This is a genomic window from Pseudanabaena sp. Chao 1811 (genome assembly GCF_027942295.1).
Taxonomy (GTDB): Bacteria; Cyanobacteriota; Cyanobacteriia; order Pseudanabaenales; family Pseudanabaenaceae; genus Pseudanabaena.
Map to the genome: position 1 here is coordinate 4,497,195 of NZ_CP101416.1, position 57,671 is coordinate 4,554,865.

The 57,671-nt window shown below is 41.6% G+C and carries 50 protein-coding genes, 2 tRNA genes and 2 pseudogenes (2 of these 54 cut by a window edge); 37 read left to right on the plus strand and 17 right to left on the minus strand.

What is annotated here, in order from left to right; genetic code table 11:
- Positions 1-657, minus strand: the 5' end (the start) of a protein-coding gene (gene mrdA / locus NMG48_RS20525; protein WP_271253255.1) for a penicillin-binding protein 2. The gene continues 1,170 nt to the left of window position 1, outside the view; the window shows 657 of its 1,827 coding nt (coding positions 1-657); it begins with the start codon at positions 655-657; the stop codon falls past the left edge of the window.
- A 158-nt stretch (positions 658-815) separates the two neighbouring features.
- Between mrdA and NMG48_RS20530 the strand changes: the two genes are divergently transcribed.
- The 3 genes from NMG48_RS20530 to NMG48_RS20540 all read left to right on the plus strand — a co-directional run bounded on the left by NMG48_RS20530 (position 816) and on the right by NMG48_RS20540 (position 4,454).
- Positions 816-1,253 carry an ATP-binding protein gene (locus tag NMG48_RS20530; RefSeq protein WP_271253256.1) on the plus strand — a complete coding sequence of 146 codons (438 nt, stop codon included), beginning with the start codon at positions 816-818 and terminating at the stop codon, positions 1,251-1,253.
- A gap of 193 nt (positions 1,254-1,446) precedes the next feature.
- Positions 1,447-3,720, plus strand: a complete 2,274-nt coding sequence (locus NMG48_RS20535; protein WP_271253257.1) for a RelA/SpoT family protein — start codon at positions 1,447-1,449, stop codon at positions 3,718-3,720.
- 143 nt (positions 3,721-3,863) lie between these two features.
- The gene (locus NMG48_RS20540) at positions 3,864-4,454 is read left to right on the plus strand and encodes a Uma2 family endonuclease (protein WP_271253258.1); all 591 of its coding nucleotides are present in this window, start codon (positions 3,864-3,866) and stop codon (positions 4,452-4,454) included.
- Here NMG48_RS20540 and NMG48_RS20545 read toward each other — a convergent pair.
- Positions 4,447-5,154, minus strand: a complete 708-nt coding sequence (locus NMG48_RS20545; RefSeq protein WP_271255297.1) for an ROK family protein — start codon at positions 5,152-5,154, stop codon at positions 4,447-4,449. The genes NMG48_RS20540 and NMG48_RS20545 overlap by 8 nt on opposite strands.
- A 198-nt stretch (positions 5,155-5,352) precedes the next feature.
- Between NMG48_RS20545 and NMG48_RS20550 the strand changes: the two genes are divergently transcribed.
- The 3 genes from NMG48_RS20550 (at position 5,353) to NMG48_RS20560 (ending at position 9,293) form a co-directional block, all read left to right on the plus strand.
- Positions 5,353-5,568 carry a hypothetical protein gene (locus NMG48_RS20550; RefSeq protein ID WP_271253259.1) on the plus strand — a complete coding sequence of 72 codons (216 nt, stop codon included), beginning with the start codon at positions 5,353-5,355 and terminating at the stop codon, positions 5,566-5,568.
- Positions 5,569-5,746: 178 nt separating this feature from the next.
- Positions 5,747-8,236, plus strand: coding sequence for an NACHT domain-containing protein (locus tag NMG48_RS20555; protein ID WP_271253260.1), 2,490 nt, complete (start codon positions 5,747-5,749; stop codon positions 8,234-8,236).
- A gap of 163 nt (positions 8,237-8,399) precedes the next feature.
- Positions 8,400-9,293 carry an ABC transporter ATP-binding protein gene (locus NMG48_RS20560; protein ID WP_271253261.1) on the plus strand — a complete coding sequence of 298 codons (894 nt, stop codon included), beginning with the start codon at positions 8,400-8,402 and terminating at the stop codon, positions 9,291-9,293.
- A 34-nt stretch (positions 9,294-9,327) separates the two neighbouring features.
- Here NMG48_RS20560 and NMG48_RS20565 read toward each other — a convergent pair whose 3' ends face one another.
- Entirely contained in the window at positions 9,328-10,380 is a 1,053-nt protein-coding gene (locus NMG48_RS20565) for a hypothetical protein (RefSeq protein ID WP_271253262.1), read from the minus strand.
- A 1,193-nt stretch (positions 10,381-11,573) separates the two neighbouring features.
- Here NMG48_RS20565 and NMG48_RS20570 point away from each other — a divergent pair.
- Together NMG48_RS20570 and NMG48_RS20575 are read left to right on the plus strand one after the other, a co-directional pair.
- Positions 11,574-11,711 (plus strand): hypothetical protein, encoded by a 138-nt coding sequence (locus NMG48_RS20570; protein ID WP_271253263.1) that lies wholly within the window; start codon positions 11,574-11,576, stop codon positions 11,709-11,711.
- Positions 11,692-12,495 (plus strand): hypothetical protein, encoded by an 804-nt coding sequence (locus NMG48_RS20575; protein ID WP_271253264.1) that lies wholly within the window; start codon positions 11,692-11,694, stop codon positions 12,493-12,495. Before NMG48_RS20570 ends, NMG48_RS20575 begins: the two co-directional genes overlap by 20 nt.
- A gap of 42 nt (positions 12,496-12,537) precedes the next feature.
- Here NMG48_RS20575 and NMG48_RS20580 read toward each other — a convergent pair whose 3' ends face one another.
- A complete protein-coding gene (locus NMG48_RS20580) occupies positions 12,538-13,053 on the minus strand; it encodes a helix-turn-helix transcriptional regulator (protein WP_271253265.1) in 516 nt (171 codons plus the stop codon).
- 113 nt (positions 13,054-13,166) lie between these two features.
- Between NMG48_RS20580 and NMG48_RS20585 the strand changes: the two genes are divergently transcribed.
- The 3 genes from NMG48_RS20585 to NMG48_RS20595 all read left to right on the plus strand — a co-directional run bounded on the left by NMG48_RS20585 (position 13,167) and on the right by NMG48_RS20595 (position 14,332).
- The gene (locus NMG48_RS20585; RefSeq protein WP_271253266.1) at positions 13,167-13,556 is read left to right on the plus strand and encodes a hypothetical protein; all 390 of its coding nucleotides are present in this window, start codon (positions 13,167-13,169) and stop codon (positions 13,554-13,556) included.
- Between the two features lie 87 nt (positions 13,557-13,643).
- Positions 13,644-13,817 (plus strand): hypothetical protein, encoded by a 174-nt coding sequence (locus tag NMG48_RS20590; protein ID WP_271253267.1) that lies wholly within the window; start codon positions 13,644-13,646, stop codon positions 13,815-13,817.
- Positions 13,818-13,939: 122 nt separating this feature from the next.
- Positions 13,940-14,332 carry a hypothetical protein gene (locus NMG48_RS20595; RefSeq protein WP_271253268.1) on the plus strand — a complete coding sequence of 131 codons (393 nt, stop codon included), beginning with the start codon at positions 13,940-13,942 and terminating at the stop codon, positions 14,330-14,332.
- 322 nt (positions 14,333-14,654) lie between these two features.
- Here the strand turns inward: NMG48_RS20595 and NMG48_RS20600 are convergent, their stop codons facing one another.
- Both NMG48_RS20600 and NMG48_RS20605 read right to left on the minus strand, forming a co-directional pair.
- Positions 14,655-15,866, minus strand: coding sequence for an IS256 family transposase (locus NMG48_RS20600; protein ID WP_271251743.1), 1,212 nt, complete (start codon positions 15,864-15,866; stop codon positions 14,655-14,657).
- A gap of 309 nt (positions 15,867-16,175) precedes the next feature.
- Positions 16,176-17,411, minus strand: coding sequence for a VapE domain-containing protein (locus tag NMG48_RS20605; protein ID WP_271253269.1), 1,236 nt, complete (start codon positions 17,409-17,411; stop codon positions 16,176-16,178).
- A 237-nt stretch (positions 17,412-17,648) separates the two neighbouring features.
- On the opposite strand from NMG48_RS20605, the gene NMG48_RS20610 reads away from it, so the two are divergent.
- Positions 17,649-17,822 carry a hypothetical protein gene (locus tag NMG48_RS20610; RefSeq protein WP_271253270.1) on the plus strand — a complete coding sequence of 58 codons (174 nt, stop codon included), beginning with the start codon at positions 17,649-17,651 and terminating at the stop codon, positions 17,820-17,822.
- Positions 17,823-18,348: 526 nt separating this feature from the next.
- On the opposite strand, the gene NMG48_RS20615 is transcribed toward NMG48_RS20610, so the two are convergent.
- Positions 18,349-19,494 carry a site-specific integrase gene (locus NMG48_RS20615; RefSeq protein ID WP_271253271.1) on the minus strand — a complete coding sequence of 382 codons (1,146 nt, stop codon included), beginning with the start codon at positions 19,492-19,494 and terminating at the stop codon, positions 18,349-18,351.
- Positions 19,495-19,752: 258 nt separating this feature from the next.
- Here NMG48_RS20615 and NMG48_RS20620 point away from each other — a divergent pair.
- Positions 19,753-19,825 (plus strand) — tRNA-Val (locus NMG48_RS20620).
- A 59-nt stretch (positions 19,826-19,884) separates the two neighbouring features.
- Here the strand turns inward: NMG48_RS20620 and NMG48_RS20625 are convergent.
- Positions 19,885-20,844 (minus strand): asparaginase, encoded by a 960-nt coding sequence (locus NMG48_RS20625; protein ID WP_271253272.1) that lies wholly within the window; start codon positions 20,842-20,844, stop codon positions 19,885-19,887.
- Positions 20,845-20,934: 90 nt separating this feature from the next.
- Here NMG48_RS20625 and NMG48_RS20630 point away from each other — a divergent pair, with 90 nt between their 5' ends.
- The 7 genes from NMG48_RS20630 to NMG48_RS20660 all read left to right on the plus strand — a co-directional run bounded on the left by NMG48_RS20630 (position 20,935) and on the right by NMG48_RS20660 (position 27,173).
- On the plus strand, positions 20,935-21,816 hold the full coding sequence (locus NMG48_RS20630) for an alpha/beta fold hydrolase (protein WP_271253273.1): 882 nt from the start codon (positions 20,935-20,937) through the stop codon (positions 21,814-21,816).
- Positions 21,817-22,096: 280 nt separating this feature from the next.
- Positions 22,097-22,459, plus strand: coding sequence for a YkgJ family cysteine cluster protein (locus tag NMG48_RS20635; protein WP_271253274.1), 363 nt, complete (start codon positions 22,097-22,099; stop codon positions 22,457-22,459).
- A gap of 109 nt (positions 22,460-22,568) precedes the next feature.
- Positions 22,569-22,751 carry a hypothetical protein gene (locus NMG48_RS20640; RefSeq protein ID WP_271253275.1) on the plus strand — a complete coding sequence of 61 codons (183 nt, stop codon included), beginning with the start codon at positions 22,569-22,571 and terminating at the stop codon, positions 22,749-22,751.
- 316 nt (positions 22,752-23,067) lie between these two features.
- Positions 23,068-23,256, plus strand: coding sequence for a hypothetical protein (locus NMG48_RS20645; RefSeq protein ID WP_126385931.1), 189 nt, complete (start codon positions 23,068-23,070; stop codon positions 23,254-23,256).
- A gap of 181 nt (positions 23,257-23,437) precedes the next feature.
- Positions 23,438-24,925 (plus strand): phospholipase D-like domain-containing protein, encoded by a 1,488-nt coding sequence (locus NMG48_RS20650; protein WP_271253276.1) that lies wholly within the window; start codon positions 23,438-23,440, stop codon positions 24,923-24,925.
- Positions 24,926-25,080: 155 nt separating this feature from the next.
- Entirely contained in the window at positions 25,081-26,430 is a 1,350-nt protein-coding gene (rimO, locus tag NMG48_RS20655; RefSeq protein ID WP_271253277.1) for a 30S ribosomal protein S12 methylthiotransferase RimO, read from the plus strand.
- A gap of 317 nt (positions 26,431-26,747) precedes the next feature.
- Complete coding sequence (locus NMG48_RS20660) at positions 26,748-27,173, plus strand: STAS domain-containing protein (protein WP_271253278.1); 426 nt, start codon at positions 26,748-26,750, stop codon at positions 27,171-27,173.
- Between the two features lie 435 nt (positions 27,174-27,608).
- On the opposite strand, the gene rpsN is transcribed toward NMG48_RS20660, so the two are convergent.
- On the minus strand, positions 27,609-27,914 hold the full coding sequence (gene rpsN, locus NMG48_RS20665) for a 30S ribosomal protein S14 (RefSeq protein ID WP_126385927.1): 306 nt from the start codon (positions 27,912-27,914) through the stop codon (positions 27,609-27,611).
- A gap of 463 nt (positions 27,915-28,377) precedes the next feature.
- Between rpsN and recG the strand changes: the two genes are divergently transcribed.
- Both recG and NMG48_RS20675 read left to right on the plus strand, forming a co-directional pair.
- On the plus strand, positions 28,378-30,834 hold the full coding sequence (recG, locus tag NMG48_RS20670) for an ATP-dependent DNA helicase RecG (RefSeq protein WP_271253279.1): 2,457 nt from the start codon (positions 28,378-28,380) through the stop codon (positions 30,832-30,834).
- Positions 30,835-30,889: 55 nt separating this feature from the next.
- Positions 30,890-31,276, plus strand: a complete 387-nt coding sequence (locus tag NMG48_RS20675) for a ribosomal maturation YjgA family protein (RefSeq protein WP_271253280.1) — start codon at positions 30,890-30,892, stop codon at positions 31,274-31,276.
- 34 nt (positions 31,277-31,310) lie between these two features.
- Here NMG48_RS20675 and NMG48_RS20680 read toward each other — a convergent pair whose 3' ends face one another.
- Positions 31,311-31,949 (minus strand): lysozyme inhibitor LprI family protein, encoded by a 639-nt coding sequence (locus tag NMG48_RS20680; RefSeq protein WP_271253281.1) that lies wholly within the window; start codon positions 31,947-31,949, stop codon positions 31,311-31,313.
- 108 nt (positions 31,950-32,057) lie between these two features.
- Positions 32,058-32,477: a hypothetical protein gene (locus NMG48_RS20685; protein WP_271253282.1), complete on the minus strand. Its 420-nt coding sequence runs from the start codon at positions 32,475-32,477 to the stop codon at positions 32,058-32,060.
- A 95-nt stretch (positions 32,478-32,572) separates the two neighbouring features.
- On the opposite strand from NMG48_RS20685, the gene purC reads away from it, so the two are divergent.
- The 7 genes from purC (at position 32,573) to NMG48_RS20720 (ending at position 39,986) form a co-directional block, all read left to right on the plus strand.
- Entirely contained in the window at positions 32,573-33,307 is a 735-nt protein-coding gene (purC, locus tag NMG48_RS20690) for a phosphoribosylaminoimidazolesuccinocarboxamide synthase (protein ID WP_271253283.1), read from the plus strand.
- A 162-nt stretch (positions 33,308-33,469) separates the two neighbouring features.
- Positions 33,470-35,509, plus strand: a complete 2,040-nt coding sequence (locus NMG48_RS20695; protein ID WP_271253284.1) for a BamA/TamA family outer membrane protein — start codon at positions 33,470-33,472, stop codon at positions 35,507-35,509.
- A gap of 2 nt (positions 35,510-35,511) precedes the next feature.
- Complete coding sequence (gene lpxC / locus NMG48_RS20700) at positions 35,512-36,351, plus strand: UDP-3-O-acyl-N-acetylglucosamine deacetylase (protein WP_271253285.1); 840 nt, start codon at positions 35,512-35,514, stop codon at positions 36,349-36,351.
- 54 nt (positions 36,352-36,405) lie between these two features.
- Positions 36,406-36,924, plus strand: a complete 519-nt coding sequence (gene fabZ / locus NMG48_RS20705) for a 3-hydroxyacyl-ACP dehydratase FabZ (RefSeq protein WP_271253286.1) — start codon at positions 36,406-36,408, stop codon at positions 36,922-36,924.
- Positions 36,925-37,033: 109 nt separating this feature from the next.
- A complete protein-coding gene (gene lpxA / locus NMG48_RS20710; protein WP_271255298.1) occupies positions 37,034-37,852 on the plus strand; it encodes an acyl-ACP--UDP-N-acetylglucosamine O-acyltransferase in 819 nt (272 codons plus the stop codon).
- Positions 37,853-38,100: 248 nt separating this feature from the next.
- On the plus strand, positions 38,101-38,430 hold the full coding sequence (locus NMG48_RS20715) for a Mo-dependent nitrogenase C-terminal domain-containing protein (RefSeq protein WP_271253287.1): 330 nt from the start codon (positions 38,101-38,103) through the stop codon (positions 38,428-38,430).
- Between the two features lie 287 nt (positions 38,431-38,717).
- Positions 38,718-39,986, plus strand: coding sequence for a hypothetical protein (locus tag NMG48_RS20720; RefSeq protein WP_271253288.1), 1,269 nt, complete (start codon positions 38,718-38,720; stop codon positions 39,984-39,986).
- A 51-nt stretch (positions 39,987-40,037) separates the two neighbouring features.
- Here NMG48_RS20720 and NMG48_RS20725 read toward each other — a convergent pair whose 3' ends face one another.
- The 3 genes from NMG48_RS20725 to miaB form a co-directional block, all read right to left on the minus strand.
- Positions 40,038-41,207 carry a glycosyltransferase family 4 protein gene (locus NMG48_RS20725; RefSeq protein ID WP_271253289.1) on the minus strand — a complete coding sequence of 390 codons (1,170 nt, stop codon included), beginning with the start codon at positions 41,205-41,207 and terminating at the stop codon, positions 40,038-40,040.
- A 132-nt stretch (positions 41,208-41,339) separates the two neighbouring features.
- Positions 41,340-41,411 (minus strand) — tRNA-Lys (locus tag NMG48_RS20730).
- An 89-nt stretch (positions 41,412-41,500) separates the two neighbouring features.
- Complete coding sequence (gene miaB, locus NMG48_RS20735; protein ID WP_271253290.1) at positions 41,501-42,853, minus strand: tRNA (N6-isopentenyl adenosine(37)-C2)-methylthiotransferase MiaB; 1,353 nt, start codon at positions 42,851-42,853, stop codon at positions 41,501-41,503.
- A 258-nt stretch (positions 42,854-43,111) separates the two neighbouring features.
- Between miaB and NMG48_RS20740 the strand changes: the two are divergent.
- Positions 43,112-43,794, plus strand: a pseudogene (locus tag NMG48_RS20740) (helix-turn-helix domain-containing protein); the annotation flags it as partial.
- A gap of 2 nt (positions 43,795-43,796) precedes the next feature.
- Positions 43,797-44,413 (plus strand): annotated as a pseudogene (locus NMG48_RS21750) (IS256 family transposase); the annotation flags it as partial.
- 3 nt (positions 44,414-44,416) lie between these two features.
- On the opposite strand, the gene NMG48_RS20755 reads toward NMG48_RS21750, so the two are convergent.
- Positions 44,417-44,911: a transposase gene (locus tag NMG48_RS20755; protein ID WP_271253293.1), complete on the minus strand. Its 495-nt coding sequence runs from the start codon at positions 44,909-44,911 to the stop codon at positions 44,417-44,419.
- Between the two features lie 188 nt (positions 44,912-45,099).
- Between NMG48_RS20755 and NMG48_RS20760 the strand changes: the two genes are divergently transcribed.
- Together NMG48_RS20760 and NMG48_RS20765 are read left to right on the plus strand one after the other, a co-directional pair.
- Positions 45,100-47,361 carry a transglycosylase domain-containing protein gene (locus NMG48_RS20760; protein ID WP_271253294.1) on the plus strand — a complete coding sequence of 754 codons (2,262 nt, stop codon included), beginning with the start codon at positions 45,100-45,102 and terminating at the stop codon, positions 47,359-47,361.
- 304 nt (positions 47,362-47,665) lie between these two features.
- Positions 47,666-47,941, plus strand: a complete 276-nt coding sequence (locus NMG48_RS20765) for an HU family DNA-binding protein (protein ID WP_126386049.1) — start codon at positions 47,666-47,668, stop codon at positions 47,939-47,941.
- A gap of 186 nt (positions 47,942-48,127) precedes the next feature.
- Here the strand turns inward: NMG48_RS20765 and NMG48_RS20770 are convergent, their stop codons facing one another.
- Together NMG48_RS20770 and NMG48_RS20775 are read right to left on the minus strand one after the other, a co-directional pair.
- On the minus strand, positions 48,128-50,401 hold the full coding sequence (locus NMG48_RS20770) for an NACHT domain-containing protein (protein ID WP_271253295.1): 2,274 nt from the start codon (positions 50,399-50,401) through the stop codon (positions 48,128-48,130).
- A gap of 100 nt (positions 50,402-50,501) precedes the next feature.
- Positions 50,502-51,359: an alpha/beta fold hydrolase gene (locus NMG48_RS20775; protein ID WP_271253296.1), complete on the minus strand. Its 858-nt coding sequence runs from the start codon at positions 51,357-51,359 to the stop codon at positions 50,502-50,504.
- Between the two features lie 546 nt (positions 51,360-51,905).
- Between NMG48_RS20775 and NMG48_RS20780 the strand changes: the two genes are divergently transcribed.
- The 4 genes from NMG48_RS20780 to NMG48_RS20795 form a co-directional block, all read left to right on the plus strand.
- The gene (locus tag NMG48_RS20780) at positions 51,906-53,147 is read left to right on the plus strand and encodes a response regulator (protein ID WP_271253297.1); all 1,242 of its coding nucleotides are present in this window, start codon (positions 51,906-51,908) and stop codon (positions 53,145-53,147) included.
- 300 nt (positions 53,148-53,447) lie between these two features.
- Positions 53,448-53,822, plus strand: a complete 375-nt coding sequence (locus tag NMG48_RS20785; protein ID WP_271253298.1) for a response regulator — start codon at positions 53,448-53,450, stop codon at positions 53,820-53,822.
- A complete protein-coding gene (locus tag NMG48_RS20790; RefSeq protein WP_271253299.1) occupies positions 53,815-54,387 on the plus strand; it encodes a chemotaxis protein CheW in 573 nt (190 codons plus the stop codon). The genes NMG48_RS20785 and NMG48_RS20790 overlap by 8 nt, the downstream gene beginning before the upstream one ends.
- 41 nt (positions 54,388-54,428) lie before the next feature.
- On the plus strand, positions 54,429-57,671 hold the 5' portion of the coding sequence (locus NMG48_RS20795) for a PDC sensor domain-containing protein (protein WP_271253300.1). 3,024 nt of this gene lie beyond the right edge of the window; only the first 3,243 of its 6,267 coding nucleotides appear in the window; it begins with the start codon at positions 54,429-54,431; its stop codon lies beyond the right edge, outside the window.

A 57,671-nucleotide genomic window follows, 5' to 3' on the forward strand; every position in this document is an offset into this window, starting at 1 on the left:
CTTCTCAAAGGCATACTCTACACCTGCTTTACCAATCACATCCCCCGGACGATAGCCTTTTTCGCGCAATTTGGGCAACTCTTCGGCGGTTAGTTCTCCTGTATAGCCAAGCAAATGGGCAGCCATATCGCCATTGGGGTAGTAGCGTACTGCTTCTGGCTCTACCTTTACCCCTGGTAATTCGAGGCTATGCTCTGAGAGAACCGTCACAAGTTTAGCGCTAATGGCTGTGGAGACTCTGACTAAATTGGGTGAGTTATACCCCTCTTGTTCTAACTTATCGGTAATGTTTTGGGCGGGAACTCCCATCAACTCTGCTAAACGATTAATGATTGGTTCCCATTTTTCTTTGGATTGGGCAATTGGCCAAAGATAAACCACATGGGCTAACCGACTAGATGCAAGAATATTACCTTTGCGATCAAACAGACGACCACGCTCAGGTGGTTTGGCAATGAGCCGAATCCGATTATTTTCTGCAAGTTGTTGATTGAGATCGCCCTCAATTAGTTGTAAATAAAATAGTCGCCCCCCTAAAATTCCCAGCAGCATCAATACGCCCAGCAAAAATAAAATTGCGGCTCGCATCCCCTTGCCCATAGTGCGCATGTTTTCGGTGGGATTAAAGGGAGAAGTTTTGCGTTGCGTAAAGGTCATACTTCTTTGGAAAGATTTTTTCGCTAGAATAGGAAGTATTACTATTGTATGGCGATCGTGAATTTAATGAATTCCATTGTGGGCTGGTTACAGGGTAAATTCTTGCAACCGAAACCACATCAGGCTATAGCAGTTATTCTCAGAGGAGCTAAAAGGGCGTGATTGTGACACCTGTCCGTCCCGTGGGACGTAAGTGGAGTAATCTCAGTTTTACTTCAACTCTCTATCTTGCCCCAGTGCTGGACTTGTTGCTTGACGAAGTACCGTCAGAATGGCAGCCAGAACTACGGCTTGGTTTACAAGAGGCTTTGGTAAATGCAGTAAAACATGGAAATTCTCTAGATCCATGTAAACAGATCACGGTTAAATTTTCGATTGTGTCGCAAATGTACTGGTGGATCATTACTGATCAGGGACTTGAACCACAATCTTCTGAAGTTGGAAAAGATGAACCAACTCCATGTCATGACTTGGAATGTGGTAGAGGCTTTTATATACTGCGCAAGATTTTTGATCATGTGCAGTGGGATAGCGATATTCATCGTTTAACTTTATGCAAAAAGATCGATCGCTTAAGTAAGCCGATGATTGTTTAATATCTAAAAATTGGCAGTTTAGGCAAGTTTTACCCCTAATTCCTTGGGATAAATGCTATATCTTTATGATTTTTTAATATTTTTGCTGTTATTTAGTGCAAATCTAAAGACAAAGTAGCATAGTTGACATAAAGTTTAAAATAAGGTTATGGAAATCTTATATAAATATCTCTGCTAAGGGGAACTTGAACCAATGACTCCGATGACATTATTAGCTGAAGCTCCAGTAGAACGTCTAGGTCAGTCTCTAGATTATGAAAAAGCGCGAAAATGCGATGAAGTAGTGGGTGCGTGGATTCCAGAATGGTTGCGGTGTTGTTGGGAAAAGTCACAGAGGGGAGATAACTTAGAGAATGAGGATGTTGTTTGTCGCGCTTTAGACTTTGCCTATCGGCTGCATGATGGTCAATGCCGCGCTTCGGGGGAGCCATATATATTGCATCCGATCGCAGTTGCTTCGATTTTGAAGGATTTAGGTGGCAGCAATGCCATGATTGCCGCAGGCTTTTTGCATGATGTAGTTGAGGATACTGAGGTATCTTGCGAGCAAATTGAAGAAAAGTTTGGTAAAGAAGTCAGGCAGTTAGTTGAAGGGGTCACGAAGTTATCAAAGCTGAGTTTTGAGAGTAAAACTGAAAGTCAAGCCGAAAACTTTCGTCGGATGTTTCTGGCGATGGCACAGGACATCCGTGTAATCATTGTCAAGCTTGCCGATCGCCTGCACAATATGCGCACTCTGGAACATCTACGTCCTGAGAAACAAGTTTTAATTTCTAGGGAAACCAGAGAGATTTTTGCCCCTTTAGCTAATCGCCTTGGTTTAGGGCAGATTAAGTGGGAACTGGAAGATATCGCCTTTAAATATATTGAGCCAGAAAAATATCAAATGATGGAGTCTTTGGTTGCTGAGACCCATGAGAGCCGTAACGAGCAATTGGTGGAAGTAACCAAGGTATTAGGCGATCGCCTAAAAGCAATGGGACTAGAAGACTTTGAAATTAGTGGTAGACCCAAACATCTGTATGGCATTTACCGCAAAATGGAACGCCAACAGAAACAATATAACGAGATTTACGATATTCAAGCGGTGCGGGTGATCGTCAATAGTAAAGAGGAATGCTATCGCGTTCTCGCGGTTGTCCATGATCACTTTTGCCCAATCCCCGGACGTTTCAAAGATTACATTGGCTTGCCCAAGCCGAACCGCTATCAGTCTCTACATACTGCGGTAATTGGACCAAAGGGACAGCCTGTAGAAGTGCAGATTCGCACATGGGAAATGCACCATATCGCTGACTATGGGATTGCGGCTCATTGGAAATATAAAGAGAGCAACTCTACGAGCAAGCCCCTCAAGGGAGATGACCAGAAATTTACTTGGTTGCGTCAGTTGGTGGAATGGCAGCGCGAACTGAAAGATCCTCAGGAATATTTAGACAGCGTCAAGGAAGATTTATTTGATAGTGAGGTTTATGTCTTTAGTCCCAAGGGCGATGTGTACTGTTTGCCAAGGGGTGCAACTCCTGTAGATTTTGCCTATCGGGTACATACAGAAGTGGGGAATCATTGCTCAGGCGCGCTAGTCAATAGTGTGATGGTTCCTCTCCATCGTCCCCTTAAGCATGGTGATATTGTTTCGATTCTGACGCAAAATAATGCCCACCCTAGTACTGACTGGATTAATTTTGTCGCGACCAGTTCCGCAAAATCTCGAATTCGGCAATGGTTTAAGCGATCGCGTCGTGAGGAAAATCTTGCCCTCGGTCGCAGTGCATTAGAGCGAGAATTGGGCAAAAATGGCTTAGAAGCTCTGCTCAAATCCGACCAGATGCTCAAACTTGCTGAGCGATGCAACTATCACACCGTTGAAGATTTGATCGCAGGAATTGGCTATGGCGAAACGTCGGTTAATGCTGTTGTTAATAAATTGCGGGAGCATCAGCATAGCGAGCGTTATATCAATCCCCAAAAATATGAAGCTCGCCATGAGCCTAATCATAACCACAATTCTAAATCGCCAATTTTAGGACTAGAGGGAATGGTTTACTCGATCGCAGGCTGTTGTGCGCCTCTCCCTGGGGAAGCAATTACGGGAGTTGTGTCTTTAGGTAGTAATCGCGGGATTACGATCCATCGCAATGATTGTAATAATTTAGCGAGTATCCCTAGCGATCGCCTTCTGCATGTGGCATGGAATCAGCGCAAAGAGAATGATCAAGTTATCACCTATCCCATTGATATTCGCGTAGAAACCATAGATCGGGTAGGTGTACTACGAGATATTTTGACTCGCCTCTCCGATAACAAGATTAATGTCCGTAAGGCAAATGTGCAGACCAAAAAAGGTAAAGCGGCAATTATTGATTTAAGTATTGATATTAGCGATCGTCACCAATTTGATCGTGTTTGCAATCAAATCAAAAAAATGTGTGACACCCTCTCTGTCTCGCGACTTGTTACCGAATAATTCAAAAAATTTCCTGATTACTTAGTTCCAGAAAGTTTAGTTTCTCTCCCAAAGGCGAGGAGTTTAAACCGTAATTCACTAAGCTGGAAAACGCTATAAGCAGGGAATTTCTTGCCTAAGCTATTTTATGGGATTAAACAATCATGAACTTTCAAACCCTCGATCTCAGCCCAGTAATTACGCTGACTCGCGAAGAGTTTATCAAGCTTTGTGCGGCAAATCCTGAAATGAAACTAGAGCGTACAGCTAAAGGAGAATTGATCGTCATATCCCCAACAGGTGGTGAAACTGGTAGTTTTAACTCAGAACTAAATTATGAACTTGTTGCGTGGAATCGGTCTTTAACTAAAAATCAAACAATTGGTAAAACCTTTGATTCATCAACTGGGTTTAGTTTACCGAAGGGTAGCGATCGTTCACCTGATGCTGCATGGATTTCCTTGGCAAAATGGGAATCGCTTACTCCTGAGCAGCGCAAAGGATTTTTACCTATCTGTCCTGAATTCCTCATTGAGCTTTTGTCTCCTAGTGATTCATGGAAACAGGGGCAAGTAAAAATGGAAGAATATATGGACAATGGTTGTCTTTTGGCTTGGTTGATCGATCCAAAATATAGACGAGTTGCCATCTATCGCCAAGGGCAACCCGTTGAGATTTTGGATAATCCCCAAACTCTTTCTGGAGAAAGTGTCTTACCAAATTTTGTTTTAGATATTGGTACTATGTTTAGCTAAATCGCCATAAAGCTAATCCACCGATCAATCCCAAGTCGTTAGAAACGATCGCGACTTTATTTGATAAGTTTGGTGGTAGCTCAACTTTAACTAAGCGTGAATTACCACCACCTAAATATATTTTGTCGAAATTAAATAACTTATAAAGTGAGGCGATCGCTTCAGCTAATTGGATATTCCAAATCTCAACACCAATACGATCTAGTGCGGCTTGCCCCAAACAATCCTCGTAGGTATCGCGATCGCGAAAAATATGTTGACCGAGTTCTAAATTAGGAAGTAACTTCCCATCGAGAAAAAGTGATGATCCGAAGCCAGTACCCAGAGTAACTACTAGCTCCACGCCCTGCCCTGAGATCGCGCCACAACCCTGTACATCCGCATCATTGGCAATCCTAATTGGTTTACCCAACTTATTCTGTAATACTTCAGCTAAGTTAAACCCATCCCAATCAGGATGTAGGTTAATAGCACCCCTTGTGATCCCATTTTCGACAACGCTTGGAAATCCGATGGCGATCCGATCATAATCGCCCTGTATATTAATCAAATCAAGTAACTGGGAAACGATTATATCGGGAGTTGCGGGATGGGCGGTAGGAATTTGAGATCGCTCTGAGGCGGCAGTTCCATCGTCTCGCAATATGATTGATTTGATACTACTTCCACCCACATCTATCGCTAAGGTCAATAAACTCACTTCAGTCAAAGTTCTCTTAATAAGTAATATTATTGATTAAAGCAATTTGCGATCACATTACAGCACTTTATGCTGTATCTAAATCCAGATAATTTTTAGAAAATCTTGTAATACAAGCTTTTCTAAAAGCTACCTGCAAAGTCTTTTAGTTGTGAAAGACTTTGCAAAAACATGATTCAAACATGAGGAATTAGAGCTATGGTTGTAGCATTGATGCTAAGAGCGTCGTCAGAAGTCCTTGTTATTGCAAAGGATGCACTCACCCGTAGTGGCTATGATACTTTGCAGTTGGCAAATGATCTTGGCATTGCAGTGCAATTAGTTGAGAACTTTTTGAATGGAGAAATTGTTGACCGTAATACCTATAACCTAGTTTGTACAAAATTAAACTCACTTCAGTCAAAGTTCTCTTAATAAGTAATATTATTGATTAAAGCAATTTGCGATCACATTACAGCACTTTATGCTGTATCTAAATCCAGATAATTTTTAGAAAATCTTGTAATACAAGCTTTTCTAAAAGCTACCTGCAAAGTCTTTTAGTTGTGAAAGACTTTGCAAAAACATGATTCAAACATGAGGAATTAGAGCTATGGTTGTAGCATTGATGCTAAGAGCGTCGTCAGAAGTCCTTGTTATTGCAAAGGATGCACTCACCCGTAGTGGCTATGATACTTTGCAGTTGGCAAATGATCTTGGCATTGCAGTGCAATTAGTTGAGAACTTTTTGAATGGAGAAATTGTTGACCGTAATACCTATAACCTAGTTTGTACAAAATTAAATATTGCATTAGATTCTCATCTAGATAAACTTTCAGAAACTTTAGATGATAAGGTAGATGCAACTTCTACATCTACTAATATAGAGGAATCTAGTAATGGTTATAGTATTTCTCATAATGAAGTTCCATCATCTATAAACTTAAGTGATTCTAGTCTCTCCTCTGAATTGAATCAGGATTTAACTAATAATTTATCTCTACCATCCTCTAACGTGAATCAGGATATACAAGAGGATCTACTAATAACATCTAATCAATTTGTTCAAAAACTACGTCAAAAGATCTCTTTTAGTTTGATTCGTCAATGCGATCGCCTTAGAGTAATTGATATCAATAGTCCACTTTATTTACATGACCTATATACAGATATTGAGGTATTTACTAATTTACCCAGTAGTCAATATCTAGATCTTAATGAGACTTTTGCAAATATTCCTCCCGAACAATATGATCGCTTTTATTTAGCAAAACTCCATCCACCATCAATTCCTGCAAATCAGGCTGTAGAGGAATATAAGAAAATTTTGTTGGTTGGAGGAGCGGGTATAGGTAAAACCACATTAAGCAAATATTGGGCTTTAGCAAGTATTACTGACCAAGTTTTGCCTGATTATTTACCTGTGTTTTTGCCATTGCGATCGCTAGTTGATCTACATAATTTTCATAGAGCAGATTCTTTAAATAATCCATTTGCATGGCTCAAATCTCAAATTACCCACTATGGATTATCTGGAGATGTATTAGATGGATTATCAACTAACAATGTACTAGAGCAATTATTAAATGAGGGGGATTTTTTATTGCTTTGGGATGGCTTAGATGAAATACCCGAAGTTTATCGCGCTGAAGTTGCTCAAAAAATCTTAAACTTTAGCGATTGCTATCCCAAAAATCGGATGGTCTTTGCTACCCGCAATCCTATCTATGGACATATTCTCGAATCATTTCAAACCATAGAAATTGCCCCATTTAACCATACTCAAATCGCTGAATTTGTAAGTAAATGGTTTCACACAACCTCTGTTCAATCAACTAAAAAAAAGGACAAGTTTCAGCAACTACTTACTACTAATCAGCCTTTAGCAGAACTTGCGACAAATCCTCTATTACTAACCCATATTTGTACCGCCTTTAACAGTTGTGAATATCTCAAGCCCAACTTTTATCAAGAAATCTTAAATCTGTTACTCAGTAAATGGGAACAGACGAAATGTTTACCCAGTTCTCCACAGCAATCCTTATCAACTTCTCAGAAGCAGGATTTACTGTCCTATGTTGCGATCGTCTCTTTGGATCGTCATGGCTACATTTGGCAAAACAATGAGCTTGAGGATGACTTTCAAGCATGTATAAATGCCAGTCGAAGTTTATCCCATGTTGCAGTTGATCGTGATCAACTTTTCGAGATGCTTAAATGGCAACATAGCTTATTAATTGAATCTGCCAAAGGTATTTATAAACTCAGTCATACAACTTTGCATGATTATCTTGCTGCCTATCGCATCGCCAATAGTAATCCTGCGGCTGCCCAAAAATATTTACTAGATCGCATGTATCTCAATCGCTGGCATGGGGTGATTGTAATGACAATAAGTATTTCCCAGCAAGCTGATCGCACGCTAACAATGATGAAGCGAAAAATTGATGAGCTTGTGGTCAAAGATCCTCACCTCCAATCATTTTTGTCTTGGGTAAATCAGCAATCGATTCAAATGAAGACTCCCTATAAGGCGGTGACAATTCGAGCTTTATACCTAGATATTGATTTGGAACATACGCGATCGCTAGATCGTGCAAGAGCATTAGATATTGCCCATTCGCGATCGCTAGAACGAGCAAGAACTAAAGCCTTGGGATTCGACAACACCATGGAAACAGAGGTAGATATTGACTTTACGATTAATCTTGCTCTCAACCTTGACTTAGCCTTATATTTTGCCAACCATCGCATTTTGGAACTAGCCTGTATCCTTGAGCCAGATCTCCATAAGGGATTGCAATTTTTACGGCAGAAATTTCCTGATCCTTACAAAGATCGCGAGAAATTTTCTAAGTGGTGGCAGTCTAAAGGCTTAGATTGGTCAAAAAAATTACGCAGTCTCATCGTGCAACATCGCAAAGGCTCCCAAGAATGGCAGTTTAGTGAAAATCAACTCAAAGTATTGCGAACATATCACGATGCCAATAAGCTTTTAGTGGAATGTCTCAATAATGCTGAGTACGTCAGCCCATTAGTTAAAAATCAAATTGAGTCTACTTTGCTATCTCCTCAAGGAGAATATTCTATTTTGCAGTACTAAGATAAGCATGCATAATTTGCTTGCAGTAGTTAGAGGCTTTTCTAGAGCGTTGCACAACTTCAAATAGCTAGAGGTATGATTTTGTGCTGTTTCTAACTGTTTGGGTTTTGTAATGCTGATTGCTATACTTTAAGCAACACTTTAAGAGAGCTAGATATAATTCGTGCTAGAGGTTCGCAAAATCTGTAAATCTTATGGAAAGAAGCAAGTTTTGCAGGACTTGAGCTTTACTATCCAATCAGGTGAAGTTTACGGCTTACTCGGCCCAAACGGAGCTGGTAAGACCACCACAATTAGTATTCTGTGCGGTTTGATTAAAGCCGATCGCGGCAACATCATGATGAATGGTCAAACTTCTTCAGGAGTAATGCGATCGCTAATTGGAATCGCCCCACAGGAAAATATTTTTTATAAGAGCCTGACCTGTGATGAAAATCTCCAGTTTTTTGGGCGGCTCTATGGGCTAAACAACGAGCTTTGTCGGAAACAAGCTAAGTATTGTCTCGAACTGGTAGGTCTAGGCGATCGCGCTAAAAGTATTGCCGATACTCTCAGTGGGGGAATGCAACGTCGCCTGAGTATGGCGATCGCTCTGATTCATCAGCCACAGTTGGTAGTGCTAGATGAGCCAACAACTGGGCTAGATATTGAGGCGCGTTACGAAATTTGGGAAGTAATTCGTAATTTAAGTAGCCAAGATACGGCGATTTTATTGACTACCCATTTGCTCGATGAAGCAGAACGTTTGTGTCAGCGTATCGGCATCATTAAACAAGGTAGTTTATTAGCCGAAGGAAATCTGGATGAACTGCGTAAGTATATCCCTGCCCAAGAAATTGCGATCGTTTGTACGCCAACCGAAGACTTGGCAATCAAGAGAGCGATCGAGCTAGGCTTTGAGTATAGGCACTATGGTCGCGAGCTAACCTTTTGGCTACCAAAGCCAATGGAGCTAAAGGAAATTTTGGATTATTTTGATGGCATTGTGATCGACTCGATCATGCGTCAACCAGTACGCCTTGAGAATATCTATGTCGAGTTAACCCGAAACAGATAAATAAAATAGGGATTCTCCCCGTTTGGGTAATTGACTAGCTAATAGCTGTAGATATGCTTTTGGCATGGGCAAATACTGCTTTTGTAAAAGCCAGCAGATTTTTCTGCATTTGCTTACGGTCTGTCGATACAATGCGATCGAGGGAGGTGTAATAGGTGGCAGCTAGTTTAGGACGATTACCCGTTTTCATCATCCATAGACCATCTGCAAGGCTCGCTCTGATTTCGACTGTTACCTCATTGTTTTCAGGCAAGGTAAACTGCTCTGAAATTCCGTGAAAAGCCCGAATCTGTTCCATTTCATCGCCCTTAATCCAAATGGTTGCGACTAGATAAGGACTGAGCGCTTGTAAATCAATGTGCTGTATCGATCTTGCCACGTAAACGTACAGCAACTGTAACCACGGCAAAGGATAAATAATCTCCAACGCACTATAACCACTACGTTTTGATGTAATCCCCAATCCTTGCAAATATTCTATTACTGGCGACCATTGTTCGCTAAAACTGCTTGCCACATCGGGATTGATAAATAGCTGCCCCCATGCACTATGTTGCCAAGGCTGCATATCCATAAAGTGCATGTATTCGATAAATTCATGGGCAAGACGCTCGTTCTTTTGAGCCACTAGCGCATATATATCTTGCCAACAAAAATATGGCATTGAAGAATTAGTATCATCATAGGGCTGGAGATAGTAGGTCTGTGCTTCTTGCCCAGCCAAGATCTCAGGAGATATCAGACAATAGCTATTGCTAATTAATGCCACATAGTTTTTTTTCTCTTGAAACTTAGCAAGCGTAAAATACGTGTCTAGAGAATGCTTGTTTAACTCACTTTCTAATCGATGATCACAGATAATGTCAAAGTCTTGACATTCTAAAATCAGATCAGGCTGGATGTCTGACGAAATAAAGGGATAGCTAACAGCTTTAATAAAAGTTGAACTTCGTTTTCCCGATCTCTGCGTTAAGAAATCAACCAATTCCTGCCCCAAATCGGGAATATTTTCTAGTAAATACTCCCAAGAAGCGGCAAAACGCTCCTTTTTATTTAAGTTTGGCGGCAGCAAGAAAATATTACTCATAGCTGGGCGCTGTCTAGCCTCATTTCGCTATATTGTCTCTATATTGTAAAGGTTATCTGTTAACAAATATGTAGTAGAAGAGCAACAATTTTGTCTTTTTTCTACTTGTAATATTCAGTATTTTAAAAGAAACCAGAGGAATTAACCATTTCTGAAAATTTGCAAAGTTTACTTCGTCAATAATAACTTGTACTACTTAATGCCAAGAAGCCCTCTTAAACTTTAACGCAATTCCTAAAAAAAGTCTTGGTATAGACTAAAAGATTTCGTAAAAGTCTGAATCGCCATGCACCATGCCAACTATGCTAAGTAGCTAGATGCACTTAAATGTAAACCACCAAAACCTGTAGAGATCACTTAGCTTACTCTACAGGTTTTGGTTCCGTTTTTTAATTATGCCCAGCTACTTAGTCAAAACTAGCAAATTAGCCAAAGCTAGCAAATTGAGAGAGCATCCTTGCGGAACGTTCTGTCACTTAGCGATGTAAAACCTCTATCTATAAAGCTTTTGAGGCTGGATAAAAACTTGTTTTGCCAAATATGGCAAAATTTTTAAAAAAGTTTGACTAAATGCGATCGCTATCTGCTATATTAATTGAGGTCAAAAAAATGACAACAAAAAAGGGCGCTTAGCTCAGTTGGTAGAGCGTCTCGTTTACACCGAGAATGTGATTACTCTCTAGCCCTCTATTCATAAGGCTTTTACAAATTACAAATATTTTCTGTACCAATTCCGTACCAACTCCTTAATAGTAAAGCATTTCAAGTGTTAAGTAAAGAGAAATGATTGCTAGGAAGGGGTTTTTAAATGGCTATTTATATAGGTATTTCTTATATTATCTCGTAAACTTATAAGAAAATATTTATGCGAAGATTTCAAGATATTGACTATCGTGATCCTATAGTGAGAAAGATAGACTTATTGCAAGACTAAAAGGCAACCATAGAAATAAAGTGATGCTTCTAGTAATAAGTATAAATACTCATTCAAACTATATGTATCCTTGTAAAACAAGAGTAGATCATATTTATTCTATGAGTACTTATACTGAGCAAGGTTAAGATAGGTTATTAGGATGCAAATTAAGATAATAATCAGTTTAATTTTTTATTTTTCGTAACACCGTAGCGTTCTTTTAAAGTTGGTTGTATTGTTTATCTAGGTAAAGTTATACAAAAAGTTTAGGTAAATTATGGTCAACGATGATGCTGTCAGGAAGTCTAGTAAAAAAGCTACAGGTGCTGTGAGTGAATACGTTATCAAAAAGATGACAGAGGAAGATGACCAGAAAAAAGCAAAGCCCAAAGCTGATGAATCCAAATCCATCTAGAGTATTACGCTTGTTTGCTGAGACTCAAGATCGCTTATACGATGGTGACACTATCAAGAAAGCTTTAAGTCAAATTGCTAGACACACTAAAGATAAGAAGGTAATAGAAAACTGTGAGGCGATTGCAGAATTATTACAAATTGAGTTTGACCAAACTTTTGTAAGAAATGATGTCAATCAACATTTTGATGCTGTTAAAAAGCTCCAAAATCATGGTATTTGGGTTAAGGACAAGTATAAGGAAATTAAGCTATATACGGATAATTGCGATCCTAAGTGGTTTTCTGCACTGCAAGAGGTTACGGATGTGCAGTTAGATAGGCTTGGACAGTTGGTTTCTCTTCTAAGTGCTGTTCCTGATATTTGTGATCTTAACGGTAATGTAATCAGACCCAATGATCTGGTTATTTATCCATCTCAAGATGAGGAGGGTAGACCCTATGAACACTACGGAATTGTGAGGGCAACTCATCAGGGCTATAGCATCGCGCACTTCTTTACAATTGAGACTATTAGACCTCAAGGACGTGTAGCAGAAGTTGGGTTAGGTTATGTCTATTTCTCTCCTTACAAAGCTGAGTGGCTATTTAAAGAGCGTCCTGAATCTGTTTCTGACAGCCAAATAGAGTCGCGTATAGATGAGTCAAGAAAGAAGTTCATTGCAGCTAAAGATAAGCTATGGAATAAGTTGCTTTATAACTGTGAGCATTGGGCTAGAGAGATGGTTTATGGTGAGGCTAGGTCAACTCAAGTTGAAAACTTGCGAACCAAGAAAAGCACATAGAAAAAGACTGTGTAAGGACTTCAAGATTTCTACTTTATTAGTCTATTTCTCATCTAGAGACAAAGAGGGATTAGTTTCTGCAACTTCTGCTTCCTCATTATTATCTAGACTGATTTCTGATGAAGTAGGAGCGATAATTCGTAAATTGATATCAATCGCTATTTGATTTTTTCCAAGAACTACTTTAGCTTTTTTGACTAGGATTTTTACTGAGAAACAATCATCTGATGTTACATCAACTGGTATCTGTTTTTTGTAACCAGCACCTTCAAGCCATTCAGTAATACTTCTCCAATTGTCTACTTTACCGTTAGACTTCCCAACTAGGCTTTTGACATATTGATATAAGGTGCTACAAAGATCGACTTCTACACCTTTAACACTTTTACTGAGCTTTTCTGCAATTTCTGATGGACTATGACCAGCAAGTAAGCCTCTCAAATGTAGTTTTTCTACGGGTGTTAGTCTTCTACCTTTTGCTGAAGCAAGATCGGTGTATAGGGTTTCTAAGTCCCATTCAGTAAAAACCTGTGGAAACTGCTCATCAGTAAATGTCATAGAGAATACATTAAGTAAATTCCTAACCAAAATACTAACATAACTACTAACTGAAATTAGGTAAATAATAATACTGTCTCAGGCTAGGATACTGCATATTACAAGAAATACTTATGGAATTTACGTTTAAAGAATTACTCGAATTTACAGATAATGAGAAAAATGATACATTGAAAAACGGTATTCGCACAAGCAATCATTTACTCGTCTTCCAAGAGTCTGAGTTAGTTATCAATTTCTATTCCATGATTCCTTCTCAAAGCATTGTATATGAAGTGGACTTAGAAAGAATTGTGGATGTAAACTCTTTACTAAGTTGGATTTTTCATTTACATGGCAAAGCATGGGATGAAGATAAGGAAGTAATTAATGCTTTTCTAACTCTATTCATTTATGTTGTAGATGTGTATTTTGAAGATAATATATGTTTAGATGATGCTTCTGAAAGTGGCTTTAAACTAAATTGGGATGAAAAATCTATAATTTACCCAGAGAAAACTTGAGAAGATGTGTATTCATTTCCCAATATTTCAACAAAGATAAATAAGAATTTACAATGATTAATCATTTGAGGCAATTTTGAATAGATTATGTTAGAAATTATTGGGATAATACTGGGATATTTAATAAGGGTATTACCAGTATTGGGAATCTTTTTTATTGTCTTAATTGTTGCAATTTCAATTTGGACAGTAGCACCTATGGGTTTTATATTAATTTTTCTTGGTGGCGGTGCTTTTTTAGGATTCATTAATGGTGAATAAAAGCCTTTTTTATTGCTAAGAAGCAGTTAATGCTAAGCTGATAGTATTTTAAATAAAAGCTTAATGATTAGCAATTAATTACGTTCGATTAACAATATTTTTAAGTATTTAAGTAACAAACAATGCGTATTACAGCCAAACTAATCTTCTGTATTTCTATTGTCCAATTTGCAGTAGGATGTTCAGCTTCATTGCCTGAACAATGTAGACAACTTAAAACGGCAAAAGAGCTTCTTAACGACTCCTATTATAAATCCGAGAAAGAAACTGACAAAGATAAGAAAACTGCTCTTTTAACAGAATCTTTTTCTCAGAAAGCTAAAACAGTTGAAAGTATTCAGATTTCAGATAGCAACCTAAAAGCAGTTCAGACAAGGATTGTAAAATATAATAATGATTTCGCTAAATGGAGTCTTGACGGTTCCTTTAGTAAAGCTAGTGTTAAGGAATTAAAAGATCTCGTTCAAGAGTCAAAAAACATTGATAATGACTTAAAAGCTATTTGCTCAAATTGATAGATTTTCTTATGTAGACATGAAAGGAATATAGTTACAAATGACTTATCCCCTGTCTGGTCTAAAACAACTAGTCGGTTAAAACAAACATGGAAAAGAAAGGGGATGTTATCTCTCACTTTCTTTCTATGTTTCTTCACGTTTTAAGACTTGCAATAGTGTTTACTTATGGTTTTATGTTTTGGATATCTAAGAGGCTACAGGGGTTAAAAACAGCTATCTCTGTACATTTCTGAAGCATGACGCTATAGAGTGAAGTTTTGAAACTATATAGTCAGATATTTGAGAGAGACTGTCAAGTAAAATGTGTAAAGTCTAGAAGCTAGACGTGGAGACGATCCTCGAAGAGGATGGCAAAGCGATTAAGAGCAGGTTTCCAATCACGAATCGGCATCGTCCACTTCTTCGAGATATTCCGCATTGCTAAATAAACGAGCTTGAAAGCAGCATCATCAGAGGGAAAAATCTGTTGGGATTTAATCACCTTCCGCAAACTACTGTTCATCGACTCAATCGCATTGGTGGTATAAATCGCCCTGCGAATCTCGGTCGGGAAAGCAAAGAAGGGGATAATGTTTGCCCAATGACTGCGCCAAGACTTGGAGATTGATGGATATTGCTTGTCCCACTTTTCAGCAAAGAGTTCGAGATTAAACTCAGCCTCCGATTCCGTCGCCGCGCTATAAATAGCCTTGAGGTCAGCACAAACTTGCTTGCGTTGTTGCCAAGGTACAAAAGCGACCGAGTTTCTGACCATGTGGACAATGCATAACTGCACCTGAGTTTTAGGAAATACCGTCTCAATCGCATTAGGGAAACCAGTCAAGCCATCGACACAGGCAATCAAAATATCTTTGACCCCACGGTTGTGAATTTCGGTGAGTACTGACAACCAGAATTTCGCACCTTCATTCGGAGAAATCCACATACCCAGTAATTCCTTGTACCCGTCCATATTCACGCCCAAGGCAAAGTACAAGGATTTGTTAATCACTCTGCCATTGTCTCGGACTTTGATGACTAGACAGTCCAGAAAGACGATTGGATAGACTGCTTCAAGGGGACGGTTTTGCCATTGCTTCACCTCGTCAATTACTGCATCTGTAACATTGGAAATAAGTGTTGGTGATACTTCAACACCATACATTTCTTGCAACTGGGCTTGAATATCCCTGACACTCATACCTCGTGCGTAGAGAGCAATGATCTTTTCATCTAGTCCTGACAAGCGACTTTGTCCTTTCTTCACCATCTGCGGTTCAAACTCCCCTTGCCGATCTCGGGGGACTGCGATTTCGGCTACGCCAAAGTCACCTTGCACTTTTTTCTGGCTATAACCGTTGCGACTGTTGGTTTGTCCTTCTGGTCTAGGTTCGTGCTTACCGTATCCCAGATGGGTTGATAGTTCTGCTTCCAATGCTCTCTCCACCAACGCGGTTGTCAGTTGTTTCAGAATGCCTCCTTCTCCGAATAGGTCAGGTGGTGTTTTACATTCTTGCAGCAATTCGTCGAGCAATTCTTTGCGTATATTCATCAGTTTTAGTGTTGGTAATTGTGTGTCTAGATCATCTCTCTGTATATATCCCAGACTTTACACACTTCACTTTACACTCTCATTTGAGATATAGGCAGACATAATAGACAGCTAGAATCATTGCTGTGCATAGCTTTGCTTACGCTGTCCACATTGACTATAAGTTTTTTACTCTTTTAACTTCTTCTTTCCGCTACTTTTATTTTTATTATTATTTTCCTTTTATAGAAAAAGATATAGTCAAAGTGGGCAGAGTAGTCAACCCGTTACTGTGTATGGTTTTTGAGTTGACCACATCTCTGCCTATGACTAGATCTTCGACCAGTAATAGCCATCTGGAAATTCTTTGGTTCTCATTCTCTTACTTTGATAACCAGCACTTTTCAAGATTGCTGAGACACGGTTAGAGTAGCTTTTGTTCTGTCTGCTTGTAGGTATTTCAAGAGTTTTGGTAAGCACATCTGCAATAGTAAAGGGTTCTGTTCTGCTTGCTGCCCAACTTATAACTTGAGACTCCCATACATCACCTATTGCATAGTTAGAGTTGATCTGAGTGCTTAAAGATTGCTCTTCATCTGTTAGATGCCATTGATAACCCGCTTGATAAAGTTTCATAGCTGAAGCCCAAATCAGATCGCGGTTGTCTTTAACATAGGCAGTATCAATTTTCTTATCTACCTTGATAACCCAGAATCGTCTGTTACCTGTCGGGTCTACAAGAAACTGCTCTTGGTTGGTAGTTCCTACAAATACAAAGTGTCGCGATCTTGTCTCACTTTCATTGACATACAGATGTTTAATTTCATCCTTTGTTTTACTCATTTCATTTTTGAGACTTTCAATCTTGTTGGTGGTAAGCTTCGCTCCAAATTCACCCCACTCGATCAACCAATACTTATACTGTTCTTTAAGAGCTTGGTTATCTCTAGTGCTATGTGACAGGGTATAGAAAAATTCACCCGCAAGAGCTTCAAAAAATGTAGTCTTGCCTATACCTTGATTGCCTTGCAGAATCAAAGCTGTATCAACCTTACAACCTGCTTGTTTTGCTCTTGCTACAGCACTAACAAGAAACTTAACAAAGTATGTAACCTCAATATCTTGCTGAAGACCGAGAATATTTTTAGCTACATTGACAAGTACATCCTCACAAGCTTGTTCAGAATATTTCTTGTAAGTATCATCAAGGTATTCAACAATAGGATTATAAGGATTAGCTTTAGCAATTTTATAGACTAGACTGAGCAGATCATCTTTAGATCCAATAATATTTCTCTCAGTTTCAATATGGTATCTTATATCTGCAAAATCAAGCGATTGTCCATCAAGATTAATCCTTGAACTACAAACATTTATACCTAGCCTTTTAGAATAGTGTGTGTGTAATACTTCATGCAATGTACTGAAGTCAAGGTGAGTCTTTTTATTCTTGTCTTTACTGTCTTCTTTAGGAAATGGTACAATATTAGTAGAATTAGATTTAGTTGATCTTTTTGTTTTCATGGTTTTTTGATTGAGATTAGATTTTCTTGGGGCGTTAGTCATTTTATGTGTTACCAGTATTAATTAGAAATAGCTGTGATGCTTTGAAAGTATATATTTCAGCGTATAGCATCATATAAATTTATTGAATTATTACTTGCTTCAAAACTCATTACTTAGAATGTTTTAAGAAGCTTTTAGTAACGAAAAATAAATATTTCTTTTACTTTCTTACTTATATTGTAACATATCTTAATGATAATATGATATAATAAAGATATAAAAGAAAGAGGATATTTGATGATGGCGAAAGGCAGAAAATCAGTATTGCGAAATGCAAAACTACTCAGTGTTTATTTAGATGAAAAAACTACAGAAAAGCTTGAAAATTTAGCATATACAACTTTAGTTCCCAAAGCTGCTATAGCTAGGGATATACTCACTAAGAAACTAATAGAAATAGGTACAAACTAGAAGCTAAAAAAACAAAAAACTACGCAGTAATTGCATAGTTCTTCTGGGTTATTATTCTGGGAGTCATACATCTCGTAGGCAGACTTCTATATTGGTCTTTCCTACTTTTTTTCTATGATTAAATCTTACAGTTGACACTAAAAACTTTGTAATAATCTCTTAGTTCGCAGCTACCTTAGCTTTGACAGATGTTTTATAAAAACACCGTGAGATCCGAAAGAACTAATTACCACTCGCTGTAGGACAGCCACCTGTAACTCTTTAACAGGTCGGTATTGAGGGTTGGTGCGTTGGTGCTACCTTTACCCGTTGGGCTTTGCTCTTTGCTTGCCCTCTCTCGACAACCAACTTAACAGACTCAACTTAGAAAAGCAAGACCGTAGAAGAAAAAGGTTGAGGCTAGTGTAGGTGTTATTGACTAAGTATTTATACTGTGTGTTTTTTAGTGCGATCGATAAATTTCTGTGCGATCGGTAAAATTAGAAGATTCACCAGAATCAATCTAGTGAGCCTTGCTATCAATGATTTAACTAAAGTCAGGCAAAGACGGTCTGTTTATAACGTGTCCATAGGTTTGCATAATCATTGTTGTGTCTGAATGTCCCAGAAGATACGCTACAGAAGTAATAGGCATATTGGCTTCTAAAGCCATTGATGCAAGTGTGTGTCTAGTTATGTAGGGCTTACGATACTCAATATCTAACCCTGCTAAAACGACCTTCCATTGTCTCGTTGTAAAGTTATTATCATCAATTGCATTTCCATTGGGAGAAGTAAAAACCAAGTCATCAGGATTAAGATTGCGACATCTAATCGCAAGCATTTCAGTTAACCTAGCTGTCATTGTCAGAAAACGAATAGATCCTGTTTTTGTTTCTTTGCGGACACGATGTTTACTAGCAGTCTGTCCCTGATCGCCTCTAGCTAAGACTGAGCAAATGACAATCTCATTACGGGTAAAATCTACGTGTTGACGCTGAAGCCCGATAGCTTCTGAAGGTCTGACACCAGTCAAAAACAAAAACTCAATGTAATCAGCATAAAAACTATGCTTGTAAGCTGAAGACTTTGGACAATAAAGGTTATTGCGAAAAGCGTTAACTATTGCCCTTACCTCCTCATGATTAAAAGGTTTAACCTGATTCTTTAATACTTTTCTACGTTTCAACTTTGAAAAAGGGTTGTCAGATACAAGCTTTTCAGAGATCGCCCAATTTAGACAAGATACCAAATAGCTTAAAGAGTCGTTCCAAATTCGAGGGGATAGGCTCTCAATCGCTTCATACCAAGAAACGTCATGAGTCAAAGGATCGGCTTTTTCAATGTAGCGCCTAATTCTAGCGTAGTGAGAACAAAGCGTTCTAGTTGGTAAGTACAAGCTACTAACCCACTTATCCCAGATAGGAAGTAAGAGTTCTTGACTTGGTTTTACAACTTCAGGACTTGCAATGATAGCTACTTGCTTGATCCTGTATTTGTTTAGAGTAGGGTCAAAATTGCCAGATAAAATATCTAGCTCGATCTGTCTAGCCTTTTGCTCTGCTACTTTCATGTTGACGCTGGTGTGTGGCAATCCTAAAGCTAAGCAATATCTTTTTGACTCACAAGACCATCTTAAACGTATGCGATTATCATTCTTTTCTATGGCTACAGTGCCTTTCAGGGTTTTCATTCCGTACCAATTCCGTACCAATAGTTAGTTTTTGGTTTGGTTTTTGGTGTTAGAAAATTTCGTAAGCGTGTAAGACAATGTGAATAATGACTGAGATTAGAAAACTAGCTCTATGTTTTCTATAACTTTTTAAAAGCCTAGAAAACCTTGTTATATAAGGCTTTCAGTATTAATTTTAAAAATTATCCATAAAAAGTTTGACTAAATGCGATCACTATCTGCTATATTAATTGAGGTCAAAAAAACGACCGCAAGAAAGGGCGCTTAGCTCAGTTGGTAGAGCGTCTCGTTTACACCGAGAATGTCGGGGGTTCGAGTCCCTCAGCGCCCATACATCTTTAATAACTTGAATAAATAAGCTTGAGATTATATGTCTCAGGCTTATTTATTTTAAGCAAGCGATAATTCGCCAACCGCTTCTAAACGGCTATATTTACCAATAAAAAGGAAAGATTCTTCTAGCTTTTGGGCAACGGTAGGACTGATCCAGCCTAATTGTTTGAGTAGATGGATCGAAACCGCAGTTTTGGCGCGTTTAGAACCATCCATTACCTTAATTGCTAAACCTAAGCCTTCGCCAATGCGTCCAATACATTGAACTCCTTCCGCTCCTGACTTGCTAACAATTTCCCCATTGGTCAAGCGCATGAGTTCTGTGTCAAACTGACCATCTCCTGAAACCATATCAGGATGGCGAGTCATAGCGCGAGTGATGCGCTCTAGGTGTAACTGATCATGGGCAGATAGTAACGCATAGAGATGGGCTAATTGACCAATTTCTAAGAGATAAGTCGGTACGCCACAATCATCATGGGCGCAGATAAACTCCGCCGCAGGCATATGGAGCAAATCTGCCATTGTACTCAGAGCTAGTTGCTGTACAGGATGATTGCGATCCATATAGGAAGAAATCTGCCATCCCTGTTGCTTGCAAACGGCGATCATCCCTGCATGTTTGCCAGAACAGTTGTGTTGCAAATTGCTTTTTTGACAGTCGGGAATTGGACATTGCAAAGCACTTGGCTCAACATCACAACGCCAGAGAATGCTAAAAACTTGTCGTGCTTGGGCGATCGTCCCTTGATGGGAGCCACAAATAATCGCTAAATCTCTTTCGGAGAGGTTAAAGCGCTCCTGTGCGCCCGAAATTGAAACAGGCAAAGCTTGAATGGGTTTAAGGCAAGAACGGGCAAAGGTTGTAGTTTGAGGATCACCTGCAACTGATAACACTCTCCCCCTTGTATCAACTACCGCAGCTTGGCAAGAATGAATCGATTCGATGATGCCCTCACGCAACAACTGTACAGTAATTTTGTTAGCGGAGAAACGATTACGCTTGCCAAGGTTCATAGGTTAATGCTTTAGGATCGCCACCATAATCCTACGGTAAGGCTAGGATATGTGTAAAGATATGTAACAATTGTAGATATAAATATAGGTATGGTTTCAATAAGTACTGCTCCGATCGCTGGTGAATATTGGCTTTGGCGCGATCAAAAAATTTATTTTGTCAAAGCTGGGGATAACCTGCAACGTCCACCATTGTTGTTAGTACATGGCTTTGGGGCATCCACTGACCACTGGCGCAAGAATATTGCAGAACTGAGTCAAGATTTTGAAGTATATGCGATCGATCTGTTGGGTTTTGGGCGATCGCAAAAACCTGCATGGCAATATAGCGGCGATCTCTGGCGTGATCAGCTTCATGATTTTATTAATACTAAAATTCAACGTCCAACGATAATTGCAGGCAATTCTCTTGGTGGTTACTCATCTTTATGTGTGGCAGCCGACTATCCCCAATCCGTTGCGGGAATTGTATTGCTCAATAGTGCAGGACCTTTCACTGATACTAATCCTCTGGGTTCAAAAAAGGTCAACCCCATTCAAAAAGCAATTGGTCAAACTTTACAAGGCATTTTGCGGCAACCTTGGGCAAATCAATTGCTATTTGCTTTTGTGCGCCAAAAATCACGAATTCGTAGCACTTTGCAAAAAGTATATTTAGATCAATCTGCTGTAACTGAGCAATTAGTCGAGGAAATTTATCGCCCATCCTGTGATGAAGGAGCAGCGCAGGTATTTGCCTCTGTCTTTACTACACCTCAAGGCAAAAAAGTCGATCAGCTATTAACAGCGATGACCTGTCCCTTGTTAGTTATTTGGGGCGAAGGCGATCCTTGGATGAATTCCCGTGTAAGGGGTGCAAAATTCCGTGAGTTTTATCCATCTCTAACTGAGCATTACATCAATGCGGGACATTGCCCCCACGATGAGTGTCCAGAAGTTGTCAATAAATTAATTTGTGATTACTTTGTGTAGAAAAGGCGGCGCTTTGCGCCACCTTTTCTTAACGTAAGTTCGGGATAATTTTGAGAGATGGTTTGCTACGCAAACCATCTCTCAATGCCTAAAAGTAAAAGCTTTGTCTAGCAAGGCTTTTACTTTTAGGCTTTTAAAATTTGACAGCTTACCCCCTGAACTGGTGTTTTCTTAGGGTTTCGTGATTAATTTATGTAGTTAAGAAGTCGCTTTGCGCTGACTTAGCTATTAGGATGCTACATGATTGATATATTGAGTCAGACAAATAAAAAAATACAAAATGGCAACTTGGCAATGTATTAGCGGTTGTGGTGCTTGCTGTAATCTTGATCCTAGTGATCGCCCTGATCTCGCTGATTACCTCACACCTGAAGAATTACAACAATATTTGAGTATGGTTGGTATTGATGGCTGGTGTATTAACTTCGATCGCATCAATCGTAAATGCTCAATTTATGAAACCCGTCCTCGCTTCTGTCGTGTGGAGCCTGATACTTTTTACGATATGTTTGGGGTGGAGCCTGAAGACCTTGATGAGTTTGCGATCGCCTGTTGCGAAGAACATATTGAATCAATCTATGGTGATCGATCTCTAGAATTATTGCGATTTGAGCAAGCAATTAGCATTGCTGAAATTAGCTGATAGAAATTTGATTGAAAAAATCACTGTGTTATGATATGCCTACATCATCAAATAATGTAGTAAAGACTACAGATTGATTTTGCTGTTATCGATTTCAAAGCAGCCAATCATGAATTTTATATCTTCATCGTTTCTGAGACAGTCGCCTGTAGATCCTCAACTTCAACTTAGACAAGCCACAAGCAACCGCAAAGCATCCAGCCAATTGCCAAAATCTCTATCTCTTAAGGAAGTAGAGCTTGCTCTAGATATGCGCTGGAGTAAAAAATTTATGCCTAGAGAGTTTGCTTAGAGAGTCTATTTAAAAATTCCAAAAAGAATGATGACGCTTCACACCACACATTTTTTGCGTCCTGAGCGAAATTTTTAGGGCTTATTGAGTAATTAGGGGAACAAAAACACCCCATTTAATTTCAAAAAGAGAGTAAATACCTTGAGGTACTTGCTCTCTTTTTTGTGACGAAGATCACAGAAGTGCAGAGATATGAAGCTATTAACTTCTTGATAGCAATCACATAGAGGCAGAGATGCGAGTCACATCTATATTTAGGATTTTAGAGCAAGCTAATTAATGTAGAAATCTTACGTCTAGTACCCCTTTTAAAGCCATGAATAACAAAAGTACCATTAGAAATCTTGTTAACCGCGCTCTCCTTGTCAAGCGGCTTACGCCTGAGCTCGAAAACCTAATTAATCAAGAGCTTTCGCAACAGGGCTATATTACTGACCCTGATTATGAAGCATTAGAATATCTGATGCAGGCAATTGATCAAGGTAGAGTCCAACAAGTTTGCTAAATATTCAAGCGCAATATTCAAGTGCAATAATTAAGTGCAGTACTTAGGTGCAGTACTTAGGTGCAATATTTGGGATAAGTATTTAGCAAATAAATTTTTAGCCAATAAATTAGTGAATAGGGACTTAGATTTAATTGGTAAAGCTGTAGACTAGAGTTGCAAAATTTGAAGTCTTGCATGTATGGGGTTTTCAGCCTACTCCCGCCTACATTGTCAACTGCGATCGCGATATCGCCAGATAGTTTATGGGATTCTCTTTTGTACTGTAATTGTACTGACTACGCTCATTGCCAATGCTTGTCAATCGCAGTCTGGCATAGTGCCTGCCTTGCCCCAAAACTCCAATATTCAAGTATTTTTTAATCAAAATCAGGCTTCTCGGTACACCGATCCTTACCGCAACATTGAACGACTCGGTGACAATCTTGAAAAAATCATCGTTGATAACATCAACAAATCAAAGGTTACCTTAAATATTGCCGTCCAAGAACTACGGTTACCGAATATCGCCAAAGCGATCGTTGATGCTAAATTACGTGGGGTAAATGTCAAGCTCATTCTCGAAAATAATTACAGTCGGGCGTGGAGCGAATTTACACCAGAACAAGTTGCGAAGATGAATGCCCGCGATCGCGATCGTTACCAAGAATTTCAAAAATTTGCTGATATCAATAAAGATGGTCGTTTAAGCGAAGATGAGCTGGATAGTCGTGATGGCTTGAGGTTAATTAAACTAGCGAATGTTCCTTGGATTGATGATACTGCTGATGGCTCCAAGGGCAGTGGATTAATGCACCATAAATTTATAGTGATTGATGATCAGATAGTTATATTTGGCTCGGCTAATTTCACAATGAGTGATATTCATGGTGACTTTACTAAGCCAGAGACAAGAGGAAATGCCAATAACCTATTGCGTGTAGAAAGTAAAGAGTTCGCAAAACATTTCCAAAAGGAATTTAATATCATGTGGGGGGATGGACCTAATGGTAAACCTGATAGCCTATTTGGTTCAAAAAAGCCCTCTCGCAAAATCGAGTATTTGATTGTGGGTGGAGCGCAAATCCGTATTAAATTTTCCCCAGATCCTGAAGACACTTCAAGGGAGCAAACTAGCAGTGGACTGATTTCTACGGCGATCGCAGGAACTAAACAAAATGTGGATATGGCGTTATTTGTGTATTCCGATCCGTTTATTTCCACAATTCTTGAGGAGCGTCAACGGGACAATGTCCAAATTCGCACTTTAGTTTCTCTACAATTTGCCTATCGCGATTATTCATCGACCCTTGATATGTGGGGCTTACAGTCTACTCAAGACTGCAAAACAGGCAAAAGTAGCGCATGGAAACAGCCGATCAAAACCGTTGGTATTCCTAATTTACCTTCTGGAGATACTCTCCATCATAAGTTCGCTATTCTCGATCGCAGTTTGATTTTGACGGGTTCCCATAACTGGACTAGTGCTGCGAACCATGTCAATGATGAGGCTTTGATTGCCATTCAAAATCCAACTGTAGCTGCACATTACCAGAGAGAATATGATCGCCTTTATCAGGATGCGACTTTAGGACCTACCGCTAAATTAGTGCAAGTAACCTCTAAAAGTTGTACTGAGCGAATCAAAAAGAGTAATCCCAAAAACAATGCCGAAGAACCAGAATTTTAAGGTAGTCCTAAATAGGTAAGTATGGGCGGCGCGAAGCGCCGCCCATACTTACCTATTTTAATTACAGCGATCGCATCGCCTAAAGTTTTGTTAAGCTAGGATGTCTGGAATATTGTGCATTACGGCAAACTGCCTCATTAAAAGTCATAACAAATATGGTCAATCTGGTTCCTACTGTCAAACCCACGATCAAGCCCACGATCGCTTTCTCCCATTTGGGTTGTGAAAAGAACCGTGTCGATACTGAACACATGCTGGGATTACTAGTACAGGCTGGCTATCAGGTAGATAGCAACGAAGAATTAGCCGACTATGTGATTGTCAATACCTGTAGTTTTATCGAAGATGCCCGTCGGGAATCGGTGCGAACTTTAGTAGAACTAGCAGAAATGGGCAAACGTATTGTGATTGCGGGCTGCATGGCTCAACATTTTCAACAGGAATTACTCGATGAAATTCCTGAAGCGGTGGCTCTTGTTGGTACAGGTGACTATCAAAAAATTGTCGATGTCATTGAACGTGCCGAGCAAGGTGAACGGGTTAAAGAAGTTACGCAAGTTCCTACCTATATTGCTGATGACACCATCCCTCGCTATCGCACAACTAATGAAGCTGTAGCCTATGTGCGGGTTGCTGAAGGTTGTGATTATCGCTGTGCCTTTTGTATCATTCCCCATTTACGTGGAGATCAGCGATCGCGCTCTATTGAATCAATTGTGACCGAATGTGATCGCCTTGCCTCTGAAGGTGTAAAAGAGATAATTCTCATCTCACAAATAACTACTAATTACGGTCAAGATATTTATGGTCAGCCTCAGCTTGCCGAGCTACTAACTGCCCTTGGGCAAGTGGATGTACCTTGGGTGAGAATGCACTACGCCTACCCCACAGGCTTGACTCCCAAGGTGATCAATGCGATGAAAGCTACACCTAATGTAGTTCCTTACTTAGATTTGCCTTTGCAGCATTCTCAACCTGATGTATTAAGAGCGATGAATCGTCCTTGGCAGGGGCGAGTTAATGACAAGATTATGGAGCAGATCAAGGCATCTCTTCCCAACGCAGTCACCCGTACTACTTTCATTGTCGGTTTCCCTGGAGAAACTGAGGAACAATTCGAGCATTTATTAGAATTTGTGAAGCGCCATGAGTTTGATCATGTGGGCGTATTTACTTTCTCTGCCGAAGAAGGGACTCCTGCCTTCGACCTGCCTGATCAATTACCTGAAGAAGTAAAACAAGAACGTCGCGATCGCATCATGGCAGCCCAGCAAGAGATTTCTTTCAAGAAAAATCAGTTGGAAATTGGCAAAACTGTTGATGTATTGATTGAGCAGGAAAATCCTGATACTGGCGAACTCATAGGGAGATCGGCAAGATTTGCACCAGATGTGGATGGTGTAGTCTATGTCAGCGATCCTCTAGGTAAGGCAACACTTGGCTCGATGTTTTCTGTCAAAATCACCTCTGCTGATCATTACGACCTATTTGGCGAAATTGTCTAATCACCCTATGTTTTTAGCTAAGCTGTCAGAAGTAAATCCGTTGTATGCCTCTCACAGCTTAGTTTTGGTATATTTAAATACATAGTTTTTATGAAGTTACCAGAAAAATGAAAAAACTAACCTTTATATAACTTTTTGATTTCCTTTTACTAACTTTTATATATCTCTAAGGTGTTTCGCAATTTAGAAAAGAGTGAATAATAGGGTTCAAGAAACAGAAAACAGTTTGTAGTGTTTATCAAACAGCGAATGTTGCTCTAAGAAATGTAATCGAACACGGACTATATATTCTCTCAAAGAAATTGAAAGGAAGAAAAATGGATACTATTACTCAAATCAGCCAGTTATCTTTCCATCATGGTTTAAATAGCGATAAAGCTTTTACTATTAAATTGACAAGCGATAAGTTTGATAGTGTTGCAAGTTCTGAGCTATTAGCTAAAGTTGAGTCTTGGGTTGCAGCTAATGTAATGATGAGCAGCAAAGAGGTTCCTGTCTTGGTTGTTGATATGGAAAATGTAGAATTTATTGACAGCCTTGGTTTACAAAAACTCTTAGCATCTCTTCGTCTAATGAAATCTCACAATAGTAACTTAGTTCTCTGTGCTTTACAGCCATCTGTACGCCTTGTATTTGAAATCTCTAGAATTGATCAAGTGTTTGGTATTTTCTCTAGTTTCGATACCTGCATGAATCAATTTCATACTCAAAAGCAACCCTCTGAGTATCTATTAGCAGCTTAGACGGTCTAAACAGAGTCATGATTGTTTCATAAGTTCTCCTCTTTTGAGGTTCTATAGTGATAGCCATAATAATTAATACGCAAAAGAGGTAGTGTAATAACTACCTCTTTTGCGTATTACATAGTACAGATAAATTTTTGAAAGTGCGGCTTCGCCGCACTTTCAAAGCACTGTATGCAACCCAATGAATCACCCCGCCGCAAGCGGACGGGGTATCAAATTCTTTTTTATTAGAATATACTCACACCGCAGAGCGGTGGGGTATTTACCCTCTTAGTTCAAATAAAGATATAACCCCAAAAGAGAGTGGTGGCGCAAAGCGCCACCACTCTCTTTTGGGGTTTACGTTTTAACTTATTTGGCTATAGCTATAATTTCTAAAAAAAAAGATGCAGCGTAAATCGCTGCATCTTTTTTGGGTTAATAATGAACAAATTACCAGCTAGATTTAACTACACCAGGTAACAAGCCTTGGTGAGCCATTTCACGCAATACGTTGCGGCATACACCAAAATCTTTGTAGTAGCCACGAGGACGACCAGTCGCCCAGCAACGGTTGCGGTGACGAGTGGGATTGGCGTTACGAGGAATTTGTTGAATTTCACGATGCACAGCAACTTTTTGTTGTTGTGTCAGTTCAGGACTGGCAAACTTTTCTTTGAGTGCTTCGAGCTTAGCTGCATACTTTTCAACTAACTTAGCGCGCTTTTTTTCGCGCTCGATCATGCTTTTCTTAGCCATTGCGGTTCTATCAGGTGATGTAGAGGTAAAAGTCTAAAAATTTAATACAATTCGCGACAGTTACCGATCATAACCTAAATAGCCAATTTATAGAGCATAAATTTTCATTTCGTAAGTTTTAAGCTAATCTGCCAATCTGAGGATCGTTGCAATACAGAAATTCATGTATATGTACTAAATCCATATAGCGCTTTTCAAGCAAGCGAGGTACAGAGGGTTATGTCCCCGCCAAAGGCGGGGACATAACCCTGTACTTCAAGATTGGTATGCTCTATAAACAAAGCCAAAATCCAGATTTACTATTGAGTCTATGCCCCATCTGCTAAATTACTTCAACCATTTTTTTGAATCCGCACGGATGAATATTTAGCGCGATCGCTAATGGAATTGCAAAGTAATATATATGGCAATATAAGAAGGATTAACGACAATGAGCATAAAAACATCGCCTAAAGTCTAGCTTGTGCCACTTGATATCAATCGTTTACAACAAGCCTTGAGTGTCGAGGCAGAGAGAGGCTTTTCTAATTTGCAGGGAAAGCAATTTTTGTTTGCGGATTTTTTACAGGTGAGCTTGCGCGAAGATTTGCCTGACGATTGGGAAATGAGTGATCGCCTACAAGCCCAAACCCTTGCTAATCAATATGCTCAATATGTTGATTTGCCTATAGGTCGTCGCCAGCACCTCATCGCTGAGACGCGCCGCCTGCTGTATGAAGTGCGTCGTCGGGAACTGGCGGAAACTAACGCAGCACCAAAGCAGAAGAAACCGAAAACGGCTGCGATCGCAACGACTGAACCCAAAACCATTAAAAAACTGACTCCCGAAACCGAACTAAAAGATGTCGAGGGTGTTGGTTCATTTATGGCGGCGAGATTTAAGTTGCTCGATTTGTATACCGTGCGTGATGTGCTTAGTTACTATCCACGGGATCATATTGACTATGCGCGGCAAATTCCCATTCGTGAACTAAAGGATGGGGATACGGTGACGGTCATCGGGACGATTAAAAAATTTGGCTGCTTTACCAGTCCTAAAAATCCCAATCTCACAATTGTGGAAATTATTCTGCGTGACCATACAGGACAAATCAAATTAAGTCGCTTCTGGACAGGTAAACGCTACGCCAATCGCGGTTGGCAAGAAACTCAGAAAAAGCTCTATCCCCAAGGCTGCACGATCGCAGCTTCGGGAGTAGTCAAACAGAGCAAATATGGCTTGACCCTAGAGAATTATGAAGTAGAAGTTCTCGAACATACTCAAGATACTATCCAATCGAAAACCGTTGGGCGCGTAGTGCCAGTCTATCCACTTACGGAAGGAATTACCCCCGAAGCAATCCGTCGCCTTGTCGCTCAATGTTTACCCGCAGTATCCCAAATTGCCGATCCGATGCCCGATCGCTTTTTGCGGGATTATCAAATGATGCCCTTGTCAGAGGCGATCGCCCAAGTGCATTACCCAGATACGAGCGAAATGCTGGAACAAGCCGTAATTCGCCTGACCTTTGATAAATATTTCTATCGCCGCCTAGTGTCCCTCTATCGTCGGCAACAGCAAAAGGCGATTCATTTTGTGCCAAAGAGTGAGGCGATCGCCCAACTCGAAAAGATGCTCCCCTTTGAATTAACTAAGGCTCAAAAGCGAGTTGTCGCCGAAATTCGTGCTGATCTGCAAGGGCAAACGCCGATGAATCGACTGGTACAGGGGGATGTCGGTTCAGGTAAAACGATTGTGGCGGTATATGCACTTTTAACGGCGATCGAGGCAGGTTATCAGACAGCACTGATGGCTCCTACGGAAGTCCTCACGGAGCAACATTATCGCAAGATTGTGGAATGGTTTATGCAGCTAAATCTCCCCGTGGAAATTCTCACGGGTTCCACCAAAACTGCCAAGCGGCGCGAGATTTTAAGGCAATTGGAAACGGGGGAATTACCTCTAGTGATTGGAACCCATGCCTTAATTCAAGATGGGGTAAACTTTGCGCGATTAGGTTTAGCGGTAATTGATGAGCAGCATCGTTTTGGTAGAGATCAGCGATCGCGACTTTTGCAAAAGGGCAATGATCCCCATGTACTGATCATGACAGCAACACCGATTCCGCGTACTCTCTATCTCACTAATTCCGAAATCGAAGTTAGCGTCATTGATGAACTTCCTCCTGGACGCAAACCAATTCAAACTGTCCTGCTCAAACCTTCACAGCGCAAAGACGCCTATGATCTGATTAAGCGTGAAATTGCTCAAGGCAGACAGGTTTATATCGTGCTGCCTCTAGTGGAAGAGTCAGAGAAAATGGAAGATATTAAGGCAGCCACACAAGAACGCGAGCATTTACAGAATGTAGTTTTTCCACACTTCCAAATTGGGTTACTACATGGGCAAATGTCTTCTGCGGAAAAGGATGAAGCGATTAGCACATTCCGTCGGGGCGAGACTCAAATCCTAGTTGCCACAACCGTTGTGGAAGTCGGAGTCGATATTCCTAATGCTTCTGTAATGTTAATCGAACATGCCGATCGCTTTGGTTTAGCCCAGTTACACCAACTGCGAGGCAGAGTCGGACGTGGTGCATCCCAATCCTATTGCCTCTTACTGAGCAGTTCCAAATCTCAAACCGCCCAAGAGCGTTTACAGGTTCTCGAACAATCACAGGATGGCTTTTTTATTGCTGAGCGAGATTTCCAGATGCGGGGCAAGGGCAAGGATGAAGGGACAGAACAATCAGGTCATGCAGGTTTCTCCATTGAAGATCGCTTGCCCGATGAGGCAGCCCGTCAAGAGATTTTCCAAATTGCCCGTGAAGCTGCCGAACGCATTATCAAAAAAGATCCCACTTTAGAACATTTCCCTGCCCTTAAAGCCGAATTTGAAATGCACTATCAGCGCTTACAAGGCGGCGCAATCTTTACCTAAAACCCTAAAATTTAGAGGAGGCAGAGCAAAGCGCTGTCTACTGAATGAAAATAAAATGATTACCAATAAACTTACTTTCAATCGCCAGTATTTCTATTTGACAGTTTTACTCTTTCTCATAGAAGTGGCGATCGCAGTTTTTTTCGATGATCAATTTATTCGTCCCTTTGTTGGTGATGTGTTAGTGGTCATCCTCATTTACAGCTTTGTGAGAACCTTTTGGAAAATCAAGGCAAATGTAGCTGCTCTATCGGTTTTAGTCTTTGCCTGTTTTGTCGAAGGATTGCAGTATCTCAATCTAATCGATAAATTAGGATGGCGGCAGTACAAAGTTTTAGCGATTATTTTAGGCACAACCTTTGATTGGAAAGATATCCTTGCCTATGTCCTTGGTACGGCAATCATCCTAGCTTGGGAAAATAGACCACCTAAAAGACAATAGTTAGAAGCGCACCCCGAAGGAGTGCGCTTCTATATTAGCGAATTCGTACCAATGCTTCTAGTTCCCTTAGACGACTCTCAGCTAAGCGATCGCGACATTGTCTTACAGTTTGTGATTCTTCACTAAACCGTAATGATTCAAACTGGCAGTGCTGTACTTGATAGAGTTGCCATTGGCGTTGCCCAGCAGAATTCTGTAAATTTTCCTGCTTCAAAATTGTATACAGCCTTTGGGCGGTTACATCTGGCGTAAGCTGCGAGTTATTTGTACCCTGTAAGTCGGCAATACGATCATTGGTAACTCTTGCCTGACAGCTTAGGTAAAGTAGCGGATAAATCGAACCCTTACGAAATGGAGCGGTCAACTCTTGGCAATGACTCTCTCGATAGGAAGTCCAATTTTGTTCTATTAATTTAAGTTGGTTTCGACCTGCCTCGGATTGGCGACTATAGATCTCTTCATAAATCAGCGATCGCAAAAAATCAGCAGTTTTTGCCCATCGGGAAGCACAGATATTCAGACCAATTTGCGTTTGGGACTCACAGGCAGGAGCTGCTACACCAAATATTTGCGATTGGGCAATGGTTTCAGCAGTGACAGGGGCGATCGCAAAGCAGGATAATCCCAAGGTGAGCGTAAGAGAACTTGAAATGGAATTTGAAATTATGTTCATGACTAGACCATCTTGATTAAGAATTTACTAGGTAGCTAGGGGCAATTAAATATAAAACCCCAAATGCACAGCATTTGACTCTGGGTTTGAATTATGCCCAGCTACTTATCAAAAACTATTGCCAGCTTTAAATCCGTACCAATCACCAATAATGGGATATTCATAAACTTTAGTGCCAAAATGTTGACTTCCATAGGGATTAGGTTGATAAACAAATCCAAAGTAGAAAGAGTCAAACAGAAAGCCATATTGACCAGTACTAAAGTAAATACCACCACGATTATCGCGATCGCATTCTATGACCTTATAGAAACCTAATTGTTGCTCAGTGGGTTTGCTATTACAGATGGATTTGAGCTTGTCGGCATCGGCAATTACCGCTTCAAAAGCAGGACGTGATAGGGCAAAAGTAACTGTTTGAGGCAGATTTGTTTTTAATAAAATCGTAGTTAGACCAATTGTGATCGCAAAAGCAAGCAATAATCTACGGCGATCGCGTTTAGTTCGCTGAGCAAGCTGAGCAGGCAAAAACTTTTCTCGATTACGGAGTCGGAATCAGGCTACTTTCTGGGTAGTTCACATTGCTATAGAATACTTAAGCAATTACTTATCGCAATATATCCATGAGTGGAACCAAGCTCTACGAAGGCAAAGCCAAAATTCTATTTACGACAGATGATCCTGATATTTTGCTGTCACGCTATAAAGATGATGCAACTGCCTTCAATGCTCTTAAAAAAGGGACGATCGCCAACAAAGGGGAAGTAAACTGCGCGATCGCATCCCATATTTTTCAGTATTTGGAAACTAAAGGTATCGCCACTCATTTCATCAAGCAAATCTCACCTAACGAAATGCAGGTTGCTGCTGTTAAGATTTTGCCGATCGAAGTGGTGGTAAGGAATATTGCCGCAGGTAGCATTTGCAAACGCCTCGGTATAGAGCAAGGGCAACCCCTGAAACAACCCCTTGTCGAATTTTTTTATAAAAATGATGAACTTGGCGATCCGCTAATTACCGATGCCCATGTTGCCATGCTTGATCTAGCCACCCCTGAACAGGTTGATCAACTCAAGCAACTTGCTCTTAGTATCAATCAGCACCTACAAACATTTTTTGATCAATGCAACCTAATCCTCGTTGATTTTAAAGTGGAAATAGGAGTAAATTCCAGTGGTAAGTTGCTACTAGCTGACGAAATTAGCCCCGATACCTGTCGCCTCTGGGACAAAGCGATCGCCGATCCCACCGCCCGTATTTTAGACAAAGATCGGTTCCGTCAAGATCTGGGCAATGTTGCTGAAGCCTATCAAGAAGTCCTCAAGCGCGTATTAGAAGCTCAGGCTGCTCTCATTTAAAGGTATTTATAAAAAAGCTAGATCAGCAATTATTGCTAGCTCTAGCAATATAGGGATGTTGGAAGTTATAGTAATTTATTACTAACTCCAGAAACTTTCTGTTTACATTTGCTCGTCAATAGTTTCCTGTTAAAAAAATTCTGTAGGTGTTTGGAAGACTCTATGCGTATAAACTTGCTCGTATTCACAGCCATTGCCGCATCCAGCACATTACTGTCCAATCCCCTGCTGGCAAAGGCTGCCCCTGCACGGCAAGAGATTGCTCAAGCGCCGACTCCGCAGCCCACTACTCCTCCCACTACATCCACCCCATCTACACCACCAACTAATACACCGCCTCAGCCAGCTCAGCCAGCTACACCACCTCAACCACCTCAGCCAACTACACCCACCTTTACTCTCCCATCCAATACTCCTGCCCCAGCACCTGCGGCGGAAGTCCAAGTCCTAGTTGGTGAAGTAGCAATCAAAACACCAGAAGGACAGCCGCCATTACCTCCTGAGCTTCAGCAAAGGGTTTATGATGCGATCGCCACAAAACCCGGTCGCACCGTTACCAAGACACAACTGCAATCCGATATCAACGCTATATTTGCTACAGGTTTCTTCTCAAATGTCCAAGCTGAGCCAGAAGACACAGATATCGGTGTGCGTGTCACCTTCTTTGTCTTACCCAATCCTGTCCTCAAATCCGTCAATACTGAAGGCACAAAAGTATTAGAAGCAGGCGTAATTGATCGAATTTTCGGTTCACAAATTGGCAAGGTTACTAACCTCAAAGATATTCAAACAGGGGTCAAAGAACTCGAAAAGTATTATCAAGATAAAGGCTATGTACTAGCGCAAATCGTTGATATCAAAGCCACCCCTGAAGGCAATATTAATCTCGTCGTATCAGAGGGTGTAATCGAAGGTATTAAGGTTGCCTTCATCAACGAAGATGGCAAAACCGTAGATAAAGATGGTAAGCCAGTTACAGGTAATACCCGTGATTTCATCATTACCCGTGAATTGACAATTAAAGAAGGTGAAATCTTTAATAAAAATACAGTGCAAGGGGATTTACAAAAGGTCTTTGCGTTAGGACTATTTGAAGATCTCAATATTGGACTTGCCCCTGGTACTGATCCACGTAAGGTTATCGTGACCGTAAACGTCAAGGAACGGAATACAGGTTCGATCGCTGCGGGTGCAGGCTTAAGTTCATCAACAGGACTATTTGGTACGGTCAGCTTCCAGCAACAAAACCTTGGTGGTAATAACCAAAAGCTTGGCTTGGATATTCAAGTGGGCGAACGGGAATTATTATTTGACCTCAACTTTACAGATCCTTGGCTAGCGGGTGACCCCTATCGCACCTCATTTACAGCTAACCTTTTTAACCGCCGTCTATTTAGCTATGTTTTCGACAGTCCTGTGGGCATTGGCGCAAATAATGATACTCCTCGGATTAACCGCCTTGGTACAGGTTTTAGCTTTTCGCGCCCCTTAAGCAGTAACACGACAGCTTCCCTCGGTTTACGCTACGAGCGAGTCAGCATCACCGATAGTAACAATGCGATCGCCACGGTTGACTCCTTAGGCAATCCGCTGACTTCTAGTGGTACTGGTCAGGATGACTTACTATTGCTGCAATTTGCCTATGCTAGCGATCAACGCGATAACCCCATTAAGCCCTCCTCTGGTTCCGTATTTCGGATTGCAACCGAACAATCAATTCCTATCGGTTTAGGCTCAATTTTCTTAAATCGTGTCAGGGCTAGCTATAGCTACTTTATCCCCGTCAACTTTTTGAACTTCTCCGAAGGTACACAGGCTCTTGCTTTTAACCTGCAAGCAGGAACCGTCATTGGTACTTTGCCACCCTATGAGGCATTTCAACTCGGTGGTAGCAACTCAGTACGTGGCTGGGATGAAGGCAAAATCGGTAGTGGTCGCAGCTTTGGTATCTTCTCAGCAGAATATCGCTTCCCTGTGTTCAATATCGTAGGTGGCGTACTATTTTTTGACTACGGCACTGATTTAGGCTCGGCATCATCGGTTCCCGGAAATCCCGCAGGAGCGAGAAATAAACCAGGTAGTGGTGCGGGTTATGGCATTGGCGTGCGGGTACAGTCACCCCTTGGCGCAATTCGGGTGGACTACGGCTTATCGTCTAACGGTGGCACTCAGTTTAGCTTTGGTCTAGGAGAAAAATTCTAGCCATGCTTTACCAACAGACGATCGCGACCCCATTTTCATTGTCGGGGATTGGGCTGCATAGCGGTGAGCAGGTTTCTGTGACTGTAAAGCCTGCTCCCATAGATTCAGGACGCTATTTTATCTACGGCGATACCAAAATTCCTGCGGATACGACAGTAGTTAAGGCATCGCAGCTCTCCACTGAGTTACGTCACAATGGCACAGGGGTTCGTACCGTTGAGCATTTGCTCTCCGCCTTATTTGGTATGGGTGTGCATAATGCCTGTATTGAAATGTCGAGCGCAGAGTTACCAATTCTTGACGGTTCGGCTTTGCCTTGGGTGGAAGCGATCGCCAAAGTTGGGATTAAAACACAGATAGAGGGTGATCGCTGGATTCCGTTAAAAGAAGCAGTCACAGTTGCTAGAGGTGATAGCTTTGTGACCGCAATTCCTGCGGATACCTTGCGTTTTACCTATGGGGTCGATTATCCAAGTAAGGCAATTGGGGAGCAATGGTTTAGCTGGTCGCCTGCGATCACAGACTTTAGCGAAAAATTTGCGACAGAAATTGCCCCCGCCCGAACTTTTACCCTCGCTGCCTATATCGATCAAGCTCGTGCCGCAGGGCTAATCAAGGGTGGTAGTCTAGACAATGCGATCGTTTGTGATGAGGAGCGCTGGATTAATCCACCCCTACGTTTTGACAATGAACCCTGTCGTCATAAACTTTTAGATCTCATTGGTGACATAAGCTTGCTAGGATTTTTACCTAGGGCGCATATTCTTGCCTACAAAGCAAGTCATAACCTTCATGCTGAATTTGCGCTAGCGATCGCCCAAAAGCAAATCTCTGAAATTTAGAGATAGAGCTGCTGCCCACCTAGCCCTCAAATACCGCCAAATTAATACCTAAATATGTCCACCTTGACCGAAGACACAAAGACAAATAGTACCGATCAAAGCCCTGAGCCTAGTGCCGATCCTGCCAATAGCGCTCCTAGTCAAATTTTGATGATCGAAGATATTCAGAAATTATTACCCCACCGTTATCCATTTCTGCTAGTCGATCGCATTATTGAGTTTGTTCCCAACAAATCTGCAACAGGCATTAAAAATGTCACCTTTAATGAACCTTTCTTTCAAGGGCATTTCCCCAATCATCCGATTATGCCGGGGGTATTGATTGTGGAAGCAATGGCACAGGTAGGCGGTATAGTGCTGAGACATTTACCTGGGATGGAAGATCAACTGTCACTCTTTGCGGGTATTGATAAAGTGCGCTTTCGTCGCCCCGTTGTACCTGGTGATCGCTTGACTATCACCACCGAATTACTAGTGGCGCGTAAGCGCTTTGGTAAGATGCAGGGACGAGCAGAAGTCGATGGTCAACTCGCCTGTGAGGGTGAATTGATGTTTTCATTAGTTAATCTCTAAATTTTATAGGGTGTGCCAAGCGCCCTCCAAAATTATCATTTGTTATCTGGCGATCCAAGCGATCGCAAACCAAGCGATCTATCTTAGTATCAAGCGAGCCAAACTTTTTATGCCTGTGTCTCATGCGCCTGTGTCTGAATTTATTCACCCGACAGCCATAGTGCATCCTGATGCCCAACTCCATCCGACCGTCAAAGTTGGAGCTTATGCCGTCATCGGTGAGCAGGTGAAAATTGGCGCTCATACTGTCATTGGACATCATGCCATTGTCGAGGGGCGTACCGAAATCGGCGATCGCAACCAAATTTACCCAGGAGCAGCGATCGGTCTCGATTCTCAAGATTTGAAATACTCAGGAGCCGATAGTCTTGTCCAGATCGGTAATGACAATCGGATCCGTGAATATGTAACCATTAATCGCGCCAATGAAGCCGATGAGATTACCCGTATTGGTAGTGGTAATTTGTTGATGGCCTATGTCCATGTCGGACATAACTGCGAAATCGAAGACCGCGTGATTATTGCTAATGGTGTAGCTTTAGCGGGGCATGTTCATATAGAGTCCTATGCCAGACTTAGTGGTGTGCTAGGTGTACATCAGTTTGTCCGCATTGGTCGTCTGTCAATGGTGGGCGGTATGAGCCGAATTGAGCGTGATGTGCCTCCCTATATATTGGTTGAAGGCAATCCATCCCGTGTGCGTACCCTCAATCGCGTGGGTATTGATCGCGCTGGGCTAGATACGGAAACTCAGCAATTGCTGAAGGGGGCATTTCGATTGCTCTATCGTCAAGATTTGACATTAGTGGAAGCTCTCGAAAAATTAGTTACCTTTGCTGATAATCCCCATGTGCAGCATTTGCGCCAATTTCTACAGGATTCGATCACTTTGTCTCATCGACGAGGGCCTATTCCTAGCCGAGTTTAAGCTAAAAAAAGGGCGTGCAAAGCACGCCCTTTTTTTGGGAGTTTTGCGATCGCCAATACATACAAGTGGGTATCCTTTGATCTATGAAGAGTATAGAAAAAGCACTATCTTCTGGCTGTATCCGTAATCTCATACATAAGGATGAATAATGTACTTTTTGACACTCTATTTAAAGTAATTATGTTAAGATTAGTAACGTAAATGCTTTAAACGTACATAACTCTGATTAAAGAGAGCGTTTGGTGAACATGTCAAGTATTAATAGCACTGGATTTGGCGGGGAAAACCCATATCTCGGAAGTTCTCAATCTCAAGTATCCTTCGATATCCTCAAACCTTTACGCAAGAAACTCGATAGCTTTGAAATTCAGAAATCACAGACTGCCCATTTCATTGCCAAGCTAATTCCTGCTCAATGTCCCTTTGAGCGTACGGTTAAAATCTTTGGTCATACCTTGATCCATATTCCACCCCTTTGTAAGCTTAATCCCCTATATGACGAATTTGTCTATCTCAGATTTCGTGCCCTCTGCTTTTTAGCCGATCGCTGTGGTGAAGATATAAGTGCTTACTGTTAGCAAAAAGAGGGTTGGCAAGCAACCCTTGTTTAGTGAATTCTGAGCGCTACCATTAAAAGACAAACCCTTATCTAGCAATGGTTTTGGCAGAGGGTTTGCGTAACAAAGCATCTCTCAAAGCCCAAAAGTAAAAGCCTTGCGTAGCAAGGCTTTTACTTTTGGGCTTTAAAATTTGCCAGCTTAAACCGAACTGACGTTAAAACAAATCTTTTGGTTACAACACCTAAAAAATAAATGATGTAAGCTTAGCTTATGTCATTTATTTTTTGTAGTTAAGAGTGTGAATTATGCAGAAAAAAGTGCAATGGCTATGGCGATCGCTGATCGCTTTTTTTATTGCGGGTTTAGTTATTTTCTCCACGATCGCATTGCAACCTAGTAACGCAGCGATCGCCCCATTGCCCGATCCTTACCTTACCTCTGGAAAACTTGCAGAAGGTGAAAAAGCTCTCAGTGAATACTTACAAGCTAATCCCAAGGACGACAAAACTCGTTTTGGACTAGGTGTAATCCAATTAATGCGTGGAACTGAGCGATTGATGCAATCGCTCTATCGCTATGGCATGAGCCAAAGTCCCTTGTCTAATTCAATCCCTTTTGTGCGTTTGCCAATTCCTCAAAACCCTAAACCAGACACCATCACCTATGATGCTCTACAACAGGTGTTTCAAGGATGGATTGATGACTTGTCTACAGTTCGCAGTACCCTTGAGCCAATTCAGGATCAGAATCTAAAACTTGCTCTAAGACTAGGTTTAATTCGTCTAGATTTTAATGGTGATGGCAAATCTGATGATACAGAAATGCTGTGGCAAGTTTTTAATGCCGTCACAGGCATGGAAGTTACCGAAAAAGACGCGCAGCAATTTTTAATTGCCTTTGATCATGGCGATGCCCTATGGCTACAAGGCTATACCCATGTTTTGGGTGCGATCGCTGAGTTTTTACGTGCCTACGATAGCCATGAGCTATTTGCTGCTTGTGCACATCTATTCTTTCAAAATGTCGATACTCCCCATAAGTTTTTACTCACTAGCCGCCGCAAATCTCCCGAAGACTATAGTAATAATTTTGAATTTTTTGACTTAATTGCCGCAATTCACCTTTCTAAGTTTCCACTGATAGAACCGCAACGAATGACGACCGTTCTCAATCACATGAAATCTGTAATTCGCCTCAGTCGAGAATCATGGAAATCAATTCTTGCCGAAACTGATCGCGATCGCGAATGGCTTCCTAATCCTAAACAAACTTCAGTCATTCCCAATGTCCGTGTTACCAATGAAATGCTCAAATCTTGGTTCAAATCTCTCGATGAAACTGGCTTGATTTTAGAAGGCAAGAAGAATCTTCCATTCTGGCGTGATTCCAAATTAACTATTAATTTTGCCAAAGTTTTTACTGAACCTCGCGCTTTTGATCTGGTGTCATGGGTTCAAGGTACTGCGGCAACACCCTATCTTGAAAAAGGTAAAGTAACTGACATTCGTGTGTGGAATGAAATGCTCGATGCGTTTGGAGCCAATCTATTTAACTTTGTAGTTTGGTTTAATTGATATAACTCTTTTTAGAAGAGCGACCCGAAGGGTCACTCTTCTAAAAAGAAATTAGAAAGCGCTAACTCTTACCCACTGTTGACTCATCGTTTGCTCATACAAAACTTCTAAGCGATCAATATTTTTAACTAACGTATAGCGATCTAAAACCCTTTGTCTTGCCTTGATACCGATAATTTTTGCCATCTCAGGATGATCGACAAATAGCGGCAAAAGTGTACAGAGTTGCGAAGTCACCTTATGGGAATCAAGGATAATCCCTGCACCATGCTCAATCACCTCACCATCTGCACCCACATCGGTGGCAATACAAGCAACACCGCAGGACATTGCTTCCAACAAAGATAGGGATAATCCTTCTACTAGTGAAGGCAAAATAAATACATCCGTACCACGTAAAATTTCGATTCGTCTTTGTTCATCGGCGATATAACCCATCCAGACAATGCTGGGGTCATTACCATAAAAGGCTTTTAATCCTGCTAAGAGGGGACCCGTACCAACGATCGCTAATTTGCAGCCTTCAGGCATTCGACATTTTCGCCATGCCTTAAGCAGAGCCTCTACATTTTTCTCAGCAGCTAGTCGTCCTTGATAGAGAAATAGCACATCAGCCTTGAGTTCTTCCTTGATATTTGAAGGTCCGGGAGAATAGCGATCGCTATCGACACCATTAGGAATAATCGCAATTCTGGTATTGGGAACACCTAATTTATTCAGGAGTTCCTTTTGAATATTAGAAAAGATAATAACTTGGTTGTAATCTGCCAAGGATGGCGCATAAATCTGATAAGTAAGTTGCTGGGTGCTAGATGCAAGATTACGACGTTTGATGTCAAAGGGCTGGTGAAAGGTTGCCACAAGTGGTAAATCTAGCTCTGCACATATTTCTGGCAAGCGGAAATCAAGGGGGGATATCGCAAGGGAAGCATGAATAAGATCGGGCTTTAGCGATCGCAGGGAATCCACCAGAATTTTATTAGCCCGCAATGATGGAACAGTATAAATCGTGGATTTGTAGAGAAAAGGTAAAGCGACATCCTGTGCTTCTTGAGAGTTTTCGTCCAATTCCTCATGATCTGGATTATCGTGATCCGACTCAGGAGCAAAATGCATAAAGCTGACACGATGTCCGCGATCGAGTAATGCATTTGTAATTTCGCGACTATAGGTCACGTTGCCACAAGCAGGCGATTTTTTCCCTAACCATGCAATATGCATGAACTACACCACATTATTATCAAAGGTATAATACCAAATGCTCAGACGACAACACTTTGCACATTAGCAAAAAATATTTTTTATAATAAAGACTTAGCCAGTGCAACGCACTGGCTAAGTCTTAGGATTTTATGGGTCGCCCGGGATTCGAACCCGGAACTAATCGGTTAAAAGCCGAGTACTCTACCGTTGAGTTAGCGACCCTGATTTAGTTGTTGTGTTTGGTTTCACTAAGCGCTTGCGGCTGTGTTTGAACTTCCGTTTTTATCGCGCTTAGCTAGTCTAACACGACTTTAGCAAATAACACCAGTTAAACTGAAAGGTCTAACCTCAGTAATCTTTATGGGAACTGTTTGACCTATTAGTTCAGCTAATGATTTGCCTGTAGTGTTTTCTGTAAAGGCAATGCGATTGGTGCGGGTACGCCCCATTACTTGATGAGGATCTTTATGATTTGTGCCTTCGATCATGATTTCTTCGATCCGTCCTGCATAACGCTGCGATCGCAAAGCTGCATTTTGGTTAACGGCATGGTTGAGGCGTTGAAGGCGATCGCTTTTAATCTCCTCACTCAACTGATTTTCCCAAACTGCCGCAGGTGTCCCCGGACGAGGTGAATAGGCGGCTGTATTGACGAGATCAAAGCCGATGTCATTGACCAGTTGTACAGTGCGCTCAAACTGCTCCTCAGTTTCCCCTGGGAAAGCAACGATCGCATCGGCAGTAATTGCCGCATCAGGCATTACCGCACGGATATCATCGATAATGCGACGGTAACGCTCATGGGTATAGCCCCTAGCCATCGCCTTGAGGATATCGTTATCCCCTGACTGAAAGGGTATATGGAAATGTTCGCAAACCTTTGGTAGTTCGGCGCAAGCTTTGATTAGGCGAGAGCTAAAGTAACGAGGGTGACTGGTAGCATATCGAATGCGATCGATCCCCTCCACATCATGGACGTAATAGAGTAAGTCCGTAAAGGTGATTTTGCCACCAACGCCAGCGCCAATACCACCTGCGGGGAGATCGCGACCATAGGCATCAATATTTTGACCAAGCAAGGTAATTTCTTTGTAACCCTGAGCCGCTAGTCCCTCAATTTCCTTGCGGATCACTTCAGGCGTGCGGGATTGTTCGCGCCCACGTACCGAGGGGACGATGCAATAGGTACAGTTTTCGTTACAGCCATAAATGACATTGACCCAAGCCGATACGGAGCTATTGCGTCGAGGTGTAGTAATGTCTTCTTCGATATAGGCTTCTTCGGTGGCGGCAACTTGATTGCCATTAAAAACCTGTCCCAAAAGGTCGCCAAGACGGTTGACATGCTGAGGACCCATCACAAGATCAAGCTCAGGTACTCGTCTCAGTAATGCCTCACCTTCTTGCTGGGCGACACAGCCAGCGACAACTAGAGTTAAGTTAGGATTTTCGCGTTTGCGCTTTGCTTGTCTGCCGAGGTAAGAATAAACTTTTTGCTCGGCATTGTCGCGAATGCTGCAAGTGTTATACAAAATCAGGTCGGCTTCTTCGCTTTCCTCGGTTGACTGATAGCCCATATCTTCCAAAACGCCTGCCATGCGTTCGGAGTCAGCTTTGTTCATTTGGCAGCCGAAGGTGACGATGTGATATTTCTGAGCAGTCATGAAAGTGTTTAACCAAGCCGAAAAGATTGCTGTCCTATTCTAATATCTTTCAGCATTGATTGTCAGGTTTACTAAGTGTTTGGCTTTGGGGCAATCATCAATCAAAACTTTTAAATTTCAGACTATTGATCAAGGTGTTAACCTAAATTCAGTTTATACAAGGATATAGACAAACTCAGCCATAACTATACTTTGACTGGGAGTAGACTTTATTTTTCAAAAGGGGAAGAATGGAAGAAACGTTAACTTTGTTCCAAGATGATCCGACTAACATTTACCAAAGAAGAAATAGATGCGCTACATTACGAAAGATTCCATCATCCGCATCCACGAGTACAGAGAAAAATGGAAGCACTATACCTAAAAAGTCAGAACTACCCACACAAAGAAATCACAAAACTGCTAAGAATCAGTGAACCGACACTGTTGAGCTATTTACGAGATTATAAAGAGGGAGGGATAAGCAAACTCAAAGAACTAACCTTTAATCCCCCCCAGAGTGAACTAAAAAAGCATCAAGAAAGTATAGAGATATATTTTCGAGAACATCCACCCAAAACACTAGCTCATGCAGCAGCAAAAATTAGCGAGTTGACAGGGATTGTCCGAAGTCGAGAACAGGTGCGTCATTTCCTGAAATCGATGGGAATGAGTTGTCACCGAGTGGGTCTAATACCTGCTAAGGCTGACCCAGCAGCACAAGAGGAATTTCTCAAAAAAAACTAGAACCACGCTTAGAGGAAGCTAAATCTGGACAAAGAGCCGTTTTCTTTGTCGATGCGGCACATTTTGTCCTCGGTGCTTATTTAGGCTTTTTGTGGTGTTTTGAACGCTTGTTTGTCAAATCTGGGGCTGGAAGGCAGCGTTTTAATGTCCTCGGTGCACTTAATGCTGTTACTCATGAGTTGATTACTGTGACTAATGATTCTTACATCAATGCTCATTACTGGGTATGTGGATTTCCCCCAATGAAGGTGCGAAATTCTGACTGTCAGTACTGACCGAAATTCATAACCGTGGGGTCAAAGATATTTTGATTGCCTGTGTCGATGGCTTGACTGGTTTCCCTAATGCCATTGAGACTGTGTTTCCTAAAACTCAGGTGCAGTTATTCATTGTCCACATGGTCAGAAACTCGGTCGCTTTTGTACCTTGGCAACAGCGTAAGCAAGTTTGTGCTGACCTCAAGGCTATTTATAACTCTGCAACGGAGTCGGAAACGGAGTTTAACCTTGAGTTGTTTGCTGAAAAGTGGGACAAGCAATATCCATCAATCTCCAAGTCTTGGCGTAGTCATTGGGCGCGAACATTATCCCCTTCTTTACTTTCCCCCCTGAGATTCGTAGGACGATTTATACCACCAAGGCACTTGAATCGATGAATAGTAGCTTGCGGAAGGTGATTAAATCTCAACAGATTTTTCCGACCGATGAAGCGACTTTCAAGCTGGTTTATCTTGCCATGCGGAATATCTCGAAGAAGTGGACGATGCCGATTCGCGATTGGAAGCCTCCACTTAATCGCTTTGCCATCCTCTTTGAGGATCGTCTCCATATCTAGCTTCTAGACTTTACACAATTTACTTGACAGTCTCGGTTCTCCCGACTCTGTCGCCATCAAATGAATTTTAATACCGTAAAAGTACCGTTTCTTGCTGGCCTGATAGCCTCGATACTCTTCATTTCCATCATAGATTTTTGACCTTGGTATGCGGATATTGTCACAAACGGGTATCGGAAAACTATCAATGCTGTAAATCGATTTGGTGTTCAGTTGTTTCCATGCTTGTCCCAAAGCTTCAAACAACATCAATAGCATCGGTTCCACCCTATACAATCTGCGGTTGAACCGACTCCGACTAAGCATTTTGGGAATGTATTGTGGCTCTGACAAATGTTTTCTTGCCTTCTCGAAATTTCCACAAAAATACACAACTGCAACTATAGCTGTAGTCATTACTTCAGCATCACTCATCTGTTGCTGGCTATCGTCCCGATGATTCATCGCTCGAAGAATGTCATCACACAGGCAATAAATCGCTACAATTTCATCATTCATTTTTCTTGCTGCTACTTGGCTTTTGTCCTTTGTAGCAGCATTTTTTTGTTATAGCTATTAGGTCGCAACTTGGGTTAAATTAAGTTTTTTCTTTTGATACCAAGCATAGTCATAGCGTTGTCAGTGCATAATTAAATTTGAGGTCATGACTGGAAACCATGCTCTCAAATTTTACGTCCTAGCAATTTATGAAATCGCCACAACCGCCAGCCCAGCCTAAGTCACCGAAACCACCTAAGTCAAAGTTGATGACTCAGATCAATCAACTGACGCAGGTAGTTAATGGGGTATTAAAAATTAATCCGAAAGAGCGTGTCCCCAAGCTAGAAGTGCGCCGATCGCAAAAGGATAAGCCCGAAATTTATGACTTAGTAGGCGATCGCTACATATTAGGACGTAGCACTAGTAAATGCGATATTGTCGTGCAAACGCCACTGGTGAGCCAAGTTCATGCCCAGTTAGTTCGCGATCGCACCCAAAAGAAAGCGCAATTTATTCTCCAAGATCAAGACTCGACGAATGGCATTTATCGCGATAAGCAGCGACTTAAGTCTGTGCCATTACGTCACAAAATGAAAATTACGCTGGGTCCCCCAGAACTAGCCGAAGCTGCCACAATTCGCTATATTGATCCGCCACCTTGGTATATCCGCACGGTGCAATATACGGGCATTGGTCTAGGCGCGATCACAGGAATAATCGTATTAGCGATCAGTTATGAAGTGGGGCGCGTTCCCGATCTGAAGCCCTTGCCCGTTACCCAACAGGGACCTGTAGAAGTCTTGGCAGGCGATGGCGTGAAACGTCTTGATCCTACGGAGATTGCCAACCATACGGAATATAATACTTTTGCAGAGTTTGGGAAGTTTATTCCCAATGCCGTAATCGCTTCTGAAGATACTTCTTTTTATTGGAATATTGGCGTTGATCCCGTAGGTGTGGCAAGGGCATTAGTAACTAATGTCCGTAGTCGAGGTGAACGCTTAGAGGGTGCAAGTACGGTTACGCAGCAGTTAGCCCGCAATCTGCTCGGTAAAACCTATGTCGGAACTGATGACTCCGCGGGACGAAAATGGCGGGAGGCGGCGGCGGCAATCAAGCTCACCTTTACCTATAACAAAGAGGAAATCCTCCGTCTTTATCTGAATCGCGCCTATACAGGTAATGGAGTCTATGGATTTAAGGATGCTGCTAAGCTCTATTTCGGGAAAGAAGCCTCAGAACTAAATCTCTCAGAGGCAGCTACGCTAGTTGGTTTGCTACCTTCTCCTGAAACTATCAATCCATTTAAGAATAAAGATCTTGCCATCGAATATCGCGATCGCATTCTCAATCGCATGGCAGAGCTAGGCATGATTACCGATAAGGATGCGGATCGGGCAAGGCGCACGGTATTAATCCTCAACGAAGCGGCTAAAACAAAACTTCAAGGCTCCGTTGCGCCCTATTACTACAGTTATGTTTTTGATGAATTGGAGGAAATTCTCGGCAAAAACTTTGCAAGGGAGGGCAATCTCATCGTCGAGACTAATCTCGATATCGCTATGCAGAAAGCTTCTGATACCGCTTTGCGCGATGCGGTAGATCGCGACGGCGCAAATTATGGATTTAGCCAAGGGGCGATCGTTACGGTCAATACAAGTGATGGTTCATTGCTATCGATGACAGGTGGTGTCGATTACAAAACTAGTCAGTTTAACCGTGCTGCCCAATCTCTGCGCCAACCAGGTTCTACTTTTAAATTATTTAGCTACGCTGCTGCCGTCGATCAAGGGATTTCCCCTAGTACGACTTTCTCATGTAATGCATTGTCGGGGATTGTTGGTTGTCACAATGGTGGTAGTGGGGCGATCGATATGTATCGGGGCTTTGCTCTGTCTGAGAATGTAGTGGCAGTGCGTGTAGCTGAAAGAGCAGGGCTAGAGAATGTCATTAAAATGGCAAGAACTTTGGGGATCACCGCTAAGTTGGATGCCTCTAGCAACATGGTTTTAGGCGGTAATGAAGTCAAGATTCTTGAAATGGCTGGAGCCTATGCCACGGTGGTCAATGAGGGTAAATATATCAAGCCCCATGCGATCAAACGAATTCTCGATAGTGCTGACTGTAAAAATCCTAAGGATCGCCAAACCTGTCGCGTCATTTTTGATGCTAGTACATTCATTAAGCCCCGTCAGGTAATTGATGCGGGTGTGGCTAGTACGATGGTGGATATGATGCGTGGTGTTGTGCAGTATGGTACGGGGCGATCGGCCGCCATTCCTCAAGGTACAGTCGTGGGTAAGACAGGAACCACTGACGAAGGTCGCGATCTTTGGTTTATTGGTGCAGTACCTCGGCTTAATTTAGTGACTGCGGTCTGGTTAGGCAATGATGAAGGTGTAACGAAAGGCTCAAGTACAGTTGCCGCAGGGGTTTGGGGTGATTATATGCGTCAGGCGGCTCGCTAACTCAACAGAAAGAATTTGATGCATTCTTTCTATTGATATAAAAACTTTTGCGAAACTTTTGTCAAAAGCGCTTGACGACTGCCATAGGTGCTGTAGTATTGATTCCGTCTCATCAATGAAATTGGAATTAAATTAGTAGAAAACACTAAGCACAAATTCCTAATGTCACGGTTTTCAAATTGTTATAGACAACTTGAAAACTCCAGAATCTATATTTTTCTTAGTTTTTGATTTTTGCTTTGGCATAGACAAAGTAAAAATCGCGGTAATACTTATTAATTAAAGCTACTTAGGAGCTATTGCGATGAATAAAGGTGAACTAGTAGATGCGATCGCCGAAAAGGTAAATGTATCTAAAAAGAATATTGAAGTGATCGTTACTGCTGCACTCGAGTCAATTGTTGATGCTGTTGCTGATGGTGATCGCGTTACTTTAGTTGGCTTCGGTTCCTTCGAGCCACGCGAACGCCAAGAACGTGAAGGTCGTAACCCCCGCACTGGCGAAAAGATGGTCATTGCTGCTACCCGTGTGCCTGCTTTTTCCGCTGGTAAGCAATTTAAAGAAAAAGTAGTTGAATAATAATTAACGTCAGTTCGGGTTAAGCTGGCAAATTTTAAAAGCCCAAAAGTAAAAGCCTTGCTACGCAAGGCTTTTACTTTTGGGCATTGAGAGAGGGTTTGCGTAGCAAACCCTCTCTCAATGCCCATTTCAAATTATTCCGAACTCGCGTTAATTAAAAAAAGGCGGCGCGAAGCGCCGCCTTTTTTAGATCGGTAGTAGCAAACTTTGCTCGATCGCTTGTCTGACGGGTTGACGCACATAGCAATCACTTTCTAGACATTCCACGAGGAGGCGATTTGCCTCACAATATTGACGTAATTGCTCCAGTTGATTGGGATTAAGATTCCAGATTTGACCGATATTCCGATAACTGATTGCCTGTTGGCGCAGGTTACTTGCCCAATCTTGCCATTTGTGATCGCTATCAGCATCTTCAGGACAGGTATTAATTAATTCTGCAATAGCTTTGGCTAGTCGAGAATCGGACATTTCTTGCGCATATTCCAAGGCAAGGCTCAAATCCAATTCCAGATCAAGTCCTAAATCTTCACCATCTTTAGTTTCTAGCGCACGGGCTAGGTCAAAGGCAAGATCAAGATTGAGGTTGCGGTTTTGACAAAGATCGAGATCAAGGACAAGGATACGTGCTAGGACATTGGCTAGGTTCAAGGCATCACTTTGGGCGATCGCCCGACCGAGGGTGAGATAAAACGCCCGTACTGACTGAATGCGATCGCTGACCTGAGCAGTCTCAGCTTTTTGTTTCACCCATTGCAACAGATTTTGGAGTTGACGATCATTGGCAATTAGGCGATCGCATTGATCCTTCATCGACTGTAATAAATCATCTGCCGATCGCATCATACCTACTGCAAGACGCAAGACATCATGCCAACGACGGTCTCTGATCTTACTGGCTAGCAAGGTCAGGGTTTCAGGATTGCCATTGTAAACTAGCTCCCTCGCCGCCAAATATTCCTGAAAAGTTAAATGGGAAAAGGAATAAATCCCCTTAGCACGTTCGACAAATAAACCATGCTGAGACTCGATTGCCTTAATAATCGCCTCACTATCAAGCTGTAAAGCCTCTTCATCGGTATGGGCTTTAGGCAAATTGCGAATGTAATCGGTGATGTAACTTTCCAAATCGACTTGCCGAAAGAAATAATCCCCTTGATAGAAAGTCGTACAGGCAACTTGCGCTAATAAGTCCTCTTTACGCTGCATTGAGAGATTTTTATAGATCTGATGGCGCTCAATATTACGCTTAGCATCCCATTTCTTAAGTAGAACGTCTAATCCTTCGCGATAGAGTTCGGAACGGTTGGTGGGGAAATCGCCATATTCATCAAACACGAGACAGAGTAAGGTCAGCAATAAGGGATTCGTCGCTAGCTCTTGAATGGGACGATTTTCTTCTACCTTGCGTAAAAATAGTTCAATATGTCGAGAATTGCCGCTAAACCAGCGCTGGGCAAACTGAGAAATCTGTAATGGCTGAAAGTTAGCCACCTCAACCTCTGTAAACTTCTCAAAAACATATTCCTGCGCTCCCAATCGGCTGGTAATGACAAAACGATTGGTATAGTAATGTTCTGAGAAACTCCGTAAATCTTCGAGAACTCGATGCAAATCATCTTCACGAACTTCGTCGAGTCCATCTAAAAATAAAATTGCCCGACCATGCTGCAACAAGTGCTTGAGCGTTGGTTCATCACCAATGTTATAGGCACGAAAATCTTGAGAAATATAATCTAAAATATGTGCCTGTGACTCTGAACCTGAATATTGCCGTAATGTCACAAAAATTGGTACTAAATCGCTAAAAATATCTCCCTGAGAACATTTTAGGGCAGTATATTTTAAAAGCGTCGTTTTCCCAGCCCCCGGTTTACCCAGTAGCATTAATTTGCGATAGCGTTGCAACGCATCCATGCTGGAAACTCGGCTCTCATCGATCGCTGAAGCCCCAAGGCGATCGCGTCCGTGATAGGTGGCAAGCAGTTCGGCAATTCCTAAACGGCGGCGACTGGTAATTTTTTCTAAGACATCAGTTCCCGTATAGATTTCTTCTAAGCTAATCGGATGTGACATATCCAAAACCCGCATTGTGGCACAGCGTTCTTGGATGATTTGGCGACTGCGATAGCGTAATTGCTGGACAAGTTCTTCGATGTCGATATCTAATGCCACGGTGGCTAAGGCAGGAGTTGCGGACTTAGCAATAAGTGCGTTTTGATCATTTTGGGAATTGGTCTCCGCATCTAAATAATTCTGCAAAATATGTAGGAGGCGATTATTTTTGCCAGGACCTTTGCCGCTAATGTCAAACTTGCGATAAATCTCCCCCATCCTCTTGCGGTAGGCTTCTTCAGAAATGCCTAAAAAGCTAGCAACTTCACGATCTTCACGGTTTTCCCCAAATCGTAATAGGAATACACTTTCCTGATCAGCCGAAAGCTGGTGGATTTGTGCCATTCGCGTCAGAAATTTTTGGGGAAACATAAGCTATAGACGTTTTAGCAAGCCAGTAGATTTAATTTATCAGAAATATCGCGTCGCCTCTTATTTCTAGAGCTTATTGCATGTTTCGATCGCACCATGCCTCAATATCCGCTAACAAGCGATCGCCAATTTCCCAAGGCAATAAATGCGCGGTATGGGGATAACAAATAAATTCGCAATTGGGTAATAATTTGGCAGTCTCGGCGGTTGAACTAGCGGTAATATGCCGATCCTGCTCGGCCGCGATCGCTAAACATGGAATTTGGATTTTAGCTAAATCTTGAGTGCGATCATAGCCTTGTCGCAGTGCTTGCATTAAGGCTATGTGAGCATAACGTGAAGTTTGCAGATAAGCCTTTGCGCCTGTAGTGGCAATACGGTCATAGGCAGTTTTTGTATGCTGCTGGATTAAATATTTGATCAGCGATCGCTTGCCAAACCAATCAATATGCCATCGAGTATTGGGGGCGATCGGTGCTAAAGCTAGGTGTGAAATTACAGCAATCACTAAATTTACATATTCCCACCAAGCAATTTTCGGCAAACTACTACGGGGCTTAGCGGATGTAGCAATCAGAATTAGCCCTGCAATTTGGGGCTTGGTCGCCGCTTGGGGATTGTTGTGGCTCTCAAAGGTACGAAGTGCCAACTCGATCGCTAAAATCCCACCTAAAGACCAACCCAAAATCAAAAATTCAGTATTTGGATGCTCCCGCTCTCGTTCCAATAAATCCCAAAGATCTTGAATGTGATCAGACATAGCAAAAGCAGAACTAGCTTTAGCCCTGCCATAACCACGCAAATCTGGAGCGATCGCCTTGATCCCCCGCGCCTGAAAATGCTTAACAAAGATCTGCATTGCTTCACTATTGCCAGGATGTCCATGCAGACAGATAACCTTGAATTGACGTAATTGGCGATCACTACTCATTTAACTGCTCATTGGCAAACCTCGCTAGCCCCCCACTCCGCAAGGGACTAGCAGTAATAAAATACTAGATTTTCGTTATTAAAAACCAGATACGCACGGCTACGTGTGCGTATCTGGTTTTTGGGAGCTACTTATACCAAAACTAAAAATGGCTACGCCATTTTTAGTTTTGAAAACCCTTACTGGGTTTGTTTTTTAATTCATAAAAGTGTTGTCACACTTTCGTGAATTGGTATTAACACGAGTTCGGGATAATTTGAAACGGGCTTTGAGAGAGGGTTTGCTACGCAAACCCTCTCTCAAAGCCCAAAAGTAAAAGCCTTGCTTAGCAAGGCTTTTACTTTTGGGCTTTAGCTTAAATCAAACCGATGTTACTTACGGCAATTGGCGCTTAATTTGAAGAATGTATCTAAAATCACCAATTGAATTTGTCTCAGGTTGCTACGATCTAGGATGGAATAATCCGCATTGTGTAAATTTTTTGCAAATATTTTTTGTGAATATTTTTCTGTCCAATTTCTGTCCAAGCGCACCCAGCAAAAAAACATGATTGCTATGACAGGTTCCTTGCCTAACTCAGACCTCGTGTCAAACAATGCCCTAAACAACAATGTAGCTCCCAATTTAGCAGATGGACAGGTAGTGCGGAATGCCACATTACATATCCTACTCGCTGCTATGCGGGTTATGAGTCGTTCTACTGGCGTGATTCAAGTAGAAACTAAGCATCATCGATGGAAATTATTACTTAGGGGTGGAGGCTTGGTCTTAGCAGAGGAAGAAGGTCAAGTAATCCCGACATTAGTTCGTAAATATAATAATAAAGGGATTAATTTCTCGCGTATTCCTGAATGGGAGCAGCGCCAGCCCAATCGTCCCTATTGCTATCCTTTTGTTAGCAATGTTTATAAAAAATATCCTGATATTACGAAAGAGGTTTTAAAAGAGATTGTTTTAGAAAATTTGCTGGCTCTACATTTAGAAGATAACTTTTCTTTTGTATGGCAACCTGCTCAAGATTTAAAAACAGATCTACCGATTTTGCAACTATCCATGCTGGAAAATGCGATCGCTAATGAAGTCAAGCAATGGCAAAAATTTGCATGTGTCAAGCATCCCTATCAAGTCGTGCAGCTTGTGGATGCTGCGAATTTGTTAGCTAGGGTTGGTAATGACAATTTTCCCGTGTTTGCAAAGGTCACAACGGGACAAGATCGCATCAGTGCGATCGCCGATACTTTTAAGCAACCAACTTATCGGACAGCTCTACTACTAGATAAATTAGCCCAGAAAAATATTGTATCGATTTTGCCATTACAAGAACGCAGATCAGAGCATGAAATTGGTGCTCGTTATTTTGTAAATCTACCAGTAGCTACTAAAAACGAGCCTAAGGTTTTTATCGTTGATGATTCGCCTGTATTACTACAACAAATGCAGCGTTTGCTGACAAATTGGGGATATCAAGTTGACTTTACCGATAATGCTGAAGCTGCAACTGAAAAAATTTTGGACTATAAGCCAAGCATTGTCTTTATTGACATCAATATGCCAAGTTTAAATGGCTTTGATTTGATTAAACAAATCCGTCGCCAAAGAGATCTATCGACCCTTTCTCTTGTGTTAGTTACTGCTGAAAATAGCATGACTAATAACTTTAGAGCAAGATGGGCAAACTGTCGTTTTTTGGCTAAGCCAAGATCGTCTTCAGATACACCAAAATTCCGCGATGAATTGCGTAACTTATTGCGAGAACTTGCACCTTTATCAACAGATACATTGGTCTAAAGCCTAGATATCATCGTATTTAGGCTTATTCAAGAAATATATAATGTAGCCTTTATCTCCAAAGATTACTATTTCTTAAATATCTTAAATATTGACATCTATTTAGATATTTTTATATGTCGATAAGCATCTCATATAATTGCAGGTTGGGGCTATTTAATTAGCAAACTATTTAAATAGTATTGAAAATCAGCTAAAAGACTGATTTCCTAATATGTAATCCTAACCGAGTATTTATCCAGACCAGATTAATAATTTCTATCAAAGTATTCTCATTCAGATAGTAAGGCACTAAGAATTATGACCGACCGTTTTTTAATAATTGATGACTCTGCAACTCAAAGGCATTTATTAAGCTCTTTCTTGCAGGATTTAGGTCATGCTGTAGATTTGTGCGAATCAACCATCGGGGCTTTAGAAAAAATTATCAACAACCATTACACGGCAGTTTTTCTAGATATTGTCTTACCCGATCAAGATGGTTATCGATTTCTGCGTGAAGTGCGATCGCACCATCAGACTGCTGATCAGTATGTGATTCTGTACTCAACTAAAACTACCAAGTTGGAAATAGACTATGGCTTAAAGCGAGCCAAGGCTAATGACTATTTACCCAAGCCTGTGAGCCGTGAGTCATTGTCGGAAGTCTTACGGAAATTGCCTCAACATGTCTAAACCGCACCAATTCATGCCGCCGAATAATCGCTATATCATGGCAAAAGTCGGCGATCGCACAGTTACCTTTCCTGATGTTTTGGTGTCAGAAATTATGATCGTGGAGCGTAATGCCATCCTAGCTTTACCCTTTTATGAAAATGTGATCGTGGGGGTCATCCATCACCAAGCTACTGTGATGCCTTTGCTATTATTAAGATTATTAATTGGAGAACAACGGACTTTAATCAGTGAATCGCTGACGGTAGTGAGATTAAGTAAAGTTGCCGATGAGTTGAGTGATCAAAAGCTGGAAGGGGTGGGAATCATTGTAGACCGAGTTGTCGGTAGCCTTGAAGCTCATGAATATCAACCTAGTAACGATTACAGCGATTATCAAAACTTGGAGCTAGATTCATCTGATCTGCTGAATCTAGGGAAATCAGATCGCATTGTTACAAAAAAAATAAATCAAACAGTAGCGAATATTAAGGAGAACGAGTATACTCCCATTGAAATTATCCTATCGAGCATTCATACCCATATCTGGCAACCGCAACGCTGGGGTAAGTATAGTGTAGGATAATCCCACAAAAATATCTGATCCTTTCCCTATAGCGAATGCATATGGCAAGCACACCTAAAACAAAAACAGCAACTTCTGTAGGCAAGAGCGCACAGGAAACTTCAAAGCGATCGCCTAAGTCTCCAGCCCCTAAACAGAGCAAACCTAAAGGCTCTCTGGGGCTAGGTTTGTTGCTGATTGCGATTGGCACATCGCTCATAGGGTTAGGCGGTTTAGGATACTTATTTTATCAAGAATTACTAAGTAGTTCAAAGCGTGAGGTTGATCGCTCTGCCGAATCCCAGACCCAACAGATTGCGGCTAAGCTCGACAATGTGCGTCAATCTACCGATGGAGTTGCCAATGCAGCAAAGGCATTATCTCAACAAGCACCAAAGCCTAAAACTGTAGAACAATATCAAAGGCTGCTGATCGATGGGGTACAAAGGTCGGAACAAGTTGCAGGTATCGGAATTGTCCAAAATGAAAACCTCCTGTTTACTGCCCCAAAGCCGACAGTCCCCTATGTTTTGAAGGAAAAATCTGGGCTTAAACTTACAGGAGCAGCTCAGAAACTCGCCGCCCCCAATGACAAACTATTTGCGGGTAATCGTTCAGACTTGCAAAATAGTCCTCCTTACAAATCACCAATCACCAAAGCGAAAGAGTCTTGGTCAGAGTCTTACAGCGCTCTAGGCAAGACCGTAATCACCTACAGCGCCCCAATTGCTGATGGGCAGAAGGTATTGGGTGTGGTTAATGCTGATGCGATCGCCAGCAACCTTTTGACCGTATCCACCAGCTCCAACAGTGACAGTAAAGTTGGCTTTGTCGTTGTTAGTGCCAGTGGCAAAGTAATTACTGCCTCTGACCAGTTCCAAGAAACACAGGCACAAAGTCCTACAACAGCCGAAGCTCTCAAAAATTTGGTGCAGCAATCTAACGCTCAAGCCGCAGGTATTGCTCAAGTAGGGGGAAATCTTTGGGCATATCGTAAAATCGATGGTACGGATTGGGTTGTGGCAACATATTTGCCAGAATCAGAAATCACCAACAAGCTATTGGTATTAGTCGGTGGTGCAGCAATCGGTATTAGCGCCATTTTAGCGATCGCGATATTAGGCTTTATTAATTCCCTAAAGAAACGTCTCCAGCCACTTACCGAAGAATGCGATCGCTTTTTGAGCCAACAGGGTGCTAACAATGTCAATCTAGCAGGCAAGGATGAAATTGATCGCCTTAGCCTGTCACTAAAAAGTACTTTGCAAAAAGCGAAAACTAATGAAGTAAGGTTGCGAAGTGAAGTAATTCAATCGCCATCAAGCCTAGACGATACCACCTCTGCTCAGGTACAACAGAGCGTTGCTGAGAGAGAATTGATGGAAGCGGAAGTTGGCGATCTGCTTGATGTTGTTTCCTCAATGGAGGAAGGTGATCTGACCATTGAAGCTCAAGTCAATGACCGTGCCACAGGATTAGTCGCCGATACCCTTAACCGTCTGCGCGAAAAACTGGTAGAAATTATTTCGAGTGTCTTAGGTACAGCCCAGCAAGTCGCACAGGGAGCCTCAGATCTTGAGGAACTTGCCCGTACCGTGGTGCTAAATACCGCTGAGCAAGCCCAGTCCGTTGCTCAGGGACAGGCTTTAACCGCCCAAGTAGCCGTGATCGCTCAGCGATCGTCAGAACAGGTAAGTGTTGCTAACCAGTCACTGCAAGAAGTCCGTAATACTGTTACTTCTGGTCAAACGGCTATTGATAACTTGACTGAAAGTATCAGTGTCTTGCAAACAGGTTCCGCTCAAATCGTACAGAGAATGAAAACCCTTGGCGAATTTGTGGGCTTAGCGGAGCAGTTTGTGCAGGATCAAGGACAAATTGCACAGCAAACGCAAGTCCTCGCACTCAATGCTACCCTCGTTGCCGCAAGCGCTGTTGAACAAAAAGATCCCAAGCAGTTTGCGGGAGTAGCACGTCAATTTGAGTCGATCGCAGTTCAGGTCAATGACTTGGCAACCCAAACTAATCAAGGACTAACTGTTCTCCAAAATCGGACTTCTCAAATCCAAACCGTTGTTACGGCAATTGATGCTGAGGTTCAAAACCTAAGTGGACTAGTTGCAGGTTTCACGACGGGTGTACAGTCTTCCCAATCTGCTTTCCAGAGCATTCAAGTTGCTACTGAAGAAGTTGTGCAAATCGGACAAACTATTACGGAATCTAGTATTGAGATTACGGAAGCGGCGGGATCGACAGCTAGTTACATCAGTGAAATTGCCCAGCTAGCTGATCGCACTGCTGAACTAACGCGAGCAGCCCGTCAGCAAGCCGAAGCTATGGGCAACCAAGCGCAACAGTTATTACAAGGCATTCAATTTTTCCGTTTACCCGCATCTACTGGCTTACCCACTTCTGGTAACTATGCGGGGAATGCAGAAGTTAACGCCTTTACCGATAGCCCTAATACTTCTATCAACAGTTTGGTTGATGTCTCAACAGAAGCTAACGACGCTGAGGCAAATAACAATCTCGTTGCCCCTGTGATCGCGTTAGCGACAGTAGCTACAGCAGTTGCAATTTCTCAATCAGGACAAGATGCTCCCGCAGAATACCATGATTCGACTGAGGAGCAGGTAGATAATACTGTCGCTGATAGTCAATATCTTGAATCCCTGCTTGACGATGGTATTAATGATGAATTTTCAGAAAATGATGCAACTAGCTATGCTGGAGAGATAGAAACGCCACAGGAGCAAGATTTTGCGGCTATTTCCGATAACTTTAGTAATGAACAGGCAGATCCCCATGCCTTTGTCGATACCAATGAATCTGCTAATGCCTTACTAGACTATGACGATACCCCGATCCAATCTCCAGACGCAACCTATGCAGAGCTAACAGACATATCCGTGATTGAAAAATCTCTACTGGACGATCTCAGACAAGAGATTTATGAAGACTTTGTCGATGATGACACTCCAATCGCTACAGATCTAGACACAGAGACTGAGTCAACACTCAAAAATCCAATGGAAGGGGTAGACGAATTTGCGATCGCGGAAGCCTCTAGTGATCCAATCATCGTCTCTGCTACATCTTCATTTATAGAAGACACTGCTTTCGGTATTCCCTTACCCCTGTCTGAAGAAGCACTTGCCCATTTACCAACATCCGTTGATTTTACAATCCCTGATCTCGATGATCATGATTTTGAAATTCCTAAGATGGATATTCAATCCACTTTAGATAATTCCAATTCATTCTTTGATGCTGATTCAATTCAGCTAGTTGAGAATACGGAGAGC

Bases quoted from the DNA above. Each gene is read 5' to 3' on its own strand.
- NMG48_RS20535 (WP_271253257.1), top strand. From the start codon at position 1,447: ATGACTCCGATGACATTATTAGCTGAAGCTCCAGTAGAACGTCTAGGT.
- NMG48_RS20540 (WP_271253258.1), top strand. From the start codon at position 3,864: ATGAACTTTCAAACCCTCGATCTCAGCCCAGTAATTACGCTGACTCGC.
- NMG48_RS20550 (WP_271253259.1), top strand. From the start codon at position 5,353: ATGGTTGTAGCATTGATGCTAAGAGCGTCGTCAGAAGTCCTTGTTATT.
- NMG48_RS20555 (WP_271253260.1), top strand. From the start codon at position 5,747: ATGGTTGTAGCATTGATGCTAAGAGCGTCGTCAGAAGTCCTTGTTATT.
- NMG48_RS20565 (WP_271253262.1), bottom strand. From the start codon at position 10,380: ATGAGTAATATTTTCTTGCTGCCGCCAAACTTAAATAAAAAGGAGCGT.
- NMG48_RS20570 (WP_271253263.1), top strand. From the start codon at position 11,574: ATGGTCAACGATGATGCTGTCAGGAAGTCTAGTAAAAAAGCTACAGGT.
- NMG48_RS20575 (WP_271253264.1), top strand. From the start codon at position 11,692: ATGAATCCAAATCCATCTAGAGTATTACGCTTGTTTGCTGAGACTCAA.
- NMG48_RS20580 (WP_271253265.1), bottom strand. From the start codon at position 13,053: ATGACATTTACTGATGAGCAGTTTCCACAGGTTTTTACTGAATGGGAC.
- NMG48_RS20585 (WP_271253266.1), top strand. From the start codon at position 13,167: ATGGAATTTACGTTTAAAGAATTACTCGAATTTACAGATAATGAGAAA.
- NMG48_RS20590 (WP_271253267.1), top strand. From the start codon at position 13,644: ATGTTAGAAATTATTGGGATAATACTGGGATATTTAATAAGGGTATTA.
- NMG48_RS20595 (WP_271253268.1), top strand. From the start codon at position 13,940: ATGCGTATTACAGCCAAACTAATCTTCTGTATTTCTATTGTCCAATTT.
- NMG48_RS20600 (WP_271251743.1), bottom strand. From the start codon at position 15,866: ATGAATATACGCAAAGAATTGCTCGACGAATTGCTGCAAGAATGTAAA.
- NMG48_RS20605 (WP_271253269.1), bottom strand. From the start codon at position 17,411: ATGACTAACGCCCCAAGAAAATCTAATCTCAATCAAAAAACCATGAAA.
- NMG48_RS20610 (WP_271253270.1), top strand. From the start codon at position 17,649: ATGATGGCGAAAGGCAGAAAATCAGTATTGCGAAATGCAAAACTACTC.
- NMG48_RS20615 (WP_271253271.1), bottom strand. From the start codon at position 19,494: ATGAAAACCCTGAAAGGCACTGTAGCCATAGAAAAGAATGATAATCGC.
- NMG48_RS20625 (WP_271253272.1), bottom strand. From the start codon at position 20,844: ATGAACCTTGGCAAGCGTAATCGTTTCTCCGCTAACAAAATTACTGTA.
- NMG48_RS20630 (WP_271253273.1), top strand. From the start codon at position 20,935: ATGGTTTCAATAAGTACTGCTCCGATCGCTGGTGAATATTGGCTTTGG.
- NMG48_RS20635 (WP_271253274.1), top strand. From the start codon at position 22,097: ATGGCAACTTGGCAATGTATTAGCGGTTGTGGTGCTTGCTGTAATCTT.
- NMG48_RS20640 (WP_271253275.1), top strand. From the start codon at position 22,569: ATGAATTTTATATCTTCATCGTTTCTGAGACAGTCGCCTGTAGATCCT.
- NMG48_RS20645 (WP_126385931.1), top strand. From the start codon at position 23,068: ATGAATAACAAAAGTACCATTAGAAATCTTGTTAACCGCGCTCTCCTT.
- NMG48_RS20650 (WP_271253276.1), top strand. From the start codon at position 23,438: ATGGGGTTTTCAGCCTACTCCCGCCTACATTGTCAACTGCGATCGCGA.
- rimO (WP_271253277.1), top strand. From the start codon at position 25,081: ATGGTCAATCTGGTTCCTACTGTCAAACCCACGATCAAGCCCACGATC.
- NMG48_RS20660 (WP_271253278.1), top strand. From the start codon at position 26,748: ATGGATACTATTACTCAAATCAGCCAGTTATCTTTCCATCATGGTTTA.
- rpsN (WP_126385927.1), bottom strand. From the start codon at position 27,914: ATGGCTAAGAAAAGCATGATCGAGCGCGAAAAAAAGCGCGCTAAGTTA.
- NMG48_RS20675 (WP_271253280.1), top strand. From the start codon at position 30,890: ATGATTACCAATAAACTTACTTTCAATCGCCAGTATTTCTATTTGACA.
- NMG48_RS20680 (WP_271253281.1), bottom strand. From the start codon at position 31,949: ATGAACATAATTTCAAATTCCATTTCAAGTTCTCTTACGCTCACCTTG.
- purC (WP_271253283.1), top strand. From the start codon at position 32,573: ATGAGTGGAACCAAGCTCTACGAAGGCAAAGCCAAAATTCTATTTACG.
- NMG48_RS20695 (WP_271253284.1), top strand. From the start codon at position 33,470: ATGCGTATAAACTTGCTCGTATTCACAGCCATTGCCGCATCCAGCACA.
- lpxC (WP_271253285.1), top strand. From the start codon at position 35,512: ATGCTTTACCAACAGACGATCGCGACCCCATTTTCATTGTCGGGGATT.
- fabZ (WP_271253286.1), top strand. From the start codon at position 36,406: ATGTCCACCTTGACCGAAGACACAAAGACAAATAGTACCGATCAAAGC.
- lpxA (WP_271255298.1), top strand. From the start codon at position 37,034: ATGCCTGTGTCTCATGCGCCTGTGTCTGAATTTATTCACCCGACAGCC.
- NMG48_RS20715 (WP_271253287.1), top strand. From the start codon at position 38,101: ATGTCAAGTATTAATAGCACTGGATTTGGCGGGGAAAACCCATATCTC.
- NMG48_RS20720 (WP_271253288.1), top strand. From the start codon at position 38,718: ATGCAGAAAAAAGTGCAATGGCTATGGCGATCGCTGATCGCTTTTTTT.
- NMG48_RS20725 (WP_271253289.1), bottom strand. From the start codon at position 41,207: ATGCATATTGCATGGTTAGGGAAAAAATCGCCTGCTTGTGGCAACGTG.
- miaB (WP_271253290.1), bottom strand. From the start codon at position 42,853: ATGACTGCTCAGAAATATCACATCGTCACCTTCGGCTGCCAAATGAAC.
- NMG48_RS20755 (WP_271253293.1), bottom strand. From the start codon at position 44,911: ATGAATGATGAAATTGTAGCGATTTATTGCCTGTGTGATGACATTCTT.
- NMG48_RS20760 (WP_271253294.1), top strand. From the start codon at position 45,100: ATGAAATCGCCACAACCGCCAGCCCAGCCTAAGTCACCGAAACCACCT.
- NMG48_RS20765 (WP_126386049.1), top strand. From the start codon at position 47,666: ATGAATAAAGGTGAACTAGTAGATGCGATCGCCGAAAAGGTAAATGTA.
- NMG48_RS20770 (WP_271253295.1), bottom strand. From the start codon at position 50,401: ATGGCACAAATCCACCAGCTTTCGGCTGATCAGGAAAGTGTATTCCTA.
- NMG48_RS20775 (WP_271253296.1), bottom strand. From the start codon at position 51,359: ATGAGTAGTGATCGCCAATTACGTCAATTCAAGGTTATCTGTCTGCAT.
- NMG48_RS20780 (WP_271253297.1), top strand. From the start codon at position 51,906: ATGATTGCTATGACAGGTTCCTTGCCTAACTCAGACCTCGTGTCAAAC.
- NMG48_RS20785 (WP_271253298.1), top strand. From the start codon at position 53,448: ATGACCGACCGTTTTTTAATAATTGATGACTCTGCAACTCAAAGGCAT.
- NMG48_RS20790 (WP_271253299.1), top strand. From the start codon at position 53,815: ATGTCTAAACCGCACCAATTCATGCCGCCGAATAATCGCTATATCATG.